Source organism: Streptomyces sp. NPDC045899, assembly GCF_056431485.1.
This window is the reverse complement of the sequence record NZ_JBWKKP010000008.1, coordinates 1-57,671: the sequence shown is the minus strand read 5'-3', so window position 1 is coordinate 57,671 and position 57,671 is coordinate 1. Positions and strand designations below refer to the sequence as shown.

At 69.2% G+C, this 57,671-nt stretch carries 48 protein-coding genes and 2 tRNA genes (1 of these 50 running past the window's edge); 19 read left to right on the top strand and 31 right to left on the bottom strand.

Annotation, left to right across the window (positions count from 1 at the left end; genetic code table 11):
• The 4 genes from AC07FT_RS14145 to pknB all read left to right on the top strand — a co-directional run.
• A protein-coding gene (locus AC07FT_RS14145) for a Stp1/IreP family PP2C-type Ser/Thr phosphatase (RefSeq protein WP_479176459.1) crosses the window boundary here: on the top strand, nt 1–774 show its final stretch. It extends 825 nt beyond the left edge of the window; 774 of the gene's 1,599 nt are visible here — the last part of the coding sequence; its start codon lies beyond the left edge, outside the window; its stop codon occupies nt 772–774.
• Nucleotides 775–796: 22 nt separating this feature from the next.
• A complete protein-coding gene (locus tag AC07FT_RS14140) occupies nt 797–2,206 on the top strand; it encodes an FtsW/RodA/SpoVE family cell cycle protein (protein WP_254751729.1) in 1,410 nt (469 codons plus the stop codon).
• A complete protein-coding gene (locus tag AC07FT_RS14135) occupies nt 2,203–3,669 on the top strand; it encodes a peptidoglycan D,D-transpeptidase FtsI family protein (protein WP_479176458.1) in 1,467 nt (488 codons plus the stop codon). Before AC07FT_RS14140 ends, AC07FT_RS14135 begins: the two co-directional genes overlap by 4 nt.
• A 167-nt stretch (nt 3,670–3,836) precedes the next feature.
• Nucleotides 3,837–5,864 (top strand): Stk1 family PASTA domain-containing Ser/Thr kinase, encoded by a 2,028-nt coding sequence (gene pknB, locus AC07FT_RS14130; RefSeq protein ID WP_479176457.1) that lies wholly within the window; start codon nt 3,837–3,839, stop codon nt 5,862–5,864.
• Nucleotides 5,865–5,976: 112 nt separating this feature from the next.
• Here pknB and AC07FT_RS14125 read toward each other — a convergent pair whose 3' ends face one another.
• The 6 genes from AC07FT_RS14125 to AC07FT_RS14100 form a co-directional block, all read right to left on the bottom strand.
• A complete protein-coding gene (locus AC07FT_RS14125) occupies nt 5,977–6,714 on the bottom strand; it encodes a class E sortase (protein WP_479176623.1) in 738 nt (245 codons plus the stop codon).
• A 41-nt stretch (nt 6,715–6,755) separates the two neighbouring features.
• Nucleotides 6,756–8,291, bottom strand: coding sequence for a class E sortase (locus AC07FT_RS14120; RefSeq protein ID WP_479176456.1), 1,536 nt, complete (start codon nt 8,289–8,291; stop codon nt 6,756–6,758).
• On the bottom strand, nt 8,288–8,938 hold the full coding sequence (locus AC07FT_RS14115) for an aminodeoxychorismate/anthranilate synthase component II (protein WP_471192081.1): 651 nt from the start codon (nt 8,936–8,938) through the stop codon (nt 8,288–8,290). Before AC07FT_RS14115 ends, AC07FT_RS14120 begins: the two co-directional genes overlap by 4 nt.
• Nucleotides 8,935–9,111, bottom strand: coding sequence for a hypothetical protein (locus AC07FT_RS14110; RefSeq protein ID WP_044572551.1), 177 nt, complete (start codon nt 9,109–9,111; stop codon nt 8,935–8,937). The genes AC07FT_RS14115 and AC07FT_RS14110 overlap by 4 nt, the downstream gene beginning before the upstream one ends.
• A gap of 84 nt (nt 9,112–9,195) precedes the next feature.
• On the bottom strand, nt 9,196–9,876 hold the full coding sequence (locus tag AC07FT_RS14105; protein ID WP_479176455.1) for a class E sortase: 681 nt from the start codon (nt 9,874–9,876) through the stop codon (nt 9,196–9,198).
• 14 nt (nt 9,877–9,890) lie between these two features.
• Nucleotides 9,891–10,661, bottom strand: a complete 771-nt coding sequence (locus AC07FT_RS14100) for a DUF881 domain-containing protein (protein WP_479176454.1) — start codon at nt 10,659–10,661, stop codon at nt 9,891–9,893.
• A 145-nt stretch (nt 10,662–10,806) separates the two neighbouring features.
• Between AC07FT_RS14100 and crgA the strand changes: the two genes are divergently transcribed.
• Nucleotides 10,807–11,064 carry a cell division protein CrgA gene (gene crgA / locus AC07FT_RS14095; RefSeq protein ID WP_254752064.1) on the top strand — a complete coding sequence of 86 codons (258 nt, stop codon included), beginning with the start codon at nt 10,807–10,809 and terminating at the stop codon, nt 11,062–11,064.
• A 355-nt stretch (nt 11,065–11,419) separates the two neighbouring features.
• Here the strand turns inward: crgA and AC07FT_RS14090 are convergent, their stop codons facing one another.
• Both AC07FT_RS14090 and AC07FT_RS14085 read right to left on the bottom strand, forming a co-directional pair.
• Nucleotides 11,420–12,304: a rhomboid family intramembrane serine protease gene (locus tag AC07FT_RS14090; RefSeq protein ID WP_479176622.1), complete on the bottom strand. Its 885-nt coding sequence runs from the start codon at nt 12,302–12,304 to the stop codon at nt 11,420–11,422.
• Between the two features lie 95 nt (nt 12,305–12,399).
• A complete protein-coding gene (locus AC07FT_RS14085) occupies nt 12,400–12,933 on the bottom strand; it encodes a peptidylprolyl isomerase (protein WP_471192072.1) in 534 nt (177 codons plus the stop codon).
• A gap of 292 nt (nt 12,934–13,225) precedes the next feature.
• Here AC07FT_RS14085 and AC07FT_RS14080 point away from each other — a divergent pair, with 292 nt between their 5' ends.
• Nucleotides 13,226–13,951 carry a DUF5324 family protein gene (locus AC07FT_RS14080; RefSeq protein ID WP_479176453.1) on the top strand — a complete coding sequence of 242 codons (726 nt, stop codon included), beginning with the start codon at nt 13,226–13,228 and terminating at the stop codon, nt 13,949–13,951.
• Between the two features lie 102 nt (nt 13,952–14,053).
• Here the strand turns inward: AC07FT_RS14080 and AC07FT_RS14075 are convergent, their stop codons facing one another.
• Nucleotides 14,054–15,202 (bottom strand): response regulator, encoded by a 1,149-nt coding sequence (locus tag AC07FT_RS14075; RefSeq protein ID WP_479176452.1) that lies wholly within the window; start codon nt 15,200–15,202, stop codon nt 14,054–14,056.
• Nucleotides 15,203–15,397: 195 nt separating this feature from the next.
• A tRNA-Ala gene (locus AC07FT_RS14070) sits at nt 15,398–15,470 on the bottom strand.
• A gap of 118 nt (nt 15,471–15,588) precedes the next feature.
• On the opposite strand from AC07FT_RS14070, the gene AC07FT_RS14065 reads away from it, so the two are divergent.
• Nucleotides 15,589–16,134, top strand: coding sequence for a helix-turn-helix domain-containing protein (locus AC07FT_RS14065; protein WP_176181801.1), 546 nt, complete (start codon nt 15,589–15,591; stop codon nt 16,132–16,134).
• A gap of 48 nt (nt 16,135–16,182) precedes the next feature.
• Nucleotides 16,183–17,790 (top strand): serine/threonine-protein kinase, encoded by a 1,608-nt coding sequence (locus tag AC07FT_RS14060; protein WP_479176451.1) that lies wholly within the window; start codon nt 16,183–16,185, stop codon nt 17,788–17,790.
• Nucleotides 17,791–18,038: 248 nt separating this feature from the next.
• On the opposite strand, the gene AC07FT_RS14055 is transcribed toward AC07FT_RS14060, so the two are convergent.
• From AC07FT_RS14055 to dnaA, 11 genes are all read right to left on the bottom strand, one after another.
• Entirely contained in the window at nt 18,039–19,505 is a 1,467-nt protein-coding gene (locus AC07FT_RS14055) for a hypothetical protein (protein ID WP_479176450.1), read from the bottom strand.
• A gap of 210 nt (nt 19,506–19,715) precedes the next feature.
• Nucleotides 19,716–19,850, bottom strand: coding sequence for a DLW-39 family protein (locus AC07FT_RS14050; RefSeq protein WP_003958712.1), 135 nt, complete (start codon nt 19,848–19,850; stop codon nt 19,716–19,718).
• Between the two features lie 181 nt (nt 19,851–20,031).
• Nucleotides 20,032–20,105, bottom strand: a tRNA-Ile gene (locus tag AC07FT_RS14045).
• 61 nt (nt 20,106–20,166) lie between these two features.
• Nucleotides 20,167–20,931, bottom strand: a complete 765-nt coding sequence (locus AC07FT_RS14040; RefSeq protein ID WP_479176449.1) for a DUF3566 domain-containing protein — start codon at nt 20,929–20,931, stop codon at nt 20,167–20,169.
• Nucleotides 20,932–20,934: 3 nt separating this feature from the next.
• Entirely contained in the window at nt 20,935–23,547 is a 2,613-nt protein-coding gene (gene gyrA, locus AC07FT_RS14035) for a DNA gyrase subunit A (protein ID WP_471192055.1), read from the bottom strand.
• Between the two features lie 41 nt (nt 23,548–23,588).
• On the bottom strand, nt 23,589–25,616 hold the full coding sequence (gyrB, locus tag AC07FT_RS14030; RefSeq protein ID WP_479176448.1) for a DNA topoisomerase (ATP-hydrolyzing) subunit B: 2,028 nt from the start codon (nt 25,614–25,616) through the stop codon (nt 23,589–23,591).
• 296 nt (nt 25,617–25,912) lie between these two features.
• A complete protein-coding gene (locus AC07FT_RS14025) occupies nt 25,913–26,443 on the bottom strand; it encodes a DciA family protein (RefSeq protein WP_479176447.1) in 531 nt (176 codons plus the stop codon).
• Entirely contained in the window at nt 26,440–27,582 is a 1,143-nt protein-coding gene (gene recF, locus AC07FT_RS14020) for a DNA replication/repair protein RecF (protein ID WP_471192049.1), read from the bottom strand. The genes AC07FT_RS14025 and recF overlap by 4 nt, the downstream gene beginning before the upstream one ends.
• Nucleotides 27,583–27,633: 51 nt before the next feature.
• A complete protein-coding gene (gene gnd, locus AC07FT_RS14015; RefSeq protein ID WP_479176446.1) occupies nt 27,634–28,512 on the bottom strand; it encodes a phosphogluconate dehydrogenase (NAD(+)-dependent, decarboxylating) in 879 nt (292 codons plus the stop codon).
• A gap of 104 nt (nt 28,513–28,616) precedes the next feature.
• Entirely contained in the window at nt 28,617–29,747 is a 1,131-nt protein-coding gene (dnaN, locus tag AC07FT_RS14010) for a DNA polymerase III subunit beta (protein WP_471192045.1), read from the bottom strand.
• Between the two features lie 828 nt (nt 29,748–30,575).
• Complete coding sequence (gene dnaA, locus AC07FT_RS14005) at nt 30,576–32,498, bottom strand: chromosomal replication initiator protein DnaA (protein WP_479176445.1); 1,923 nt, start codon at nt 32,496–32,498, stop codon at nt 30,576–30,578.
• Between the two features lie 439 nt (nt 32,499–32,937).
• Here dnaA and rpmH point away from each other — a divergent pair, with 439 nt between their 5' ends.
• The 9 genes from rpmH to AC07FT_RS13960 all read left to right on the top strand — a co-directional run bounded on the left by rpmH (nt 32,938) and on the right by AC07FT_RS13960 (nt 39,738).
• Nucleotides 32,938–33,075: a 50S ribosomal protein L34 gene (rpmH, locus tag AC07FT_RS14000; protein WP_009716483.1), complete on the top strand. Its 138-nt coding sequence runs from the start codon at nt 32,938–32,940 to the stop codon at nt 33,073–33,075.
• A 25-nt stretch (nt 33,076–33,100) separates the two neighbouring features.
• The gene (rnpA, locus tag AC07FT_RS13995) at nt 33,101–33,484 is read left to right on the top strand and encodes a ribonuclease P protein component (RefSeq protein WP_254752040.1); all 384 of its coding nucleotides are present in this window, start codon (nt 33,101–33,103) and stop codon (nt 33,482–33,484) included.
• Nucleotides 33,481–33,798 (top strand): membrane protein insertion efficiency factor YidD, encoded by a 318-nt coding sequence (gene yidD / locus AC07FT_RS13990; RefSeq protein WP_030827780.1) that lies wholly within the window; start codon nt 33,481–33,483, stop codon nt 33,796–33,798. The genes rnpA and yidD overlap by 4 nt, the downstream gene beginning before the upstream one ends.
• Before the next feature lie 3 nt (nt 33,799–33,801).
• Nucleotides 33,802–34,935 carry a membrane protein insertase YidC gene (yidC, locus tag AC07FT_RS13985; protein WP_471192040.1) on the top strand — a complete coding sequence of 378 codons (1,134 nt, stop codon included), beginning with the start codon at nt 33,802–33,804 and terminating at the stop codon, nt 34,933–34,935.
• Between the two features lie 15 nt (nt 34,936–34,950).
• Nucleotides 34,951–35,460 (top strand): Jag family protein, encoded by a 510-nt coding sequence (locus tag AC07FT_RS13980; RefSeq protein ID WP_471192038.1) that lies wholly within the window; start codon nt 34,951–34,953, stop codon nt 35,458–35,460.
• Between the two features lie 127 nt (nt 35,461–35,587).
• The gene (gene rsmG / locus AC07FT_RS13975) at nt 35,588–36,301 is read left to right on the top strand and encodes a 16S rRNA (guanine(527)-N(7))-methyltransferase RsmG (protein ID WP_471192035.1); all 714 of its coding nucleotides are present in this window, start codon (nt 35,588–35,590) and stop codon (nt 36,299–36,301) included.
• 281 nt (nt 36,302–36,582) lie between these two features.
• Nucleotides 36,583–37,668: a ParA family protein gene (locus tag AC07FT_RS13970; RefSeq protein WP_471192032.1), complete on the top strand. Its 1,086-nt coding sequence runs from the start codon at nt 36,583–36,585 to the stop codon at nt 37,666–37,668.
• On the top strand, nt 37,665–38,795 hold the full coding sequence (locus tag AC07FT_RS13965) for a ParB/RepB/Spo0J family partition protein (protein WP_479176444.1): 1,131 nt from the start codon (nt 37,665–37,667) through the stop codon (nt 38,793–38,795). Before AC07FT_RS13970 ends, AC07FT_RS13965 begins: the two co-directional genes overlap by 4 nt.
• A 325-nt stretch (nt 38,796–39,120) precedes the next feature.
• On the top strand, nt 39,121–39,738 hold the full coding sequence (locus AC07FT_RS13960) for a GNAT family N-acetyltransferase (protein WP_254752030.1): 618 nt from the start codon (nt 39,121–39,123) through the stop codon (nt 39,736–39,738).
• Between the two features lie 65 nt (nt 39,739–39,803).
• Here AC07FT_RS13960 and trxA read toward each other — a convergent pair whose 3' ends face one another.
• From trxA to AC07FT_RS13925, 7 genes are all read right to left on the bottom strand, one after another.
• On the bottom strand, nt 39,804–40,133 hold the full coding sequence (trxA, locus tag AC07FT_RS13955) for a thioredoxin (RefSeq protein WP_254752028.1): 330 nt from the start codon (nt 40,131–40,133) through the stop codon (nt 39,804–39,806).
• 43 nt (nt 40,134–40,176) lie between these two features.
• On the bottom strand, nt 40,177–41,127 hold the full coding sequence (trxB, locus tag AC07FT_RS13950) for a thioredoxin-disulfide reductase (protein WP_479176443.1): 951 nt from the start codon (nt 41,125–41,127) through the stop codon (nt 40,177–40,179).
• Between the two features lie 145 nt (nt 41,128–41,272).
• Complete coding sequence (locus AC07FT_RS13945; RefSeq protein WP_479176442.1) at nt 41,273–42,241, bottom strand: anti-sigma factor; 969 nt, start codon at nt 42,239–42,241, stop codon at nt 41,273–41,275.
• The gene (gene sigM, locus AC07FT_RS13940; RefSeq protein WP_471192017.1) at nt 42,238–42,948 is read right to left on the bottom strand and encodes an RNA polymerase sigma factor SigM; all 711 of its coding nucleotides are present in this window, start codon (nt 42,946–42,948) and stop codon (nt 42,238–42,240) included. The genes AC07FT_RS13945 and sigM overlap by 4 nt, the downstream gene beginning before the upstream one ends.
• A gap of 16 nt (nt 42,949–42,964) precedes the next feature.
• Nucleotides 42,965–44,671 (bottom strand): protein kinase family protein, encoded by a 1,707-nt coding sequence (locus tag AC07FT_RS13935; protein WP_479176441.1) that lies wholly within the window; start codon nt 44,669–44,671, stop codon nt 42,965–42,967.
• A gap of 110 nt (nt 44,672–44,781) precedes the next feature.
• Nucleotides 44,782–47,142 (bottom strand): murein biosynthesis integral membrane protein MurJ, encoded by a 2,361-nt coding sequence (gene murJ / locus AC07FT_RS13930; protein WP_479176440.1) that lies wholly within the window; start codon nt 47,140–47,142, stop codon nt 44,782–44,784.
• A gap of 48 nt (nt 47,143–47,190) precedes the next feature.
• On the bottom strand, nt 47,191–49,617 hold the full coding sequence (locus AC07FT_RS13925; RefSeq protein ID WP_479176439.1) for a DUF6049 family protein: 2,427 nt from the start codon (nt 49,615–49,617) through the stop codon (nt 47,191–47,193).
• A gap of 190 nt (nt 49,618–49,807) precedes the next feature.
• Between AC07FT_RS13925 and AC07FT_RS13920 the strand changes: the two genes are divergently transcribed.
• Complete coding sequence (locus tag AC07FT_RS13920; RefSeq protein WP_479176438.1) at nt 49,808–51,292, top strand: CCA tRNA nucleotidyltransferase; 1,485 nt, start codon at nt 49,808–49,810, stop codon at nt 51,290–51,292.
• 20 nt (nt 51,293–51,312) lie between these two features.
• On the opposite strand, the gene AC07FT_RS13915 is transcribed toward AC07FT_RS13920, so the two are convergent.
• The 3 genes from AC07FT_RS13915 to AC07FT_RS13905 all read right to left on the bottom strand — a co-directional run bounded on the left by AC07FT_RS13915 (nt 51,313) and on the right by AC07FT_RS13905 (nt 54,572).
• Nucleotides 51,313–52,653, bottom strand: a complete 1,341-nt coding sequence (locus AC07FT_RS13915) for an MFS transporter (RefSeq protein ID WP_479176437.1) — start codon at nt 52,651–52,653, stop codon at nt 51,313–51,315.
• 75 nt (nt 52,654–52,728) lie between these two features.
• Nucleotides 52,729–53,811, bottom strand: coding sequence for an inositol-3-phosphate synthase (locus AC07FT_RS13910; protein ID WP_471192000.1), 1,083 nt, complete (start codon nt 53,809–53,811; stop codon nt 52,729–52,731).
• Between the two features lie 50 nt (nt 53,812–53,861).
• Nucleotides 53,862–54,572 carry a PadR family transcriptional regulator gene (locus AC07FT_RS13905; protein ID WP_471191997.1) on the bottom strand — a complete coding sequence of 237 codons (711 nt, stop codon included), beginning with the start codon at nt 54,570–54,572 and terminating at the stop codon, nt 53,862–53,864.
• A 356-nt stretch (nt 54,573–54,928) separates the two neighbouring features.
• Between AC07FT_RS13905 and AC07FT_RS13900 the strand changes: the two genes are divergently transcribed.
• Entirely contained in the window at nt 54,929–57,562 is a 2,634-nt protein-coding gene (locus AC07FT_RS13900; RefSeq protein WP_479176436.1) for a transglycosylase domain-containing protein, read from the top strand.
• The last annotated feature ends 109 nt before the right edge of the window (nt 57,563–57,671 follow it).

The window sequence follows — 57,671 nt, the reverse complement described above, 5'->3', positions numbered from 1 at the left end:
CCCGCGGGCCGCGCTGCCGAGCTCGGGCGGTCCAGCCGTTCCGTTCCCCAGCAGGGCGACCCCCAGGGCGGGTTCGGCCCGCCCGGGAGCGGACCGGACGTCGGTGCCGCGCCGGAGGGCAGCTACGGCGCCTACGCCGACGGCGACCTGACCAAGAAGAGCGGCCGCAAGACCTGGTTCAAGCGCTCGCTGTACATCGCGCTGGGCCTCGCCGTGATCGGCGGCGGGCTCTACGGCGGCTACCGCTGGACCCAGACCCAGTACTACGTGGGCGCCAACGGCGACCACGTCGCGATCTACCAGGGCATCAGCCAGGACCTCGCCTGGATCAAGCTCAACAAGGTCCATGAGGACCACCGCGAGATCGAACTCAAGTACCTCCCCACCGACCAGCGCGGCCGGGTGGAGGACACCATCGCGGTGAACGACCTCGGCCAGGCCCGGGACAAGACCAAGGACCTCGCCACCCTCGCCGGGGCATGCCGCAAGGCGGACGCCCAGAAGAAGGCCGAGGACCGGCAGAAGGACCTCACCGGCGGCGAGGACCGGGACCGCGGTGGCTCCGGGGACGACAAGGCCACGCCCAGTGGCGACAGATCCCCCGCGGGCGAAGGAGCGGCGCAGAACGACCGCAACGAGAACGAGGTGCAGACGCGGGCCGGAGAGGCCACCTCCAAGCCGAAACCGTCGAAGTCTCCTACTCCGAAGCCCGGCCCCACCCTGTCGGAGGAGGAGAAGGAGTTGGTCCCGCAATGCAGCAGCACCCAGCAGTGAAGCCGTAAGGGGCCGTCCACGTATGAGCAGCACCTCCAACACCACCACGATCAGCACGGTGGGTCCGCCGAGCCGGCGTAACACCGAGCTCGCCATGCTGGTCTTCGCGGTGATCATTCCGGTCTTCGCCTACGCCAACGCCGGTCTGGCGCTCAGCGACGAGATGCCCTCGGGCATGCTCAGCTACGGCATCGGGCTCGGTCTGCTGGCCGGGGTCGGCCACCTCGTGGTGCGGAAGTTCGCGCCGTACGCCGACCCGCTGCTGCTGCCGATCGCCACCCTGCTCAACGGACTGGGGCTGGTGCTCATCTGGCGCCTGGACCAGTCCAAGCGGCTGGCCGCACGGGCCGAGAGCATCGGCCAGGTCTACGCGGCCGCGGCCCCCAAGCAGCTGATGTACTCGGCGATGGGTGTCGCCCTCTTCGTGGGCGTGCTGATCCTGCTCAAGGACCACCGGATCCTCCAGCGCTACACCTACATCTCCATGGCGGCGGCGCTGGTGCTGCTGGTCATGCCGGTGTTCTTCCCGGCCAAGTTCGGCGCCCGCATCTGGGTCACCGTGGGCAGCTTCTCCATCCAGCCCGCCGAATTCGCCAAGATCGTCATCGCGGTCTTCTTCGCGGGCTACCTGATGGTGAAACGGGACGCGCTGGCGCTGGCCAGCCGCCGCTTCATGGGGCTGTACCTGCCGCGCGGCCGTGACCTCGGTCCGATCCTCGTCGTCTGGGGCATGAGCATCCTCATCCTCGTCTTCGAGACCGACCTCGGTACCTCGCTGCTGTTCTTCGGCATGTTCGTCGTCATGCTGTACGTGGCCACCGAGCGCACCAGCTGGATCGTCTTCGGTCTGCTGATGTCCGCGGTCGGAGCCGTCAGCGTGGCCACCTTCGAGCCGCACGTACAGCAGCGTGTGGACGCCTGGCTCGACCCGTTCGCGGCTTTCAAGAACGGCACCAGTGACCAGATCGCCCAGGCCCTGATGTCCTTCGGCTCCGGCGGTGTCTTCGGCACCGGTCTGGGCCAGGGCAACTCGGACCTGATCGGCTTCGCCGCCAACTCGGACTTCATCCTCGCCACCGTCGGCGAGGAGCTGGGCCTGGCGGGCACCATGGCGTTCCTGCTGCTGTACGGCCTGATCGTGGAGCGGGGCGTACGGACCGCCCTCGCCGCCCGCGACCCGTTCGGCAAGCTGCTCGCGATCGGTCTGTCCGCGGCCTTCGCCATCCAGATCTTCGTGGTGGCGGGCGGTGTCATGGGGCTCATCCCACTGACCGGTATGACCATGCCGTTCCTCGCGTACGGCGGTTCCTCGGTCCTCGCCAACTGGGCCCTGGTCGCGATCCTCATCAAGATCAGCGACACCGCGCGCCGTCCCGCCCCGACTCCCGCTCCGTCCACAGACGCCGAGATGACTCAGGTGGTCCGCCCGTGAACAAGCCCCTGCGCCGTATCGCGATCTTCTGTGGACTGCTGGTCCTCGCCCTGCTGATCCGGGACAACTGGATCCAGTACGTCCAGGCCGACGAGCTCAAGGAGAACAAGCACAACCGCCGGGTGCTGATCGCCCGTTACAGCCAGCCGCGCGGCAACATCATCGTGGACGGCCGGCCGATCACCGGATCGGTCGAGACCGACGGCACCGACTTCAAGTACAAGCGCACGTACAAGAACGGCAAGATGTGGGCGCCGGTCACCGGCTACGCCTCCCAGGTCTTCGACGCCAACCAGATCGAGAAGCTCGAGGACGACATCCTCACCGGTGACGACGACCGCCTGTTCTTCAACCGGACGATCGACATGATCACCGGTAAGGACCAGCGGGGCGGTGACGTGATCACCACTCTCAACGGCAAGGCCCAGAAGGCCGCGTACGAGGGGCTCGGCAACAAGAAGGGCGCCGTCGCCGCGCTCGACCCCCGCACCGGCAAGATCCTCGCCCTGGCCAGCACCCCGAGCTACGACCCGTCGACCGTCGCGGGCGGCTCCAAGAAGGACGAGAAGGCCTGGAACGACCTCCAGCCGAAGAACAACACCGACGACCCGATGCTCAACCGGGCACTGCGTCAGACCTACCCGCCCGGCTCCACCTTCAAGGTCGTCACCGCCGCCGCGGCGCTGGAGAACGGGAAGTACTCGGACATCGACGCGCCGACCAAGTCGCCGCTGCCCTGGCGCCTGCCGCTGTCCAGCAAGAACCTGGATAACGAGGGCAACATCCCCTGCGAGAACGCCCCTCTCCGGGAGGCCCTGCGGTACTCCTGCAACACGGTCTTCGGCAAGCTGGGTGACGACCTCGGCAAGGAGAAGATGCTGGAGCAGGCGGAGAAGTTCGGCTTCGGCGAACAGGTCCTGACGCCGGTCCGTGCCAACGCCAGCGTCTACCCCGAGGATATGGACCGGCCGTCCAACGCGCTGTCCGCCATCGGCCAGTACGACACCCGCACCACCCCGCTCCAGATGGCCATGGTCGCCTCCGCGATCGCCAATGACGGCAAGCTGATGAAGCCGTACATGGTCGACTCGCTGCGCGCCCCCAATCTGAGCACCATCGAGCGGACCGACCCGGAGGAGATGAGCCAGGCGGTCTCCCCGGAGAACGCCGGCAAGCTCCAGGACATGATGAAGACCGTCGTGGACAAGGGCACCGGTACCGCGGCCCAGATCCCCGGGGTCGAGGTCGGCGGCAAGACCGGTACCGCCCAGCACGGTGTCGCGAACAGCAAGAACCCCTACGCATGGTTCATCTCCTACGCCAAGACCGACGACGGCTCCCCGGTCGCGGTCGCGGTCGTCATCGAGGGTTCCGACACCGTCCGTGACGACATCGCGGGTGGCAGGCTGGCCGCGCCGATCGCCAAGGACGTGATGAAGGCGGTACTGGCCAGCGAGAAGTGACGCCGGTCACGCCCTGATACCAATCCCGCACGTCGCCGTACCGGTCCGGTATCAAGTAGCGGCTGTGGCCGGGTCGCATCGGACGTGCCGGGTACGGTATGCGCGAGCAGCACTTGACCGGCCCCCACAGGTGCGGTCGGGAATGACGGAAGAGGGCTGGAGTAGCTATGGAAGAGCCGCGTCGCCTCGGCGGCCGGTATGAGCTGGGCTCAGTGCTCGGCCGCGGTGGCATGGCGGAGGTCTACCTCGCCCATGACACCCGCCTCGGCCGCACTGTCGCTGTGAAGACGCTCCGGGTGGACCTCGCCCGCGATCCGTCCTTCCAGGCCCGGTTCCGCCGAGAGGCCCAGTCGGCCGCCTCGCTCAACCATCCCGCGATCGTCGCGGTCTACGACACCGGCGAGGACTACGTCGACGGTGTCTCGATCCCGTACATCGTGATGGAGTACGTCGACGGCTCCACCCTGCGTGAGCTGCTGCACTCGGGCAGAAAGCTGCTCCCCGAGCGCTCCATGGAGATGACCACCGGCATCCTCCAGGCCCTGGAGTACTCACACCGGAACAACATCGTCCACCGCGACATCAAGCCCGCGAACGTCATGCTGACGCGCACCGGCCAGGTCAAGGTGATGGACTTCGGCATCGCCCGCGCCATGGGCGACGCCGGGATGACCATGACGCAGACGGCCGCCGTGATCGGCACCGCCCAGTACCTCTCCCCCGAGCAGGCCAAGGGCGAGACCGTCGACGCCCGCAGTGACCTCTACTCCACCGGCTGTCTGCTCTACGAGCTGCTGACCGTGCGGCCGCCCTTCGTGGGCGACTCCCCGGTGGCCGTGGCCTACCAGCACGTACGGGAAGAGCCTCAGCCGCCGAGCGCCTACGACCCCGAGATCACCCCGGAGATGGACGCCATCGTCCTGCGGGCGCTGGTCAAGGACCCGGACTACCGCTACCAGTCGGCCGACGAGATGCGCGCCGACATCGAGGCCGCGCTGGACGGCCAGCCGGTCGCCGCCACCGCGGCGCTCGGCGCGGTCGGCTACGGCGCCGACGACCAGCCCACGACCATGCTGCGCCCGCAGGACCCCGGGGCGCAGACCTCCATGCTTCCGCCGATGCGCGACGACGACGGCGGTATGGGCTACGACGACCGGCCCGACCGGGGCCGTGGCCGTGGCGGATCGCCGGAGAAGAAGAGCAACCTCTCCACGATCCTGCTGGTGCTGGCCGGGATACTGGTCCTGGTCGGGGCGATCTTCATCGGGAAGTCGCTGTTCAGCGGCGGCAAGAACGACGACATGGTCGACGTGCCCAGCCTGCGGAACAAGACGTTCGCGGCCGCCCAGAAGCAGGCGACCAACGGCGACTTCAAGGTCGAGAAGACCGGCTCGAAGTTCTGTGACACGCCCAAGAACACGGTCTGTTCGCAGGACCCCGAGGGCGGCCAGATCGAGCGGTTCGGCATGATCCGGCTGACCATGTCCAAGGGCGCCAAGCCCGCGGCAAAGGTCGAGGTCCCCAGCGTCGTCAACACCCAGATCGCCTCCGCGACCCAGCAGCTGGAGGACAAGGGCTTCGAGGTCGAGCAGCAGCAGAAGGAGTCCCCGCAGCCGGCCGGGACCGTGCTCGCCCAGGACCCGACGGGCGGGACGAAGGCCACCAAGGGCAGCACGATCACGCTGACCGTGGCCGCGGCCGAGTCCAAGATCGTCGTCCCGGACGTGACCACCAAGAAGGTCGAGGACGCCAAGACGGCGCTCGGGAAGAAGGGCCTCAAGGTGTCCGTCACCGAGGCCGAGAACGGCGATGTCGAGGCGGGCACGGTCGTCGACCAGAACCCCAAGGGCGGCCAGGAGGTCGCGCCCGGTTCGCAGATCACCCTGACCGTCGCCAAGGCCCCCGCACAGCCGGAGAACGTCCAGGTGCCCAACCTGGGCGGTCAGACCCTGAAGGACGCCAAGAAGGCGCTGAAGGACCTCGGGCTGAACGTGGGCACCATCGCCGGTCCGCAGGACGACAACGCCACCGTGGTGGCCAGTCAGCCGGGCGCGGGCAGCACGGTGCCCAAGGGCCAGTCCATCAGCCTCATCACCACCGGCGGCCAGGGCAACAACGGCGGCGGTATCGGAGGCGGTGACGGCGGGGACGACACGATCTTCGGCGGTCCGAGCGGCGCCGCCCCCACCGAGTAGACCGCGCCGCGGGGCACCGAGGTGCCCTGGCGACGACGAAGCCCCCGGCGCCCTCCCAGAGGGCACCGGGGGCTTCCCCGTGGTCCTGGCCTCGCTTCTGCCGGGTGCGGGGCTAGCGCAGTTCCTTGGGGGGCGTGCGGCGCACGTCCACCTTCTCGGTGCGCTCCAGTTCGCCCCACACGATGTAGCGGTGGCGCGCGGTGTAGACCGGCGTACAGGTCGAGAGCGTGATGTAGCGGCCCGGCTTCTTCGTACCCGACTCCTTGGGGACCGCGTCCAGCACGTCCACGTTGAACTTCGAGGTCTCGGGGAGCGTCGCGAAGACCCGGTAGACGTACCAGCGGTCGCGGGTCTCGAAGACGACCGCGTCGCCCTCGTGGACCTTGTTGATGTTGTGGAACTTGGCGCCGTGGCCGTCACGGTGGGCGGCGAGAGAGAAATTGCCCTTTTTATCCCAGGGCATGGCGGAGGGCACCGGGTCCGTGTAGTAGCCCGCGACACCGTCGTTCAGGGTTTTGGTGCTGGTGCCCTTCTTGACCAGCACCTCGCCGTTGTCCATGGACGGCACGTGCAGGAAGCCGATGCCGTCCTTGGTGTCGAGGTTCCCCGGACCCTGCGCCCAGTGCCGCCGCACCCGGTCACCCTGCTTCTTCGCCTCGCGGTCGGCGAGCACGTTGGTCCACCACAGCGAGTAGACGACGAAGAGGGCCAGGACCAGCCCCGCGGTGATCAGCAGCTCGCCCAGGACGCCGATGGCCGCGGCTATCCGGGCGCGGGTGGTACGGGGCGCGGCGGGGGCGGGTGGATCGGCGGTCTCGCCCCGCAACTGGTCGTGGTCGGTCCGTGCCACCGCGTCGTACCCCTTTTCTTGCTGTTCCCGCTCGGACGCGCTCACTCGACCAGCGCGTCCGGCTTCCCATCGCTGCGCGGGCGCTCGTCGACCATCTTGCCCCACACGATCATCCGGTAGGTGCTGGTGAACTCCGGTGTGCAGGTGGTCAGCGTGATGTAGCGGCCCGGCTTGGTGAAGCCCGAACCGGCCGGCACCGGCCCGATGACGCCCGTGTTGGACGGGGAGGTCTGCGGGAGGATGCCGTCCATCTCGTAGGTGTAGTAACGGCGTTGGGTCTCGATGATGATCTCGTCGCCGCGCTTCAGGTGGTTGATGTAGCGGAACGGCTCACCGTGGGTGTTGCGGTGCCCGGCGAGCGCGAAGTTCCCCTTCTTGTCCCAGGGCATCGCGGTCTTCAGCCTGCCCTTGGCGTAGTGGCCGACCATGCCGCGGTCGAGGACCTTGTGCTTGTCGATGCCCTCGGCGATCGGGGCCTTCACATCCAGCTTGGGGATGTAGAGGATCGCGAACCCCTCGCCGGGGGAGAAGGTCCCCGGGTCACGGTCGCCGCCGTTCTCGTCCCACTTCGCGCGGAGGCTGTTGGCGGCGCCGTTGGCCTGCTGGTGCGCCCGGATGTTGGTCCACCACAGCTGGTAGGTGACGAAGAGCAGCATCACCACGCCGAGCGTGATGAACAGCTCACCGGCGACCCGGCTCATCACGACCCCGGGGCTGTCCTTGCGGGCCCGCGCGGCGCGCTTGGCCTCCATACGGGTACGGGGCGCGGCACCGGGGGCCGGGCCCGCGTCCGTTCGCGGGCGGCCCGCGGACGGACGCCGGCCGCCGCGCCGGGCGGCCTCCTGGGCGGCCCGGCGGCGGGCGGCACGGCCACCGGTCGGCACCGGCTGGCCGGAGGCCGGTGCCACGGGGGTCGCGCGGTGGGGGGGCATGGGGCCGGGGAGCGTGCTGCCGGGGCGGACCCTCCGCAGCGCCATGGTCTCGTCGCCGCCCGGCGGCACGGAGCGTCCGCCGGGGGGCGCGGAGCGCGGCATCGCGCGCAGGGCCACCGTCTCGTCGTCGCGGCGGGGTGGTGCGGTGGGCGCGGACCGGGCCGCGGGGGGCAGGACGGCGGTCTCATCGGCCCTGCCGGGCTCTGAGGGGGCCACTCGCGCCCGACGGCGGCCCGTGGGGGGTTCTGGAGCCTCCCCCGCCTCGCCGGGCCCTGAGGCGCCGGGACGGCGCCGCCGTCGGCCGGTCGGGGGCGGTACGGCGCCCAGCGGCATCGTGGCCGCCGGATCGGCCGGGCCGTCCGGGGCGTACTCCTCGGCGGACGGACGGCGATGGCGTCGGCGGGGCGCGGGATCCGGAGGCCGCCCGGGGAGCGAGCTGAGGCCCAGGGTGTGACTGGTGGCCCCGTCGGGGGCCACCGCCGGCATCCGGGCGGCCGGGGGATCGCCCGGCCGCTCCCCCGGCGCCGTGAACGCGCCGGATCCCCCGTGGGCGTCGTACGGTCCCCGTGACTCGTACGACCCGTACGGGGCGGCTCCCTGGGCGCCGTGGGCCGCGCCCTCACGCTCGGGGCGCAGTGCGGTCACTCGCCTGCCTTGCCGCCGACCGCCCCGACCACCGGGGCGAGTCCGGCGGACCGCTCCACCGCTCCGCTGTCGCCGCACTCCACCAGCCAGTTGGCGAGCATGCGGTGGCCCCATTCGGTGAGGACCGACTCGGGGTGGAACTGCACGCCCTCGACGCGCAGTTCCCGGTGGCGCAGTCCCATGGCGATGCCGGTCTCGGTCCAGGCCGTGATCTCCAGCTCCTCCGGGACCGTGCCCCGCTCGACGGCGAGCGAGTGGTAGCGGGTGGCGGTGAAGGGCGAGGGCAGTCCCTGGAAGACGCCCGCTCCCTCATGGGTGACCAGCGAGGTCTTGCCGTGCAGCAACTCCGGTGCGCGCCCCACGACCCCGCCGTAGGCGACGGCCATGGACTGCATCCCCAGACAGACGCCGAACACCGGGACGCCGGTGGACGCGCAGTGCCGCACCATGTCGACGCAGACCCCGGCCTCCTCGGGGGTGCCGGGTCCGGGGGACAGCAGGACGCCGTCGAAACCGTCCTGGGCGTGCGCGAGGGCGACCTCGTCGTTGCGCACCACCTCGCACTCGGCGCCGAGCTGGTAGAGGTACTGGACCAGGTTGAAGACGAAGCTGTCGTAGTTGTCGACGACCAGGACGCGCGCGCTCATCGCGGACCCGCCATTCCCTCGTCGACCGTCACATCGTTGAACGGCAGCAGTGGCTCCGCCCACGGGAAGACGTACTGGAAGAGCACGAAGACGATCGCCAGCACCAGCACGAGCGAAATCAGCGCCCGCACCCATGCGTTCCCCGGCAGATGCCGCCAGATCCAGCCGTACATGCCATCCCTATCTCACCGATGACGAAGTCGATTGCAGCACCGGAGTGCAGCACCAGAGTAAAGGGCGAGGGCGGCCTGGGAGGGTCAGCCGGACAAAGCGGCGGGCCTGCCCTCGGTGACCGGGCGGGTCGCGTCGAGGTGCGCCCAGACGATCAGCCGGTGACTGTGCCCCCACTCCGGGTCGCAGGTGGTCAAGGTCAGATAGCGGCCCGGGCGGCGGAATCCGGACGTCCGCGGCACCGGGTCGATCACCCCGGTGTCGCTGGGGCGGGTGCGGTAGGGGCGCCGGTCGATGCGGTACGTGAACCAGGTGGTGCCGTCGGTCAGCACCACCGCGTCGCCGGGGCGCAGCGCGGGAAAGTCCTTGAAGGGGTCGCCGTAGGTGCGGCGGTGCCCGGCGACGGCGAAGTTCCCGGTGGCGCCGAGGCGGGCGGTGCGGGAGTAGTGGCCGAGCCCCTTCTTGAGGGTCTCGGCGCCGGTCCCCTGGAGGACGGGTTTGGCCCAGTCGCTGCCGAAGCGGGGGATGTACATGACCGCGAAGGAGGCGCCCGGCGCGTAGGGGGGTGGTGCGGCCTGGCCACGGGCGCCCTCCATGGAGACGGAGCCGGTGGCCCAGCGGTCCTGTAAGTGGTCGATCTCGCTCTCCATGGCGCGGTCGGCGCGGACGGAGGTCCAGTAGAGGAGGTAGACCACCAGGAGAATGATCAACGTGCCGATGGTGACGCAGAGTTCACTGAGCGTTCTGATGATCACCCGCGTGGTCACCGGCCCCCCAAGCGCTACCCGATGGGCTGTGCCTGATGCAGGTCCACTGTGCCGGAGTAGCCGGGAAGAGTCACCGTGTCGTGCTGGTCGACTTTCCAGCCGAGGCCGTAGGCGTCGACGTAGCTGCGGTAGTTCTGGATGGCGGGGGAGGCGGCGAGCGCGGTGCGCAGCTTGCCGCGGTCACCGACGGCGGTGATCTTGTAGGGCGGTGAGTAGACCCGGCCCTGGAGGATCAGGGTGTTGCCGACGCAGCGCACCGCGCTGGTGGCGATCAGCCGCTGGTCCATGACCATGATCCCCTTGGCGCCACCCTGCCACAGCGCGTTGACCACGGCCTGGAGGTCCTGCTGGTGGATCACCAGGTCGTTGGGCTGAGGCTCGGGGACGCCGGGGATCTGGGCGGTGGCGTTGGGCGGGGCATCGGTGAGGGTGACGGTGACCCCGGTGCCGGTGAGCTTCTTGGTGCCCGCCGTCTTCTCCAGCTCGGCCAGCTCCCGGCGCTCGGCGCTGGTGCTGCCGTCGTCGCGGCGGGCGAGGGCGTCGACCTCGGAGCGCATCTTGGCCGTGCTGTCGTCGAGGGTGTGATTCTTCCGGCTGCGCTCCTGGATCAGGTCCGACAGCCGCAGCATCGATTCATCACTACGGATGTTGGTGCCCTGCGCCGTGTTGAAGCTGGTCCAGAAGATGAGCCCGGCCAGCGCGAAGACCGAGGCGGTCAGCAGGCGGACGGGGCGGAGGGCGGGGCGGCGGAAGCCCGGGGTGGGGGAGTCAGCGGAATTGCTCAACGTACCCTTACTCCTTACGACGCCGCGGAAGGACTACGCTAACTGACATGCGGGGGAGGGAAGTGGTCCCCGTCGCTGTCCCCCCCGGCGCCGTCCGTTCAATATCCCCGCGCGGTCACGCAGCGCATCGACAGGAGAGTTCCTCGTGCCGAAGTCACGGATCCGCAAGAAGGACGATTTCACCCCGCCTCCGGCGAAGCAGGCGGCGAGCATCAACCTGAACAGCGGCCGCCGCTGGGTGGCCCCGCTGATGCTGGCGATGTTCCTGATCGGCCTGGTGTGGATCGTCGTCTTCTACGTGACCACGGGGGACATGCCGATCGAGTCGCTCGGCAACTGGAACATCGTCGTCGGCTTCGGCTTCATCGCCGCGGGGTTCGTCGTCTCCACTCAGTGGAAGTAGATCCGTCCACGACGGGAGCAGGGCCCTCCACGGGCCCTGTGGCACGGTCGTCCGGTGCGGCGGAATCATGCGCTACGGCGGGGACATCCGATCACTGTCCACAGGGTTATCCACAGGCGGGGAAAACTCAGAAGATCTGTGGATAACCTCTGTCGCGTTGACGCCGGTGTGACCGGTGGTGGATTCCGGTTCGATCCTTCACACCTGCACTTTCCTGCGAAAATGCAGGTCAGCGGAGGCACGTACAGATGTTCTCCACAGGTTGCGCAAGATCCGCCACACGCTGTGGACAACTGACCGAGTCAGACCCGTTCGAAGCCCTCGGTGAACACGGGGCCGGATGGCCCCGCGGGGCTCAGCCGGTGAGCTCGACCGTGCGGACCCAGATCACCGCGATCATCGCCAGCAGGGCCACCGCACAGGTCCCCCACTGCACCAGCGCCCGCCGCTGACGCGGAGCGTGCACCATCCCGTACGCCACCGCCGTACCCACGACCAGCCCGCCGACATGGGCCTGCCAGGCGATCCCGGACCAGGTGAAGGTGAAGAGCAGGTTCAGCGCCAGCAGCGCGATGACCGGCCGCATGTCGTACTGGAGCCGCCGCATCAGCACGGCGGTGGCGCCCAGCAGCCCGAAGATCGCGCCGGAGGCGCCCAGTGAGGGCTGGTTCTGCGCGGCCAGCAGGTAGGACAGCGCGCTGCCGCCGAGACCGGAGAGCAGATAGAGGGTGAGGTAGCGGGCGCGGCCGAGCGCCGCCTCCAGCGGACCGCCGATCCACCACAGCGAAAGCATGTTGAAGGCGATGTGCATCACCTGCTGGTGCAGGAAGACCGAGGTCACCAGCCGATACCACTGGCCCTCGGCGACCCCGACGATCTCACCGGCACCCGGGTCATAGGCCCGGCCGACCAGATCGAGGTCATCCACGAAGCGGTCGCCCGCCCCCAGCGCCACCAGCCATATGACGAGGTTGAGGACGATCAGGATCTTGGTGAGCAGCCGTGGGTCGGAAGTGATCGCACCGCCCGCCAGGGTGCGCGGCTGGGTCGCGCGCGGCGCGGGGCCCGGCGCCGCCGGCCCCGACCCGGCGGAGGCCCTGCCGCCCACACACTCGGGGCACTGGAACCCCACGGAGGCACTGATCATGCACTCCGGACAGATCGGGCGCTCACAGCGGGTGCAGGTGATGCCGGTCTCCCGCTGCGGATGCCGGTAACAGCAGACCGCCTGGTCCTCCATGGTGTCCTCTCGCCCCCTGTCCACACGCTCGGTCACGTCCTCCGCCCCGCTTGTTCACACGGACAAGCGGGGCATGGAGTTCCCGAGCGGGGAGATCAGCCCTCGCGGGTCTCCACGACGACGGACTCGATCACGACGTCCTGGAGCGGACGGTCGGTGCGCGGGTTGGTCGCGGCGGCCGCGATGGTGTCCACGACCTTCTTGCTGGCCTCGTCGGTGACCTCACCGAAGATGCTGTGCTTGCCGGTCAGCCACGTGGTCGGGGAGACGGTGATGAAGAACTGCGAGCCGTTGGTGCCCGGACCGGCGTTGGCCATGGCCAGCAGGTACGGCTTGTTGAAGGCCAGGTCCGGGTGGAACTCGTCGCCGAACTCGTAGCCCGGGCCGCCGGTGCCGTTACCCAGCGGGTCCCCGCCCTGGATCATGAAGCCACTGATGACGCGGTGGAAGACCGTGCCGTCGTAGAGCTTCTCCTTGGCCTTCTTGCCGGTGGCCGGGTGGGTCCACTCGCGGCTGCCCTCGGCGAGCTCCACGAAGTTCTTGACCGTCTTGGGCGCGTGGTTCGGCAGCAGCCGCACCACGATGTCGCCGTTGTTCGTCTTCAGAGTGGCGTAAAGCTGCTCGGCCACGATCTACCTTCCATCGTTTTCACTTCCGTCTCCTGATCCTCGCACGGACCCGATGCCCGGGGGTATCCGTGAAGGCCATGGACGGCGCGCCGATACCTAGTGTTTCCGGAAGAATCTCCGCTATGACCCAGATGCCCGGCCTCACATGCTCCGCGTGCTGCGAACGGGCATGATCTCCACAAACAGGCATGATCTTTCTTGGGATGGAAACACGAAACTGCGCAGCTTGAGCACAGAACTCTGAACTCTGAACCCCGGAGCCATGACCAACGCCACCGAGGAGGAGGATCCCGTGACCCGCATTGACAGCGTGCGAGCCGCGACCGGCACCGCCAAGAGCGGCGTCCTGCACGCCGCGGAGGCGGTGGCGCCCTACGCCGGCACGGCCAAGGACACCGCCACCCGCTACGCGCACGAAGCGCGCGTGCGGCTGGCGCCGAAGGTCTCGCACGCCGCACACCAGGCCCGGTGCAGCGCCGGTACGCAGTACCACGCGCACATCGCGCCCAGGCTCACCCAGGCCAGGGGGAACCTGCCACCCAAGGTGGACGCCGCCGCGACCCGTGCCGCCAAGCGCACCCGCAAGGCCGCCCGCCAGGCCGCCGACTACACGACGCCCCGCGTGGAGAACGCGGTGGCCGGAGTGCGCGCGGCCGCCGGACCCGCCCGTGAGGAGGCGGTGGTCCGCACGGCCGCGGCCGTCGCCGCGCTGCGCACCCATGTGACCGCCGCCGACATCGAGAAGCTGGCCAGGAAGCGCGCCCGCCGGGCCCGTGCCGGGAGGGTGGCCAAGCGGACCACCTTCATCGGGCTGATCGGCGCGGGGCTCTTCGCCGCGTGGAAGTGGTGGGACCGGCAGGCCAACCCCGACTGGCTGGTGGAGCCCCCGGCGGCGACCGAGGTGGGCGACCGCGAGCGGCTGGCCACGGTGGACGGCAGTGACCAGGACGCCCTCGACCCGGAGGTGCAGGCCAAGCAGGCCGAGGCCGAGGCGCGCAAGGACGACGACCAGCGCTGACGACGCCGGCGCGGTGACACGAGGTTCGCCGAGGGGCGGAAGACCCGGGGTCTTCCGCCCCTCGGCCGTTCATATGCGTCCTGGGCTCCTGGGCTCCTGGGCTCAGCCCTCCGGTACCCGCTCGGCGGTGCGCCGCTGCCGCCGCTCCAGGAAGATCTCGGTGAAGACCGACACCTTGGCCCGCAGCGCCCAGGGATCGAACGGCTTCGCCATGTAGTCGACGGCACCCGCCGCGTATCCGCGCGAGGAGTGCTCCGGGTCGGCGCCCATCGCGGTCAGGAAGATGATCGGGATGTCCCGGTTCCGGGAACGCCGCTTGATGTGGGCGGCCGTCTCGTAGCCGTCCATCTCCGGCATCTGCACATCGAGCAGGATCACGGCGAAGTCGTCGTGGTCCAGCAGCGCCTTGAGGGCCTCCTGACCGGAGCTCGCGGTCACCAGCTCCTGGTCGAGGGTGGCCAGCACGGCCTCCATGGCCAGCAGGTTGTTGGGCTGGTCGTCGACCACCAGGATCTTGGGGCGGGGACCTCCGCAGGGGCGTGCCATCGGCCCCACCGGGGCGCCCGGCTCCTCGTCCGGCTGCGGGGCCGCGGCGGGTCCCTGGGCCTCCACCACGGCGAGCTGCCTCTCCAGCACCAGACAGCGGTCCTCCGCCAGCCGTCCGCGTCGGCGCACCTCGGCCAGCTCCTCGGCCAGCCGGCGCACCTCCCGCTCCAGCTTGTCCCGCTCCTTGATCAGCTCCTCACGGTCCGGTGACCCGCGCTCCAGAGCATCCGCCCGCGCGCGCTCCATGGCCCAGGCCGCCTCGGCCTGGTTCAGCCGTACCTCCAGATCGGCGATGCGGTGCTTGCGGTCGAGCAGCACCTCGCCCAGCGCGTCCTGGTGGGCGAGCGAACAGCGCGCCTCCCGGTCCGCGTCCGCCAGCTGCACCTGGAGGATCTCCATGGCGTGGGCGGGGGACCGGCTGGTGCGCACCGCGGCCCGGTGCAGATCCCGCATCAGTTCGATGGCGGCCGGGGTGACGGCGGCACCCCGTCGCGCCGCGAGATCCGTGAAGAGATCGAAGACGAACTCCCACGGCGGGATGCGCGTCCCGCTCAGGAAGCGCGAGACCGTACTGGGATCTCGGTGCCGTCGCACCGCGTATCTGCGTACCGAGACCTCCAGCCCGGCGAAGAGCCGTCTCAGCTCCACGGCGAACGCCCGGCATTCCTCGGGCAGATTGTCCCCCAGCGGACGCAGCTCACCCATCTCGTCCCCCTCTACGGCGACTCACGCCGATCAGACGATTCCCGGGCGGCTTGCCCGAGTTGTGGGCGACAGCCTGGAGGATCGCGCGGGTGTTGCGCCGGACAACGCCGGGAGTGGCAACACGGGGGCCGCGGAACACGGCCGCACAACGAACCAGCCGGGACACCGCAGTGGTGTCCCGGCTGGTGACAGGGGTGGAGCCTAGGAGAGTCGAACTCCTGACATCCGCCATGCAAAGACGGCGCTCTACCAACTGAGCTAAGGCCCCGTCGCCGATCAGGATACCCGGTGTCGGCTGCCTTTCCCGACCGGGTATCGCTCGCGCGTACCGCTCTCCGTAGGATGCCACGCAAGATTCGCGGCAGCGAAGCGAAGGGGAGACCGGGATGGACGCAACACAGCAGGACGCCACCGCGCGTGCACGGGAGCTGCAGCGCAGCTGGTACGGGGAACCGCTGGGGGCGCTCTTTCGCCGTCTCATCGATGATCTCGGTCTCAATCAGGCCCGGCTGGCCGCCGTGCTCGGTCTCTCCGCACCCATGCTGTCGCAGCTCATGAGCGGTCAGCGGGCAAAGATCGGCAACCCCGCGGTGGTCCAGCGGGTACAGGCGCTCCAGGAGCTCTCCAGCCAGGCGGCGGACGGCAGGGTCAGCGCCGCGGAGGCCGCCGAGCGCATGGAGGAGATCAAGAAGAGCGCGGGTGGCTCGGTCCTCAACTCCACCCAGACCGCGGCCAGCACGGGTGCCCCGACCGTGCGGCGTGTGGTCCGCGAGATCCAGTCGCTGCTGCGGTCCGTGGCCGCCGCGGGGGACATCATCGACGCCGCGGACTCCCTCGCCCCCACCCATCCCGAGCTGGCGGAGTTCCTCCGGGTGTACGGCGCCGGGCGGACCGCCGAGGCGGTCGCGCACTACGAGGCGCACCAGAGCTGACGGACTGATGGGCTGCTGACGAGTCGATGACGGGGCGGGCACGACGCGATGGGTGAGATCTTCGCGGGCCGGTACGAGCTGGTGGACCCGATCGGGCGCGGGGGTGTGGGAGCCGTCTGGCGGGTCTGGGACCACCGCCGCCGGCGGTACGTGGCGGCGAAGGTGCTCCAGCAACGGGACGCCCATACGCTGCTGCGGTTCGTCCGGGAACAGGCGCTGCGGATCGACCACCCGCATGTGCTGGCGCCCGCGAGCTGGGCGGCGGACGACGACAAGGTGCTCTTCACCATGGATCTGGTGGGCGGCGGCTCGTTCGCCCATCTCATCGGTGACTACGGACCGCTTCCACCGCGCTATGTCTGCACCCTGCTGGACCAGTTGCTCTCCGGGCTGGCCGCAGTGCACGCCGAGGGTGTGGTGCACCGGGACATCAAACCCGCGAACATCCTGCTGGAGGCCACCGGGACGGGACGGCCGCATGTGCGCCTGTCCGACTTCGGCATCGCACTGACCAAGGGCGAGCCGCGGCTGACCGAGGCCAACTACGTGATGGGCACGCCGGGTTACTTCGCGCCCGAGCAGATGATGGGGGAGGAGCCCGACTTCCCGGCCGATCTCTTCGCCGTCGGGCTGGTGACGCTCTATCTGCTGAGCGGGCACAAGCCGGACGCGGAGGCGCTGGTGAAGCGCTTCAGCGAGCAGGGGGTGCCGAACCCGCCCGCGGAGGTGCCGGAGCCGCTCTGGCAGGTGATCGCGGGGCTGCTGCAGCCGGATCCGGAGGACCGCTTCCGCACGGCCGTCGGGGCGCGCAAGGCGCTGGCGACCGCTGTCGAGTCGCTGCCCGAGGCGGACATCGACGACGAGGCGATCGAGGTCTTCGATCAGCTCGGCCCACTGCCCACCGGATTCGGCTCCGCGGGGCCGACCCGGCCGGGGCGCCGCCACGCCAAGTCCGACTCTCCGGACGAGACCCCGGGGGCGGCCCTGAGCACTTCGACCGCCGAGACGGAGCCGGGCCCCCGGCCCGCCGCAGACCCGGCCAGCCGGGCCAACCCGGCCGGACCAGCGGAACCGGCCGAACCCGGCGCGCCGCGGCCCTCCATGTCGGACACCGGCAGCTTCAACCTCCCGCCGCCGCAGCCACAGCCCCGGTCCCAGCAGCACACCCCCTCGCACCAGGGGGAGCAGCCCGCGACTCCGGCTCATCCCCCCGTCCAGGAGCCGCTGCCGCCGCAGCACCCGCCGACACCACACCCCCTGACGCCCCATCCGCCGGTCCAGCGGCCCTCGGTCCCCCAGTCCTCGGTGTCCCATCCCCACACCCCGCAGACTCCGCAGACTCCCTCGACCATCGCCCCGCTGCCGGGCACCCCGCTGCCGCAGCCCCCGCAGCACCCCGTACAGCCGCCGCACGGGCACCGTTCCGAGCCGCACGGCCCGCCTCATCTCCATACGCCCACCCCCGTACCGAACGCGACACCCTCCTCGGTGCCGCTCGCTCACCCTCCTACTCGTCCATACACCGCTCAGCAGCCGCGGGTTCCGCACCGGGCCGCACGGCGTCCCGGTCCGTCCCGGAAGGCGACGGTCTCGATCCTGATCGCCGCGGCCGTGTGCTTCGCCGTCGGCGCCTGGGCACTGATCGTCGCGGGCTGAGCCCGGCCGCGCCGCGAAACCGCCGCAACCGACCACGGAAACGCCGGAACCGGCCGCACAGCCACCGCAACCGCCCCGGGACGGCGGCGCCCCCGGCCCCGGGACGTCGGCGCCCCGGCCCCGGGAAGGCCGTCCGCCGCCCGTCAGAGCGCGCCACCGCCGCCCCCGGGCATGTGGTGGTGCCGCCGCTGTCCCGGGACGTACAGGTGCCCCTCAGCGGCGTACGGCGTACGGTGCCGCCGGGCCCGCTACCAGCCCGACGGTGTCCCGTAGGGCCGCTGCTGTCCCGTCGACGGCTCCCCCGCCCCAGGTGCGCCCACCCCAGGGCCCGATCCAGCCGCTCCCACCCCGGGCGCTCCCGTTCGCGGACCCCCGTCCGGCTCCCCCGCCGCCCGCCGCCGTGCGGTCACGGTCCAGGTGCCGAGCCCGGCCAGCAGCACCGTGCCCGCCCCGAGCCCGGTCCAGCCCACCAGCCGGAGCGCGGAGTTGGTTCCGTCGTCCTCCCCCGGCACGGACGTCCCGTCGTCCCCCGCGGACAGCGCGCCCTGCCGCGCCAGCTTCTTCTCGGCGGCCGTGAGGCCGAAGCCCTGCTTCAGGGCGTCTCCCTGGTACTCCGGCCCACCACGCGTGGCCCCGGCGACCCGCACCCGCAGGGTGACCGGAACCGTGCCCTTCAGCTGTGGGGCGGCCTCGGTCGGGCTGAGCGTGACCGCCAGGAAGTACCCGCCCGCCACGCTCATCGCGCGGACCGAGTAGTCGGCCTTGGCGTAGCGGTTCCCGTAGGCCACGGGGGCGGTGCTCACCTGCGTCCCCGTCGACTTCCCCGCCCCGACGCCGACGGCGCCGCGCTTGGCGAGGCCGAGCGCCGGGCTGTAGGCCCGCAGGGCGACTGCCTTGTCGAGGACCGTGGAGCTCTTGCCCTGGGCATCCGCGGGCAGTTCGGCGACGGCGGAGAGCTGTTGGCCCCAGTCGACCGGGACCCGGTAGAAGTGCGTCTCACCCGGCCGGAAACCGTCCCTCCACACCCCCGTGGAGACCGTCGGCGCGTCCGCGAGGCCGATGCCCCCTTCGCGCTCCCGCGGGGATCCGCTCGGCAGCCGCGGCGGATCGGTGCGCCAACTCCCCTCCGGCGCACCGCCCGTGGCACCGCCCTTCACCGGGGGCTCCGTCATCAGCCGCAGCTCCAGGGGCCAGCGGGCGGGGTCCTGCGCCCCCTCCTGACGCTCCACCGTGACCAGATAGCGCCCCGCCGTACGGCAGGACGCCAGCGAGCCGGCGCCGGTCTGCCGGACGACGTGGTCGGTCAGGGGATAGGCGGCACCGCTGCTCTCGAACCGGGGCGACGCGGTGTCACAGGTGCCACCGTCCGGATTCTGGAGGGTGATCCGGACACCGTCGCGGAACGAGGCCACGCCCGAGCCCGGCTGGGGAGCGGCGACCGCTGAGACGTAGGCGGCCGATTTCGCATCGAGTCCGACCGCGTAGTGCCGCTTCTCGCCCGGACCGAGGGTGTCGGTGTAGGTCCGGCCGGAATCCAGGGCCGGGGCGCCGGCGGCGTCCCCGGCGCCGTGTATCCGGGTGCCCTGGGTCTCGTACTCCCGGGGTTCGCCGCTGACGTCGGCGGGCGCCGCCAGGGCCTGCCCCTGCGTCGTCACCACCGCACACAGCGCCGCCACCGCGGCGAGGCCCGACCTGACCCTGCAGCGGTCCCTCATCGCGCGTCACTCCTCGTCGTACCGGCCGTGGCCGCGGACCCCACCCGGCTTTGCGTGTGCAAGCAATTCGTTTGCGAGAGTGAACGCGACGGCCCCCGTCAGCAGATCCCCGAGGCCCCCGCGACCTTCATCCCCGCCACGGTCGCCAGTAAAGCGGACGGGGCCCCGACCGCTCCAGCGGTCGGGGCCCCGTACCGGGACTCGTGGGGGTCACACGCCCGAACCCGCGGGCACGGAGTCGGTCGCCTCCGTCCACAGATCCTGCTCGGCGCGATCCGCCTGGATCTGGCGGTACACGAGGAGCCCGCCGATGGCGGCCAGTGCGACCAGGAGGAGCTTCTTCACCGCGCTACCTCGTCTCTTTCTTGACGTAGGGGACCTCTGGCGCCCGATGATACACACCGACCGATACCGTTCGGTGACCTATGCCCGCCATTCACACGGCAACTACCGGACATCAACTCCACGGGCGCCCATACGAGATCGGCCCGGCGGAGAAATCCTCCGTCCGGGCCGTTCGCGTCGGTGGGGCTAACAGGACTTGAACCTGTGGCCTCTTCCTTATCAGGGAAGCGCTCTAACCGTCTGAGCTATAGCCCCGCGCTGCACCGAAAGATTAGCGCACCACCAGCCCTGTCCCAAAATCGGTATCGCCGGGCCGCTACTCGTCCTCGGCGAGCGTCAGCTCCACGCCGCCCACGAACCCGGCGGACAGGTTGTAGATGAACGCGCCCAGGGTGGCCAGGGCGGTCGCCAGCACCACGTTGATCACGGCGATGATCGAGGTGAACCCCAGGACACGCGGCAGCGACAGGAACGACTCCAGGTCGAACCCGGTGCCCTTCTGGGACTCCGTCGCCTCGCTGATCGTGCCGCCCACGGCACTGAAGACGCCCATGGCGTCCATGACCATCCACAGCACCGCCGTGGCGATCACCGTGCAGATCCCCAGCGCTATGGCGAGCAGGAAGCTGACCTTCATGACCGACCACGGGTCCACCCTGGAGACCCGCAGCCGCGCCTTGCGGGTGCGCGGCACCGGCCGGGCACCCGCGCCCGTACGGGGGCGCCGGATGCCCGCGGTGGCCTGGCCCCCGGACTGGGCCGGGGCCGCGGCGGTCCCGCGGCCCGCCGTACCGCCGCCCGTCGGCGGCGCGTACGCCTGCGGCGGGTGGTACGGCTGCGCGGGCGCCGCACTGGAGGGGCGCTCGCTGGGCAGCGGGCTGCCGGAACGCTTCTCACGCGGCTCACCCGACCGCTGGGGCCGGAGCTCACGGGTGTCGGTCACCGTGCCCCGCTGGGGGTCGGCCGCCGGGCCACGGGCACCCTTCTGAGCGGAACCACCGCCCGCTGAGGACGGAGCTCCCGATCCGGACCGCCTTCCGGCGTCCGCACCGCCGCCCGTGGCACCCGTGGCTCCACTCACGACTTACTCCTCGGTCTCGTCAGCCGGGGGCTCGGTGCCCTCGGCCACCTCGGGCGCGGCCCCCTCGGCTGCCTCGATCCCGGCCGCGGAGATTTCCTCCTCGACCTCTTCAGCCTCACGACCGGCCTCGGCGTTCCGGGCGATACCCACGACGGCATCGCGCTTGCCCAGGTTGATCAGTTGGACGCCCATGGTGTCACGGCCCGTTTCCCTGACCTCGTTGACCCGCGTACGGATCACACCGCCGCCGAGCGTGATGGCCAGGATCTCGTCGGTCTCCTCGACCACCAGCGCACCGACCAGGGATCCACGGTCCTCCACGATCTTGGCGGCCTTGATTCCGAGGCCGCCGCGACCCTGGACGCGGTATTCGTCGACATTCGACCGCTTCGCGTATCCACCGTCGGTGGCGGTGAACACGAACGTACCCGGCCGCACGACATTCATCGAGAGGAGTTCATCGCCCTCGCGGAAGCTCATGCCCTTCACACCGGAGGTCGCCCGGCCCATCGGCCGCAGCGCTTCGTCCGTGGCCGTGAACCGGATGGACTGGGCCTTCTTGCTGATGAGCAGCAGATCGTCCTCGGCGGAGACCAACTCCGCGCCGATCAGCTCGTCCTCGCGGCCGTCCTCCATCTCCCGGAGGTTGATGGCGATCACACCGCCGGAGCGGGGCGAGTCGTAATCCTTTAGCGGAGTTTTCTTCACCAAACCCGACTTCGTGGCGAGCACCAGGTACGGCACCGCCTCGTAGTTCCGGATCGCCAGGATCCGCGCGATCTGCTCGTCCGGCTGGAACGCCAGCAGGTTGGCGACGTGCTGGCCGCGCGCCTCCCGGCCCGCGTCCGGCAGCTCATACGCCTTGGCCCGGTAGACCCGGCCCTTGTTGGTGAAGAACAGCAGCCAGTGGTGGGTGGTCGAGACGAAGAAGTGGTCGACGATGTCGTCCTGCTTCAGCTTCGTACCGCGCACCCCCTTGCCGCCGCGCTTCTGGGAGCGGTAGTCCTCGGTCTTGGTGCGCTTCACATAGCCGCCACGCGTGATGGTGACGACGATGTCCTCTTCGGCGATCAGGTCCTCGATGGACATGTCGCCGTCGAAGGGGACCAGCTTGGAGCGCCGGTCGTCGCCGAACTTCTCGACGATCGCGGTGAGCTCCTCGCTGATGATCTGCCGCTGCCGCTCGGGCGAGGCCAGGATCGCGTTGTACTCGTTGATCTTCGCCTGGAGTTCGTCGTGCTCCTGGATGATCTTCTGGCGCTCCAGGGCGGCCAGCCGCCGCAGCTGCATCTCCAGGATCGCGTTCGCCTGGATCTCGTCGATCTCCAGCAGGCCCATCAGGCCCTCGCGCGCGATCTCGACCGTGTCGCTGCGCCGGATCAGCGCGATGACCTCGTCGATGGCGTCCAGCGCCTTGAGCAGACCGCGCAGGATGTGCGCCCGCTCCTCGGCCTTGCGCAGCCGGAAGCGCGTCCGGCGGACGATGACCTCGATCTGGTGGGTGACCCAGTTGCGGATGAACGCGTCGAGCGAGAGCGTGCGCGGCACCCCGTCGACCAGCGCCAGCATGTTGGCGCCGAAGTTGGTCTGCAGATCGGTGTGCTTGTAGAGGTTGTTGAGGACCACCTTGGCGACCGCGTCCCGCTTGAGCACGATGACCAGTCGCTGGCCGGTGCGCGAGGAGGTCTCGTCACGGACGTCGGCGATGCCGCCGATCCTGGCGTCCTTCACCAGGTCGGCGATCTTCTGCGCCAGGTTGTCCGGGTTGACCTGGTACGGCAGCTCGGTGACGACCAGGCACTGACGGCCCTGGATCTCCTCGACCTCGACGACCGCGCGCATGGTGATCGAGCCGCGGCCGGTGCGGTACGCCTCCTCGATGCCCTTGCGGCCGACGACCAGCGCCCCGGTGGGGAAGTCCGGGCCCTTGATCCGGTCGATCAGGGCGTCGAGCAGCTCCTCCGAGGTGGCCTCCGGGTTCGCCAGGAACCACTGGGCACCCTCGGCCACCTCGCGCAGGTTGTGCGGCGGGATGTTGGTGGCCATACCGACCGCGATCCCTGCCGAGCCGTTGACCAGCAGATTGGGGATGCGGGCCGGCAGGACCGTGGGCTCCTGGTTACGGCCGTCGTAGTTGTCCTGGAAGTCGACGGTGTCCTCGTCGATGTCCCGGAGCATCTCCATGGCCAGCGGGGCCATCTTGCACTCGGTGTACCGCATGGCCGCCGCCGGGTCGTTGCCCGGGGAGCCGAAGTTGCCGTTGGAGTCCACCAGCGGCATGCGCATCGACCACGACTGGGCCAGTCGCACCAGGGCGTCGTAGATGGACGAGTCGCCGTGCGGGTGGTACGTGCCCATGACATCGCCCACGACACGGGCACACTTGTAGAAGCCCTTCTCGGGGCGGTACCCGCCGTCGTACATCGCGTAGAGCACGCGCCGGTGCACCGGCTTGAGGCCGTCCCGGACGTCGGGCAGCGCACGGCTCACGATCACGCTCATCGCGTAGTCGAGGTAGGAGCGCTGCATCTCCGTCTCGAGGCCCACCGGCTCCACACGGAGTCCGGCGCCCTCGGCGGGGTCTTCAGGCGTGTTCGGGGTGTTCTCGTCGGCCATTGCTGGTCAAGTCCTTCTGTCGTCTGCGGCTGGGGGCCGACTCAGATGTCGAGGAAGCGGACATCCTTGGCGTTGCGCTGGATGAACGAGCGCCGTGCCTCGACGTCCTCGCCCATGAGAACCGAGAACAGGTCGTCGGCCTGCGCCGCGTCGTCCAGGGTGACCTGGCCGAGCACACGGTGGTCGATGTCCATGGTGGTCACGCGCAGCTCTTCGGCGTTCATCTCGCCCAGACCCTTGAAGCGCTGGACCGAGTCGTCCTTGATGCGCTTGCCCTGCTCGCGGCCGGCCTGGATGAGGACGTCCCGCTCGCGGTCGGAGTACGCGTACTGGACCTCGTCCCGGCCCCACTTGATCTTGTAGAGCGGCGGACGGGACAGGAAGACGTGCCCGGCCTCGACCAGCGGCCGCATGAAGCGGAAGAGGAAGGTCAGCAGCAGGGTGTTGATGTGCTGGCCGTCGACGTCGGCGTCCGCCATCAAGATGATCTTGTGATAGCGGAGCCTGCTGATGTCGAAGTCCTCGTGCACACCGGTGCCGAACGCCGAGATCAGCGCCTGCACCTCGTTGTTGTGCAGGATCTTGTCGACACGGGCCTTCTCGACGTTGAGGATCTTGCCTCGGATCGGGAGGATCGCCTGGTACTGCGGGTCACGGCCGGACTTGGCCGAGCCGCCGGCGGAGTCACCCTCGACGATGAAGATCTCGCACTTCTCGGGGTCGTTGGACTGGCAGTCGCTGAGCTTGCCCGGCAGCGACGCCGTCTCCAGCAGCCCCTTGCGGCGGGTCAGGTCACGCGCCTTGCGGGCCGCGACCCGGGCGGTCGCCGCCTGGATCCCCTTGCGGACGATGTCGGTCGCCTCGTTGGGGTTGCGGTCCAGCCAGTCCGCGAGGTGCTCGTTGACGATCTTCTGGACGAAGGTCTTGGCCTCCGTGTTGCCCAGCTTGGTCTTCGTCTGACCCTCGAACTGCGGCTCGCCCAGCTTGATCGAGATGATCGCGGTCAGACCCTCGCGGATGTCCTCACCGGTGAGGTTGTCGTCCTTCTCGCGGAGCAGCTTCTTGTCGCGCGCGTACTTGTTGATCAGGTACGTCAGCGCGGCCCGGAAGCCCTCCTCGTGGGTGCCGCCCTCATGGGTGTGGATGGTGTTGGCGAAGCTGTAGACACCCTCGGTGTACTGGGTGTTCCACTGCATCGCGATCTCGACCGAGAGCATCCGCTCCTTGTCCTCGGCCTCGATGTCGACGACCGAGGGGTGGACGAGCTCGCCCTTGCGGGAGTTCAGGTACTTCACGAAGTCGACGATGCCGCCCTCGTAGTAGTACCTGACCGCGAGCGGCTTGCCCTCCTCGTCCACATGGGCTTCGCGCTCGTCGGTCAGCGAGATGGTCAGCCCCTTGTTGAGGAACGCCATCTCCTGGAAGCGACGCGCGAGCGTCTCGAACGAGTAGTCGGTCGTCTCGAAGATCTCGCCGTCGGCCCAGAAGGTGACCGTCGTACCCGTCTCGTCCGTGGCCTCGTTGCGCGCGAGGGGAGCCGTCGGAACGCCGGTCTTGTACTCCTGCGTCCAGCGGTAGCCGTCCGTCTTGACCTCGACCGCGACCTTGGTCGACAGCGCGTTGACCACGGAGACGCCGACGCCGTGCAGACCACCGGAGACGGCATAGCCGCCGCCGCCGAACTTGCCGCCCGCGTGCAGCACGGTCAGCACGACCTCCACGGCGGGCTTGTTCTCGGACGGGACGATGCCCACCGGGATACCGCGGCCGTTGTCGACGACGCGAACGCCGCCGTCGGGCAGGATCGTGACGTCGATGGTGTCCGCGTGACCGGCCATGGCCTCATCGACGGAGTTGTCGACGACTTCCTGGACGAGGTGGTGCAGACCGCGTTCGCCGGTGGATCCGATGTACATACCGGGTCGCTTGCGGACCGCGTCCAGACCTTCCAGGACGGTGATCGCACTGGCGTCGTACGACGGCGGGGCCAGGCCCTCGCCGTCATCGGACGAAATGTTTTCGATGGGGTTGCCGGAATCGGCCACGAAGCGCCCTTTCTGGCACAGCACAAGCCGTCTCCGGGGCAGGCGGGAGCGGCTGCGTCGTTCAACATGTGTCCGCGTGCGCTTCGACGCGCAAGCGACGGTGTACCCGCTCAGTCTACCGGTAGCGCCGACAAGAATGGGGGCTTGCTGGCGCCTGAGTCCGCATGTGCCGCCCTGAACCGGTCGCCACCGACTCCCCATATCTGGGGAAGGGCTCCAAGAGGCTCACGCCGCCACTCAGCGCTTCAGGCTGTCAACCACCGGCTACGGTGACCGGGGTCTCATACGTCACCCTGTGCTCACCCGTTCACCAGGTGTGATCAACCGTAGGTGTCACCCGGTCCGGTGGACCCCGGAGAGCGCAGCGGACCGTAGCGGCGGGGCGGACCGCCGGGTCCCAACACCTTGATCAATTTCACGGTGCCCTGGCCGAGATCGGCGTTGAGCCGGGCGACGAGCTGCGGGGCGAGCAGCCGCAGCTGGGTCGCCCACGCCGTGGAGTCGCAGCGCACGGTCAGCACCCGGGCGTCCTCGTCGTACCGCTGCGGCTCACAGTGCTGGGCCACTTCCGGGCCGACCATCTGCGGCCAGCGGCCCATCACCCCGCCGACGGCGGCCGGGGCCTCCCAGCCGCGCTCGGTGATCAGCCGGTTGATCGCGGCACCGAGGGGGAGCGGATCACGGCCGTCGGCGCGCGCGCCGGAGCGCAGGCCCCCGCGGCGCGCCTGCTTCTTCTGCTGGGCCGCGGCACCGCGGGCCCGCGCCTGCTCCTTGGCGGCGCGCAGCGCGACCCGGGCCAGATCGACGCCCGAGGGCTCGGGCGGTGTCGGCTGCCGTGGGGCGTCCGTCATACGCGCCGGACCTCACCGTCGGACACCGCGTAGCGCGTGCCCGTCAGCAGCCGGGGGACGTCGTCCTCCACCGCCGCCGTGACCAGCACCTGCTCACCGGGGGAGACCAGCTCGGCCAGCCGCTCGCGGCGCCGCTCGTCCAGTTCGGCGAAGACATCGTCCAGGATCAGGACCGGCTCACCGGCCTCGGTGCGCAGCAGTTCGTAGGAGGCCAGCCGCAGCGCCAGCGCATACGACCAGGACTCGCCATGGCTGGCGTAACCCTTCGCGGGGAGCCGCCCCAGCTTCAGCACCAGGTCGTCGCGGTGCGGCCCGACCAGGGTGACACCACGCTCGATCTCCTGCTTGCGGGCCTCGGTGAGCGCGGCGATCAGCCGCTGGTAGAGCTCCTCGCGGCCGGTGGCCGCGGCCAGGTCCTCGCCCGCCGAGCAGCGGTACTCCAGCTGAACCGGTCCACCGCCCGGGGCGAGCTGCTCGTACGCCTTCTCGGCGAGCGGCTGGAGCACGGAGATCAGCTCAAGACGCTGGGCGAGCAGCTCGGCACCGGCGCGGGCCAGATGCTGGTCCCAGACGTCCAAGGTGGACAGCGCCCCGTCACCACCGCCGCCGCGCGAGCCGTGCCGCCGGGCCAGGGCGGCGGTCTTGAGCAGGGTGTTGCGCTGTTTGAGCACCCGGTCGTAGTCGGAGCGGACTCCCGCCATCCGCGGGGCGCGGGCGGTGATCAGCTCGTCCAGGAAGCGCCGGCGCTCGCCCGGATCGCCCTTGACCAGCGCGAGGTCCTCGGGCGCGAACAGCACCGTGCGCAGGATCCCCAGCACATCACGCGGTCTGACCTGCGAGGAGCGGTTGATCCTGGCGCGGTTGGCCTTGCCGGGATTGAGCTCCAGCTCCACGAGTTGCTGCCGGTCGCCCTGGACCACCGAGGCCCGGACGACCGCCCGCTCGGCCCCCATCCGCACCAGCGGGGCGTCGGAGGAGACCCGGTGGCTGCCGAGGGTGGCGAGATAGCCGACGGCCTCGACGAGGTTGGTCTTCCCCTGCCCGTTGGGACCGACGAAAGCGGTGACACCCGGGCCGAGTTCGACCTCGGCCCGGGTGTACGAGCGGAAGTCGGCGAGCGAGAGATGCGTGACGTGCATGATGGGCTGCGCCGACCTCCCCCGGCAGTGCTGTGCCCCCGTGGGGGCGGATTACTTGGAGTTCTCGACCGCGTGGCCGCCGAACTGGTTGCGCAGCGCGGCGATCATCTTCATCTGCGGGGAGTCGTCCTGGCGCGAGGCGAAGCGGGCGAACAGCGACGCGGTGATCGCGGGCAGCGGCACCGCGTTGTCGATCGCGGCCTCCACGGTCCAGCGGCCCTCGCCGGAGTCCGCCGCGTAGCCCTTCAGCTCGGCCAGGTGCTCGTCGTCGTCCAGGGCGCGGACGGCCAGGTCCAGCAGCCAGGAGCGGATGACGGTGCCCTCCTGCCAGGAGCGGAAGACCTCGCGGACGTCGGTGACGGAGTCCACGGCCTCCAGCAGCTCCCAGCCCTCGGCGAAGGCCTGCATCATGGCGTACTCGATGCCGTTGTGGACCATCTTGGCGAAGTGGCCCGCGCCGACCTTGCCCGCGTGGACCGAGCCGTACTCACCCTCGGGCTTGAGCGCGTCGAAGATCGGCTGGACCTTGGCGACATGCTCGGACGCGCCGCCGTACATCAGCGCGTAGCCGTTCTCCAGGCCCCAGACACCGCCGGAGACACCGCAGTCGACGAAGCCGATACCCCGGGCGTTGAGCTGCTCGGCGTGCTTCTCGTCGTCGGTCCAGCGGGAGTTTCCGCCGTCGACGACGACGTCGCCCGGTGAGAGGAGCTCGGCCAGCTCGTCGATGGTGATCTGGGTGGGAACACCCGCCGGGACCATGACCCACACCACGCGCGGCCCCTTGAGCTTGCCCACAAGCTCGTCGAGGCTGTGGACATCCGCGACGTCCGGGTTGCGGTCGTATCCGATCACGGTGTGGCCTGCGCGGCGAATGCGCTCGCGCATATTGCCGCCCATCTTGCCGAGGCCGACGAGACCGAGCTCCATCAGTTGATCCTTATGCCGTAGACGTTGCGTTACGCACCTGAGGCCGAGCCTACGCCCGAGGGTTGCCGCACAGTTGTGGGCTACACCCGCTCATTCGCTCGGACTCATCCGCTCAGCCGGACCGGCATGATCAGGTACTTGTACGCCTCGTCCGCCTCGGCGTCCACGGCGGGCTTGCCGCTCAGCAGGGCGGGCTTGGTGGACGTGGTGAAGGAGAGCTGGGCGACCGGGGAGTCGATCGCGCTCAGGCCGTCCAGCAGGAAGGTCGGGTTGAAGGCGATCGAGATGTCGTCGCCGTCGAGCTGGGCGTCGACCCTTTCCACAGCCTGTGCGTCGTCGCTGGAACCGGCCTCGAGGATCAGCACGCCCTGCTCGAAGCTGAGCCGCACCGGGGTGTTGCGCTCGGCGACCAGGGCCACACGCTTGACGGCCTCGACGAACGGGGCGGTTTCGATCACCGCGACGGAGTTGAACTCGGTCGGGAACAGCGTGCGGTACTTCGGCAGGTCACCTTCGAGCAGCCGGGTGGTGGTACGGCGGCCGGCGCCCTCGAAACCGATCAGCCCCTCACCGGCACCGGAGCCGGACAGCGCGAGCGAAACGGTGTCACCGCTGGTCAGCGACTTGGCGGTGTCCAGGAGCGTCTTGGCCGGCACCAGGGCGACCGCGGAGACGTCGGGGGTCTCGGGCTTCCACAGGAACTCGCGGACGGCGAAGCGGTAGCGGTCGGTGGAGGCCAGGGTGACGGTGTCGCCCTCGATCTCGATCCGGACGCCGGTGAGCACCGGGAGGGTGTCGTCACGGCCGGCCGCGATGGCGACCTGGGCGGCGGCGGCGGCGAAGACGTCCCCGGGGACGGTGCCGGTCGCGGTGGGCATCTGCGGCAGCGCCGGGTACTCCTCCACAGGCAGTGTGTGGAGTGTGAATCGCGACGAGCCGCAGACGACGGTGACGCGTACACCGTCGCTGGAGATCTCCACAGGGCGGTTGGGGAGAGCGCGGCAGATGTCGGCGAGCAGACGGCCGGAGACCAGGACCGTGCCGTCGTCCTCCACATCGGCTTCCACCGAGACACGGGCCGAGACCTCGTAGTCGAAACCGGAGAGGCTGAGCGCGCCCTCCTCCGCCTTCAGCAGGATGCCCGCGAGGACGGGCACCGGCGGACGGGCCGGAAGGCTGCGGGCCGTCCAGGCCACTGCCTCCGCGAGTACATCGCGCTCCACCCGGATCTTCACCGGAACCGCCTCCTGCTGTTGCTGGCTCGCCCTGCTGGCCTTCGTCGTCGGCTGAGTCGCCGGGGACCAGTCTGACGTACGCCGCCGACAGTCGGTGCGGCTCGGGGTCAAGTCGGTGCCCGGGGTGTCGGGCGGCTCGGCCCGAGGTTGTGCACAGGCCCCACTTCGAAGCGATTTCCCGGCTACAACTCTGTGGTCGTAGTAGTAGGGCCTGTGGATACCGTGGAAAACTCCGTCTTCCCAGGCCAGGAGCGGTTTTTTATCCACTGCGCCTGTGGGCGGCGCCCGTGGAAAACCCAGGCGATCTGTGGATGCCGGAAAGTTCTGCACATGCGATGCACAGACAACCCCCGGTTCTCCCCAGCGCTGTCCCCAGGTTTACCCGGCTTCCCCACAGCCCAATCCGCCTCCTTGGTGTGACGCCTTTCACTCGACCCGGTGACCGTGCCCGTTTCGTTGCCGAACAGTGGACGACGATGGGGAAAAGCTGTGGGCAACCGCCTTCCTCCTGTGGGCGGGCGGTGGACAACTCGATCGGAGCCCTGTGGGCAAAGCGGTCGTCCACAGTCTGTGGACTCCGGATAGCCACAATTCCACAACCGGCTGACCTCGGGTGATGCGATCCTGGTGGCCCGGCCTGTGGATGGGTTCGGGACAACTCACACGTCCCCAGGGTGTGGACGGGGGATTCGCCGCACATCTGTGGAGAATCGCTTCGCCCCGACGCGGATTCGAACAGCCCGGCCGTCCAACGACGAAGGGCGCCCCGGGAGTTGTCCTCCCGGAGCGCCCTCGGAGTGGCTCGTGGCAGCCGTCCGTGCCCCGCCGTCAGCCGTTCTTGATGCGGTTCGTCAGCTCGGTCACCTGGTTGTAGATGGAGCGCCGCTCGGCCATCAGGGCCCGGATCTTGCGGTCGGCGTGCATGACGGTCGTGTGGTCGCGTCCGCCGAACTGGGCGCCGATCTTGGGCAGCGACAGATCGGTGAGCTCCCGGCACAGGTACATCGCGATCTGCCGCGCGGTCACCAGAACCCGGCTGCGCGAGGCGCCGCACAGGTCGTCCACCGTGTGTCCGAAGTAGTCGGCGGTCGCGGCCATGATCGCGGTGGCGGTGATCTCCGGGGCCGCGTCCTCGCCGCCGGGGATCAGGTCCTTCAGGACGATCTCGGTGAGACCGAGGTCCACCGGCTGCCGGTTCAGGCTCGCGAAGGCCGTCACCCGGATCAGCGCGCCCTCCAGCTCCCGGATGTTGCGGGAGATCCGGGAGGCGATGAACTCCAGCACCTCCGGCGGCGCGTTCAGCTGCTCCTGCACCGCCTTCTTCCGGAGGATCGCGATACGCGTCTCCAGCTCGGGCGGCTGCACATCCGTGATCAGACCCCACTCGAAGCGGTTGCGGAGCCGGTCCTCCAGGGTCACCAGCTGCTTGGGCGGCCGGTCCGAGGACAGCACGATCTGCTTGTTGGCGTTGTGGAGGGTGTTGAAGGTGTGGAAGAACTCCTCCTGCGTCGACTCCTTGCTCGCCAGGAACTGGATGTCGTCGACCAGCAGGATGTCCATGTCGCGGTAGCGCTTGCGGAACGCGTCCGCCTTGCCGTCGCGGATGGAGTTGATGAACTCGTTGGTGAACTCCTCCGAGCTCACGTAGCGCACCCGGGTGCCGGGGTAGAGGCTGCGGGCGTAGTGCCCGATCGCGTGCAGCAGATGGGTCTTGCCGAGCCCCGACTCCCCGTAGATGAACAACGGGTTGTACGCCTTGGCCGGTGCCTCGGCGACCGCGACCGCGGCGGCGTGCGCGAAGCGGTTGGAGGCGCCGATGACGAAGGTGTCGAAGAGGTACTTGGGGTTCAGCCGGGCGGTCGGCTCACCGGGACCGGACGCCGGCGCGGGCTGTGCGGCCAGCGGGCCGGGCGCGCCGGTCTGGGAGGGCAGCACCGGCGGTCCGCCGCGGCCGCGCTCCAGCGGATCGGGAAGATCGTGGCGCTGCTGCTCGTACGGCGGACGCTCCGGGGCGGACGCGGGGCGTCCGCCCGGGCCGCCCGGGCCGCTCGGGCCACCGGAATTGTCGTGACCCCCGTGACCGTGGTGCCCGCCGCCGGAGCCGGGGCCGGGGCGCTCCGCCGCCGGGTTCCGGTAGTTGCCGCGCTGCGGCTGCTGGTCGTACGGCTGCTGGTCGTAGCGGGTGGAGGAGGGCTGTGAGGCGTAGGGGTCGGACTCGGTGAAGCCTCCGAGCCGCTGCTGCTGCCAGCCGTAGTCGTCCCGTGGGCGCGGCCAGGCGCCGGGCTCGGGACGCGGCGGCTGATAACCGGGATAGGCGGGACGGGCCGTGGGCAGCTCGTCGGAGGCTTGCGGACGGCCGTAGTTCTCCCGGCCGTCGTAGCCGTCGTACGTCTCCCGCTGCTCCCGGCTCTCATATGTCTCGCGCTGATCGCGCTGGGTCTGCTGGGGGACGACCGGCTCTCCGGCGGAGTCGTCGACGGTGATCGCGATGCGGATGGGGCGGCCGCACTCCCGGCTCAGCGTCTCGCTGACCACCGGGGCGAGCCTGCCCTCGAGTACGCCCTTGGCGAATTCATTGGGGACGGCCAGCAGCGCGGTGTCGGCGACGAGCGCGAGCGGCTGGCACCGCTTGATCCAGTGCTCGTCCTTGGCCTCGACACTCTGTCCGTCCTGTCCCGCCGCGCCCTCTCCGAGCAGCCGCTCGAGTACGCGTGGCCACACTGCGGCAAGATCGGCGGGTACGTCAGCCACAGGGCACGCTCTCTCACTCGCTGGGTGGGGGACGCCGACGGGTCCCACGAATGTGTGGTTCTCGGGACGGGCGTGAAGGAATCGGAGCCCGGCCACGGTAGTCAGGCCGGGGTGCGCGGTTCAAGTCGTTGTCCACAGGGTGTGTACAAATGTGCCATGCGATGTCGCCGGGCGTTCCCCTGCCCCCGTCCGGCGCGGGCGGAGCGGGTAGTCTGGCCGTGGCATCCACCGGTTTGACCGGATGGCGTAACCGCGCGTACCGTAACCAGGTCGAGTTGTCGATGGCTGCTGCCGCCTGCCTCCGATGGGCAATGATCGCGGACACCATGATCCACGATCGTGAAGCGGTGCACTCGGGCGTATTGCGAGCTTCTCGTGGGCGCACGGTGACAGCCAGGCGATCTCCCGCCACCACCCGATTCATTTCTGGAGCCCCCGAGTGAGCAAGCGCACCTTCCAGCCGAACAACCGCCGCCGCGCGAAGACCCACGGCTTCCGGCTGCGTATGCGCACCCGTGCCGGCCGCGCGATTCTCGCGTCCCGCCGCAGCAAGGGTCGCGGCCGCCTGTCGGCCTGAGCAGCCTGACCTCAAGGTCCATGACGTGCTGCCTACCGAGCATCGGCTGAGGCGGCGCGAGGACTTTGCGGCCGCGGTACGCCGAGGACGCAGGGCCGGTCGCCCGCTCCTTGTCGTGCACTTTCGCAGCGGCCTCACCAGCGGTGACAGGGACCCGCACGCATCCGGGGGGAGTGCTCCCCCGGCGCGTGCGGGTTTCGTCGTGAGCAAGGCGGTCGGCGGTGCCGTCGTCCGCAATCTGGTGAAGCGGAGGCTGCGCCATCTCATGCGGGACCGGCTCGATCGTTTTCCCGCAGGTAGCCTTGTGGTCGTACGGGCACTGCCCGGTGCGGGTGAGGCGGGTCACGACCAGCTGGCCCGCGATCTCGACACGGCGGTGCAGCGGCTACTGGGAGGGGTGCCGCGATGAAGTACCCGCTGCTGTGGTTGATCAAGCTGTACCAGTGGACCATCAGCCCGATGCTGGGCCCGGTCTGCAAGTACTACCCGTCGTGCTCGCACTATGGCTACACGGCCATTGACCGGCACGGCGCGGTGAAAGGAACGGCGCTGACGGCCTGGCGCATCCTGCGCTGCAACCCGTGGTCGCTCGGTGGCGTCGACCACGTTCCGCCCCGGAAGCGTCCGGTGTGGCACCAGCGGCTGCGGAACCGCCTCGGCGGGCATCCGGCTGTGGAGCCTGCCGCACAGCCCGAGACCCAGCCCAACGCCCAAGGAGCCTGATTCGTGGACACGATCCTCGGTCCTCTTTATGACGTAGTTTCCTGGATCATCGTCCAGTTCCACTCGTTCTACAGCCTCATGTTCGACCGGGACAGTGGCTGGGCGTGGGGTCTGTCGATCGTTTCCCTGGTGGTCCTGATCCGGATCTGTCTGATCCCGCTCTTCGTGAAGCAGATCAAGGCGACCCGGAACATGCAGGCGCTCCAGCCGAAGATGAAGGCGATCCAGGAGCGCTACAAGAGCGACCGGCAGCGTCAGTCCGAAGAGATGATGAAGCTCTACAAGGAGACGGGCACCAACCCGCTCTCGAGCTGTCTCCCGATCCTGGCGCAGTCGCCGTTCTTCATCGCGCTCTACCAGGTGCTGAACCACATCGCGAACAACAAGACGGTCGGCTTCATCGACCAGGGACTGCTGGACAGCGCCCGTAACGCCCATATCTTCGGCGCCCCGCTGTCCGTGAAGTTCATGTCGTCCGCCTCCCAGGTCGAGCAGCTCGGCGCCTCGCTGACCGACGTCCGGGTCGTGACGGTCACCATGATCGTCCTGATGTCGGCCTCGCAGTTCTTCACCCAGCGCCAGCTGATGACCAAGAACGTCGACCTCACGGTGAAGACGCCGTTCATGCAGCAGCAGAAGATGCTGATGTACGTCTTCCCGATCATGTTCGCCGTCTTCGGTATCAACTTCCCGGTCGGTGTCCTCGTCTACTGGCTGACCACCAACGTCTGGACCATGGGCCAGCAGATGTTCATCATCCGCCGGAACCCCACCCCGGGCAGCGTCGCCTTCCAGGCCCGCCAGGAGCGCCTGCGCGCCAAGGGCAAGCTGAAGGAAGAGCCCACCGAGGTCGCCGCCAAGGAGGCCGCCGAGACCGCGCGCGCCAACCGTCAGCAGCCCAAGCGGCAGAGCAAGTCGCAGCGCACCTCGGGCAGCACCCAGGGCCAGGGCCGCGCCAAGGCGCAGTCCGGTGGCACCGCCAAGACCTCGCTCGCCAAGGAATCCGGCAAGGACGAGGCACAGAAGCCGGAGAAGAAGGCGGCACAGGGCGGCAAGCCGGCCGGCGGCTCCTCCCGCACCACGAAGTCCGGGCAGCGCAAGGGCCAGCAGCGCCCCAAGCACCCCTCCAAGAAGTAACGAAGGAGTCCATCCGTGACGGAAGGCACCACCCCGGCCGCCGAGGGCGTCGACACCCTGACCCGCCTGGAGCAGGAAGGGGAGATCGCGGCCGACTACCTCGAGGGGCTGCTGGACATCGCGGACCTCGACGGCGACATCGACATGGACGTCGAGGCCGATCGCGCTGCGGTGTCGATCATCAGTGACTCGACCAGCCGCGACCTCCAGAAGCTGGTCGGACGCGATGGCGAGGTGCTGGAAGCCCTTCAGGAGCTGACCCGGCTCGCCGTCCACCGGGAGACCGGCGACCGCAGTCGGCTGATGCTCGACATCAGCGGATTCCGGGCCCGTAAGCGGACCGAGCTCACGGCGCTCGGCACCAAGGCCGCGGAAGAGGCGAAGGACACCGGCCAGCCGGTGAAGCTCAAGGCGATGACGCCCTTCGAACGGAAGGTCGTCCACGACGCGGTGGCCGCGGCGGGGCTGCGCAGTGAGTCCGAGGGCGAGGAGCCCCAGCGCTGCGTGGTCGTGCTCCCGGCCTGACCCGGTCCGGCTTCACCTTGCACACGGCCCCGTCTGCGCGCAGACGGGGCCGAATCTTGTCAGCCTTGCATCAGTCAGCCTTGCACCAGCGTTCAGCCACAGAGTGCGGTACGGAAGGACGGTCCCCGTGACGGAAGCAGCGGAGCTCCCCCCGGCGCCCGACGAGGCGAGGGAGGTATTCGGTGAGCGCTTCCCGGAGGCCGTCCGCTACGGAGAGCTGCTGGCCGATATCGGGGTGACCCGCGGGCTGATCGGTCCGCGTGAGGTGCCGCGGCTGTGGGAGCGGCATCTGCTGAACTGTGCCGTGCTCTCCGAGGTGGTCCCGGAGGGGGTCACCGTCTGCGATGTGGGCTCGGGTGCTGGGCTGCCGGGTATCCCGCTCGCGCTGACCCGGCCGGATCTGCGGATCACGCTGCTGGAGCCCCTGCTGCGCCGTACCAACTTCCTCCAGGAGGTCGTGGAGCTGCTCGGACTCGACCATGTGACGGTGGTCCGTGGCCGCGCCGAGGAGGTCCTGGGCAAGCTGCCTCCGGTCCATGTGGTGACGGCACGGGCCGTGGCCCCGCTGGACCGGCTGGCGGGCTGGGGGGTTCCGCTGCTGCGGCCCTACGGAGAGATGCTCCTGCTGAAGGGCGACACCGCCGAGGAGGAGCTCAAGCAGGCCCGTGCGGCGCTGGGCAAGCTGGGTGTGGTGGAAACCTCCGTACTGCACGTCGGTGAGGGCGTGGTCGATCCGCTGTCCACCGTGGTGCGGGTGGAGGTCGGGGAGAGCCCCGGAGGGGTGCGGTTCGCGGCCAAGCGGGCCAAGGCGGCACGACGCAGCCCGCGGCGCAGGCCGTGAGTGCGGCCGTGACGCGGATCCCGGTCTGATTCATATGTGAAGTGCCCTCCGTACGGAGGGCGGACGTGCTCCATACAAGCTGGCTAAACTACGCAATCCGGAGTGTCGCGGCAGAACGCCAGGCCCAGCCATGCATCGTGTTTCACGTGAAACGTCGCTCCCTGCTGCATGGAATCATCAGTCGCGGTCGTGCGGCGGCCTCGCCCCGCGACCGCCGACCCCGTCAGGACGTGGATTCATCCACAGGAGAACGGGCCTCGCTGGTTCACGACCCCAAAAGCATGGCAGGCTCTCCTCATCGCGAGCCTGATGTCGAGGAGAGTGAATCCTTGCGGTCCGACGCCAACATCGCGGGGCCGATGACCGACCCGGTCCCCGGCCCCCGTACCGAATCGGCGGGGGAGGATGTTTCACGTGAAACGCCGCCCCCGATGGACGACACCCCCATTGGCCGCGCCGCCCAGCTGGCGGTGGAAGCTCTGGGCCGGGCCGGCGAGGGGCTGCCGCGACCGGAACAGACCCGGGTGATGGTGGTGGCCAACCAGAAGGGTGGGGTCGGCAAGACCACGACCACGGTCAATCTGGCTGCCTCACTCGCTCTGCACGGCGGTCGTGTGCTGGTGATCGACCTCGACCCGCAGGGCAATGCCTCGACGGCGCTGGGGATCGACCACCATGCCGAGGTTCCGTCGATCTACGACGTGCTGGTCGACAGCAGGCCCCTGTCCGATGTGGTGCAGCCGGTCCCCGATGTGGAGGGACTGTTCTGCGCTCCGGCCACCATCGATCTCGCCGGTGCCGAGATCGAGTTGGTCTCGCTGGTCGCACGTGAGAGCCGACTGGAGCGGGCCATCCAGTCCTATGAGCAACCGCTGGACTACATCCTCATCGACTGCCCGCCCTCGCTCGGACTGCTGACGGTCAACGCGCTGGTCGCCGGCGCCGAAGTGCTGATCCCGATCCAGTGTGAGTACTACGCGCTCGAGGGACTCGGCCAGCTGCTGCGGAACGTGGATCTCGTCCGTGGCCATCTCAACCCCAAGCTCCATGTCTCGACCATCCTGCTCACGATGTACGACGGCCGTACCCGGCTGGCCTCGCAGGTGGCGGACGAGGTCCGCAGCCACTTCGGTGGAGAGGTCCTCAGAACCAGCATCCCGAGGTCGGTGCGGATCTCCGAAGCCCCCAGTTACGGGCAGACGGTCCTCACCTACGACCCGGGATCCAGCGGGGCGCTCTCCTACCTCGAGGCGGCGAGGGAGATCGCGCTCAGGGGAGTGGACGTGCAGTACGACGCCCAGCACGCTCATGCCCTGCCCGAGATCAGCCAGCACGACCAGCACAGCATGCAGGAGGGGATTCAGTGAGTGAGCGACGCAGAGGGCTGGGCCGTGGGCTCGGTGCCTTGATCCCTCCCGCGCCGAAGGGGGCGGATAACTCCGGACCCCGGGCGGGGGCGGGAACGGTCACCACGTCTGGCGGCACCACCTCACCGACCGCGGTCCCGGTGCTCACCCAGGAGCGTGGAGTCGCGGCCGCCAAGGTGGCCGCACTGGCCTCCAACGGTGTTTCACAGGAAACCGGAGCACCGCGGGAGCCGGAGCCCGAAGCCGCTCCGCCGGTGCTGACGGAGGAGGTGGCCGGAGCCCATTTCGCGGAACTGCCGCTGGACTTCATCACCCCCAACCCCCGTCAGCCTCGTGAGGTCTTCGACGAGGACGCTCTCGCCGAACTCGTCACCTCGATCCAGGAAGTCGGTCTCCTCCAGCCCGTCGTGGTGCGGCAGCTGGCGCCAGAGCGCTATGAGCTCATCATGGGCGAGCGCCGGTGGCGGGCCTGTCGTGAGGCGGGGCTGGAGAAGATTCCGGCGATCGTCCGGGCCACCGAGGACGACAAGCTCCTTCTCGACGCGCTGCTGGAGAACCTGCACCGGGCCCAGCTGAACCCGTTGGAAGAGGCGGCCGCCTACGACCAGTTGCTCAAGGACTTCAGCTGCACCCATGACGAGCTGGCCGACCGTATCGGGCGTTCGCGTCCCCAGGTCTCCAACACGCTGCGGCTGCTGAGGCTCTCCCCCGCCGTTCAGCGCCGGGTCGCCGCCGGGGTGCTCTCCGCCGGACACGCACGAGCCCTGCTCTCCGTGGATGACGCGGAGGAGCAGGACCGGCTGGCGCACCGCATCGTCGCCGAGGGGCTGTCGGTGCGCGCGGTCGAGGAGATCGTCACCCTGATGGGGTCCCGTTCGGGTGGTACACCGAAGGCCAAGGGTCCGCGCGCCGGTACCCGGGTGTCCCCCGCGCTCACGGATCTGGCGTCGCGGCTCTCCGACCGCTTCGAGACCCGGGTGAAGGTCGACCTGGGCCAGAAGAAGGGAAAGATCGTCGTCGAGTTCGCCTCGATAGAGGATCTTGAGCGTATTCTCGGGACCCTCGCCCCCGGTGAGGGACCGGTGATGGAGCAGTCGCTCGCGGAGGCGGACGACGAGGACGAGTAGGCCAGCGGCCGTACGGCCGTGTCGTACGGACTGGCAGTGTGGGGCGGGTCGTGTTCCGATCAGGTCGGAACACGACCCGTTCTTTTCCCCAGGGCGGTATCGGTGTTTTCGCCGCACGGATACGATGCGACCAGGTTGGGCGGATCCATGTGGAGGCTCCTCATGCGGAGGGCAGGGCCATGCGATCGGTGAGCCGCACCGGACTGTTGGCCACAGGACTGGGCCTGGGAGCTGTCGGCGGTTTCGTCGGCAGTCTGATCAGGGAGCGTAGTGCTCTGTCAGCCGCCCGTGCCGCGGCTGGCCATGGAAGTGAAGGACTGGCTTCATGGGGCGTCGGCTCGTACCGCTCACGCTGGACAACCTCCCGGACATCCCCAAGCGCTGTCGCGCCTGTGTCTTCTGGGAGCTCGACCCCGTCAGCGGTGAAGCCGCGGTAAGGGCCGGACGTCCGGAGCTGGAGAAGGAAGCGTGGATCTCCGCGGTCCTGCTGGAGTGGGGTTCCTGCGGCCGGGTGGTCTATGTGGATGAGGTGCCGGTCGGCTTCGTGCTCTACGCGCCCCCCGCCTATGTGCCGCGGTCCACGGCTTTTCCCACGAGCCCGGTCGGCGCCGATGCCGTACAGCTGATGACGGCCTGGCTGATGCCCGGCTATCAGGGGCAGGGACTGGGCCGGGTGATGGTGCAGACGGTCGCCAAGGATCTGATCCGCCGGGGCTTCAGGGCGATCGAGGCGTTCGGGGACGCCACCTGGAAGGAACCGGCGTGTGTCCTGCCTGCCGATCACCTGCTGGCCGTGGGCTTCAAGACCGTCCGTCCCCACCATCGGTACCCCCGGCTGAGACTTGAGCTGAGAACGACGATCTCCTGGAAGGAAGATGTCGAGCTCGCCCTGGACCGGCTGCTCGGTGCGGTCCAGAAGGAGCCGGCGCTCCGTCCGCTCTGAGAGTTCCACGTGAAACACGAAGGGGCCGCCCTCCGGGGCGGCCCCTTCGCTTGGTAGCTGTGCGCTCAGCCGATGAAGTCAGCCAGGTCGCGCTCGATCGCGGCCTTCGGCTTGGCGCCGACGATGGTCTTGGCGACCTCGCCGCCCTGGTAGACATTGAGCGTCGGGATCGACATCACGCCGTACTTGGCGGCGGTGGCCGGGTTCTCGTCAATGTTCAGCTTGGCAATGACGATCTTGTCGGCGTGCTCGGCCGCGATCGCCTCCAGGGACGGGGCGATCTGACGGCACGGACCGCACCAGGCGGCCCAGAAGTCGACGAGTACCGGCTTGTCGCTCTTGAGGACGGTCTCCTCGAAGTTGGCGTCCGTCACGGTGACCGTGGCACCGGCCATGGCTATCTCCTTAGTGGGTTGGTGCAGGGGGTGGGAAGCGCAGTCAGACGGTGGCGTCGCCGTCGCCCAGGGCGGCGAGGTACCGCTCGGCGTCCAGAGCGGCGGCACAGCCGGTGCCCGCCGCGGTGATCGCCTGGCGGTAGGTGTGGTCCACGACATCGCCCGCGGCGAAGACCCCGGTGAGGTTCGTCCGGGTCGAGGGGGACTCCACCTTGAGGTAGCCCTCGTCGTCCAGGTTCAGCTGGCCCTTGAACAGCTCGGTGCGCGGGTCGTGGCCGATCGCGATGAACAGCCCGGTCACCGGCAGCTGGGAGGTCTCACCGGTCTTGACGTCCTGGAGGGTCAGACCGGAGAGCTTGCCGTCACCGTGGATCTCGGTGACCGCGCTGTCCCAGATGAACGAGATCTTCGAGTCGGCGAAGGCGCGCTCCTGCATCGCCTTGCTGGCGCGGAGGCTGTCCCGGCGGTGGACGACGGTGACCGACTTGGCGAAGCGCGACAGGAAGGTCGCCTCCTCCATCGCGGTGTCGCCGCCGCCGATCACGGCGATGTCCTGATCCTTGAAGAAGAAGCCGTCACAGGTGGCGCACCACGAGACACCACGGCCGGAGAGCTCGTCCTCACGGGGCAGACCCAGCTTGCGGTGCTGGGAGCCGGTGGTCACGATGACCGCCTTGGCACGGTGGATGGTGCCTGCCGAGTCGGTGACGGTCTTGATGTCCTCGCTGAGGTCCACCGCGGCCACGTCGTCCGGGATGAGCTCGGCGCCGAAGCGCTCGGCCTGGGCCCGCATGTTGTCCATGAGGTCCGGGCCCATGATCCCCTCGCGGAAACCGGGGAAGTTCTCCACGTCGGTGGTGTTCATGAGAGCACCACCAGCGGTTACGGAGCCTTCGAAGACCAGCGGCTTCAAGGAAGCGCGGGCGGTGTAGAGCGCGGCCGTATAGCCGGCGGGCCCGGAACCGATGATGATCACGTTGCGGACGTCGCTCACGGATGTCTTCCTTGTCTCTGCCGACTGCCACTGCTGACTGGGCGGCGGCCCCGGATTCTCCGGAAAACGCTGCCACCCCACCCAACGGATCCTACGGGTCCGGCATTCCCGGACGGCGTCAGGCGGGGCCTGTGTGCGCCGTACCTCAGCTCCGCGGGTAGGTGCGCGTCTCCAGGAGCTTCCCGGTGGAGGACGGGGCGGAGGAGACGCAGGACGCGTCGATCACGAAGGCGTCGACCCGCGAGCTGTCGGAGGGGTGCGGCAGCACGACGATGTAGGCGGCCTTGCCGTCGTAGGTGTCCTGCTGGGCGGCAAGCGCCGGCCCGGTGCGGCCGATGCCCTTCTGGACGCAGGACGGGACCTTCGGGTCCTGTGCGCGGAGCGGCACGTCGGGTGTGTCCTTGGAAGCCACACCGGGCGAGGCGGTGGCCTTACGGTCGGTGAGCATCTCATGGACCCGGTCCTTGAGCGTCCCGGCCGACACGGTGTCCCTGCCCTCGGTGGAGTTCTGTGAGGCGCTGGGAGTGTCGCTGTCGCCGCCCGAGGTGGCTTCCTGGACGAAGAACGTGCCCAGACCGATGACGGCGGCGGCACAAGCGGAGCCGAGGAGAACCCTCTGCCAGCGGCGGGCGCGACCGGAGCGGGTGCCGGGACGGGAGGACCCGCGGCCCGGACCGATGGTGCCCCGCGCTCGCCCGGCGGGCCGGTCGGCGGTGACGGAAGGCTTGAGCGCCCCCGCCGCGTGATCGGTCTCCTCGGCCGTTTCACGTGAAACGCGATCGGGCGAGGGCTCCGGAGTTTCACGTGAAACTTCCGCGCGGTTCCCCGTGGTCTCAGGATCCGTGATCTCAGGAGTGGTCGCGTCCAGAAGCGCTTCGGCGGCGAGCGCCGCGTCGATACGGCCCGCGATATCGGCGGGCATCTGCACGGGGCCGGGGAGGGTGCCGAGCAGTGAGCGGATCTCGTCGAGGGAGGACCGCACATCGGCGCACAGCGCACAGCTCGCGAGGTGAGTGCGCACATCGACGGTCCGGGTCGGGGAGAGCTGTCCCTCGGTGAGCGCGGAGATCTCCGCGACGTCCGGGTGCTCGTCCGTGTCCGTCGAGGATGTCACGCTCGCCCACCTCCGCCCTTCACGGCATCTGTGTCATTCGGTCCTGCCGTCGGTGGGACGGACGTCCCCTGCGTCCGGTTCCTTCCCCCGCCCGAAGAGGTACTACCCCTCCCATTGGGGTGGAGATGCGACAGCAGGGGGAGGAGTCGGGCACGTCCCCGGGCGCAGCGGCTTTTCACCGTACCGGTGGGGACTTCCAGGACCGCCGCAGCCTCCGCGACGGGATATCCCTGCATGTCGACGAGTACGAGCGCGGCGCGCTGCTCGGCGGGGAGGGTGCGCAGTGCCTGGAGGAGTTCGCGGTGGAGATCGCCGCGCTCGGCGGGGGCGGCGGCCGACTCATGCGGCTCGAGGAGTTGCTCCAGCCGGTCGGTCTCGGCGACCGGGGAGGTGCGGCGGGAGGCCGCCTTACGGGCCCGGTCCAGACAGGCGTTGACCGTGATGCGGTGGAGCCAGGTGGTGACGGCGGACTGGCCGCGGAAGGTATGGGCGGCACGGTAGGCGGAGACGAGCGCGTCCTGGACCGCGTCGGCGGCTTCCTCACGGTCGCCGAGCGTGCGCAGCGCCACCGCCCAGAGTCTGTCGCGGTGGCGCCGCACTATCTCGCCGAAGGCGTCCGGATCGCCCTTCACATGCAGGGCGAGGAGCTCGGCGTCGCTCGCCTCGCCGATGGTGGCGTCGTCCAACGTCGAGCCTCCTCCCCTCATGACGGGCCGACCGGCGTCAGCCCTTGAGCTTGATCTCCGAGATCCCGCCACGGTAGCGATCCGGACTGGTCGCCGGCAGCTTCTTGATGTGGACCAGTACGTATCGCGTCTGCACGGGCTTGTCGAGTGAGACGGAAAGCTGACCGCCCGCGTTCTTCGAAGACGAGATCTTCTGGGAGAAGGCGCTGAGGGTGCTCACGTCCGACGCGTCCTTGGCCGCGGCGAGGATCTCGACCTCGTGGCCGGATCCGTGGAAGGTGACATCGACATCGGAGACCTTCTTGACGCTGCCGAGGTCGACGACGATGCCGCTTCCGTCCGCGTATTCGCTCAGGTTGCCGAAGTTCGGGTAGTTCCAGAACTCCCGGGTCACCCAGGCAGTGCTGGGATCGCCGTCCGCGGCCAGTCTCACCGTGTCGGGCTTCATCGAGGGGCCGAACTCCATCGCCTTCTGAATGGTGATCGGCTTGGTGGCAACCTTCGGGGCCTTGTCGTCGTCCTTCTCACTGGTGGACTTGCCCGGGTCGGACTTGTTCTCGTCCTTCAGGAGGGTGTCGGCCAGCTGCCAGCTGCCCAGGCCCAGGGCCGCGATGAGCAGTGCGGAGACGGCCCACTTGAGCGCCTTGCCGGTGCGGGTCTGCAACGGGGGCGGCGGAGGCACGGGAGCGGGCGCGATGGTGCGTGCGGCACCGCCGCGCGACGGCGGCTGGCCGTAGCCGCCCTGCTGGTACGTGGTGCGCTGATAGGCCGGAGTGGGTGTGAAGGCGGGCTCGGGCGGCCGGATGCGCGGCATCGCCGAGACGGCCTTCGCCAACTCCTCGGGGGTGGTGCAGGGCTGGTCCTGACGGGACGCGGTGGCACCGTCGTTGACCAGTGCGCGCATCGCGAGCTCGGAGAGCCCGCGGTGGACTCCGGCGCGGACCTGGTCGGGGGCGATGAGCCCCATGCCCTTGGGCAGCCCGGAAAGTCCGTGGGCGTCCCTCTCGTAGGGCCAGCGCTGGGTGAGCCCTGCGTACAGCAGGGCGCCGATGGCCTCGGTGTCGGTGCGCTGGGGGTGTTCCGTGCTGATGCCGCGCAGGGCGGCCAGCACGGCCAGGCCGCGGATCCGGTACTGACCGGATTCCGTGCGCAGCACGGAGCCGGGGTTGAGGCGCAGATGGGCCAGCCCCTCGCGGTGGGCGGCGGCCATCGCCTGCGAGACCTGGCTGACCAACTGGTAGGCGTCGTGCGGCTCCAGCGGCCCGGACGCCAGCACGGTGGTGAGCTCGGTGGCGTCGGGAAGCCATTCGTGGACGACGTAGACCAGGTCGTTCTCCTCGACGGCGTCGAGGACCTGGACGAATCGGGGGTCGCCGAGGAGCGCCGCCGAACGCGCGGCGGCGAGGACCGGGCGGGCCCGCGGATGGTCGGCCGGGAGGACGTGCACGCCGACGGCGCGGCGCAGCTTTTCGTCCACCGCACGCCAACTGCTGAATCCGTCCAGACGGGTGACGCACTCCTCCAGACGGTAGCGTCTGGCGAGTTTGTGACCGCTGTGCAATTCGGGCGGGTTCGCGTCGGCCGCGGTGCCCGTCTCCCGGGCTGATCCCGCGGCCTCCGTGTCCCGGCCGGCCTTCTCTTCCGTCCCCGCCCCGTCGGCCGTGGCCTTACCCGCCTCGGCGGTCAGCGGCTCCTCATCACCGCTGTCGGCCACGTCGACGGCAGCCGTGCTCCGTTCCGCCACCGTCGTTCCTGCCTCCCCATCCGTTGCGCCTGGTCCGAGCCAAGACAATTGTGCCCACAGTCCGCCGCTATGCACGACACGCGATGGCGGACGATGGTTGTGCTCAATGATCAGCGACCGAGTCGTCCGCGCACCATACCGACCATGGCCGTCAGCTCTTCGATCCGCATCCGTTTCGCCGCAATGTAGAAGACCGCGATAAGAACGAGACCGCCGCCCGTCAGGGACGCTAGGGAGCCCATGAGGCCGGAGCCGACCGACTGGGTGATGGCGTAGGCCGCGCCGCCGCCGAGAAGGGCGGCGGGGACGCTGGCGCCCACGAGACGGGTGTAGGTGCGCACGACGTGGCGACCGTTGAGATCACCGCCCAGACGGACGCGCAGACGCTTCCACGCCACGCCTACGCCGATCGTGTAGGCCAGCCCATAGGCGGCGGCCATTCCGACGACGGCCCAGCGGGCGGGCAGCACCACGAAGCACAGCGCGGAGGCGGCGGCGTTCACGGCGGCGATGATCACCGTGTTGTAGAAGGGGGTGCGGGTGTCCTCGTAGGCGTAGAAGCCGCGGAGGACCACGTACTGCACCGAGAAGGGGATCAGGCCGAGGCCGAAGGCCATCAGCATGTAGCCCATGGACTGGGCCGCCTCGGTGCCGGAGGCGCCGAACAGCAGCGTGCACATGGGGATGCCGAGCGCCACGAACGCGAAGGCGATGGGCACGATGGCGACGGCGGAGGTGCGCAGGCCCTGCGAGATGTCGTCGCGGACCGCGCCCGCGTCCCCGTCGGCGGCCGCGCGGGAGATCCGGGGCAGCAGGGCGGCCATCACCGAGACGGTGATGATCGCCTGGGGCATGCCCCAGATGAGCTGCGCGCTGGAGTAGCCCAGGTAGCCGGTACCGGGGAAGCCCTGGTTGTCGGCCTTGGATCCGGCCCAGGTGGCCAGCTGGGTCACCACGACGACGCCCACCTGGTTGGCGAGGACGAACATGACGGTCCACTTGGCCAGCTTGGCGGCCTTGCCGAGGCCGTGTCCCCGCCAGTCGAAGCGCGGCCGGAACCGGAAGCCCGAGGCGCGCAGATAGGGGAACATCGCGAGCGACTGGACGACCAGTCCGAGGAGGGTGCCGACGCCGAGCAGCTGGATGCCCTCCGGCGTGATCGTCCTGACTTCCATCTTCGAGCTGCTGGCAGTGCCGAACACGTAGATGAACAGGCCGAAGGTGAAGATTATGACGATGTTGTTCAGGACCGGGGTCCACATCATCGCGCCGAAACGGCCACGGGCGTTGAGGATCTGCCCGACGACCACGTGGACGCCCATGAAGAAGATCGTGGGAAGGCAGTAGCGGGCGAAGGTGACCGCGACCTCGTTGGCCGGGGGGTTCTCGGCGATGTCCGCCGACATCATGCGGACCAGCAGCGGGGCGGCGAACACGGCCACGGCCACGAGGACGCCGAGGACCACCATCACCAGGGTGAGCAGTCGGTTGGCGTAGGCGATGCCGCCGTCGTCGTCCTCTTTCATGGCACGGACGAGCTGCGGGACGAACACCGAGTTCAGACCGCCGCCGATGGTGAGGATGTAGATCATCGTCGGCAGGGTGTAGGCGACGGCGTAGGTGTCACCGAGGGTCGCGGCGCCGAGGGCCGCGATGATCACCATCTGCCGGACGAAGCCGGTCAGCCGGGAGACCAGGGTTCCGGCGGCCATCAGCGCGCTGGACTGGAGCAGGCTCGACGCGCGGCCGCCGGAGCGCTTGGCGGGCGGCTCCTCGGCGGGCGGCTCGGTGATCACCGGTGCGGCCACCGTCGGTGCGGCGGCCGACGCGGGCCCGGAAGGGGGTTCGGGCCGCGCGGGACCGGGCACCGGGGCCTGACTCTGGGAAGGCGGCTGCGGATAGCCCTGGGGGCTCTGTGGAAGGCCCGGGGAGCGGCGGGGCTCGTACGGCTGCTGATCGCGGTAGAGATGCGCGAAGGCGTCCTGCTGGGGCTGCTCCCCCGCCCCGTAGCCGCCGCCCGCGTCCGGGTATCCCTGGGCGGCGGGGTCGGCGTACTGCGCCTGCGGGGGGCCGGCGGGTGCCTGCCCGGCGGCCGGCGGCCAGGCATGCGGGTCGTGGCCCCGCGGCGCTGCTGCCTGCTGGGGGTAGTGCTGCTGTGGATGGCCGCCCTGCGGGGGCGCGGCCCGGTCGTACAGCGGATCCGTCAGCGGATCATGGCCGTAGCCGTCCTGCGGCGCCGACGCGTAGGGGTAGGGCGTGTAGGTGCCGGTGACGTACGGGTCCTGGAGGTACGGATCCTGCGTGTAGTGCGGCTGCCCGTACGCCTGGCGGGGGTCGGCCGCGGGTGCCTGGGCGTCGCCCAGATACGGATCGCTCTGGTGCGGCTCCGGTCCGTACGGGTCGTGGGGAGTGTGCGGGGACGGCTGTGGCGGTGGCGGCCCCTGGCCATCACCGTCATATGGCGCGTTCATCGCTACCCCACCTCATCGTCCGCTGCGGCCGGCCGGCCCGGGCATTGCTCAATGCTCCACTTTCTCACCCGAGCCGGACGGGTCAGCGCTTTGCGATCCGGTGTCCGACGCCGGGTCACTCGGCTGCTCGGGCACGAGAGCGTGGAACGCGTCACATTTCCCGGTCTCTTCGCTCCCGGACTCCGCGGCGCCCTCGGCGTCATCGGTGCCGTCCGCGTCCTCGGCGCCCGGCTCCGTGTCCGTCTTGTCCTCATCGCCCGCGGCGGAGCGCTTGCGCTGGACGTAGATCCGGATGCCGGCGAGGACCAGCAGCAGTACACCGCCCGCGATCACGAGGATGACGGTCGAGGTGATCTCGGTGACATTCACCTGGAACCTCACCTTGTCGCCGTACGGCTGGCCGTCCGGGGTCTCCAGCTGTGCTGTGACCCACACCGGTCCGTTCGCGTTCGCCGTGGTGCCCATCTTCACGGACTGGCTGTGGCCGCCCTCCACGCTGACGACCTGCGGATCGCCGACCCTCAGCCGGTTGTCCTGCTGTGAGGTGAGGACCAGCCGCAGCTCGACTCCCTGCAGCAGGTTGTTCTGCACGGTCACCGGGATGGTGGCGCTCCGCCCGGACAGCGTCATGTTCGACTTCGGTACCAGGCGCACCTTCTTGGTGAGGCCTTGCAGATAGCTCGCGACACCATGGCGGAAACCGGCCGCCTTCTGAGCTTCGCCCCGCCAGGAAGTGGACATGTCGCGCCGGATCGCGTTGCCGAACGGTGGGGCCACCCGGTTCTTCGCGGTGAGGATCCGCTCGAACCTGTCGAGGGTCGCCTGGGTCTTCTGGATGCCCTCGAACGCCTTGGCGGGCAGCTCCTGCTTGCGCAGCGCCTGGGGGTACGCGGCTGCGCCGGGCACCCGCTGGGTGGCGTTCGGGTCGGGCTTGGCCTGGGCGGCCCGGCCCAGGTCGAGCGGCTCGCTCCACTGCCCGGGAAGGCCCTTCAGCGCCGCCGCCATGGCCTGCGCCTGGCTGGCGGTGGGCATCCGCTGCGGTGCGACGACGATGCTGCGCTGCTTGTCCGGATCCTGGAGGTTGATCATCTGGCTCTGGGCCAGGAACCGCTGGATGGCGAGTGTGGAGTTCTCCGGCGTGGACATGTCGCCGGTGAACGCGGTGGAGAGCCGTGCGTCGGCGACCACCGCGGTGTTGCCGCCGCCGATCTGACGGGCCGCGGTCGGGGTGTAGGAGAGCCCGCCGGTCTCCCGGAAGCTGTCGCTGCGGGCGATCACGTTGTGCGCGCCCGCGGAGGTGGCGACATCCACGACGGAGGAGTCGACCGCTCCGTCCACCGGCCAGGCGAAGTCGGTGCGGGGCTTCACGCCGAGCACGGTCTGCAGGGTGCTGGAGGCGAGCTCGGTGGCGTCCTGGAGGTGGCGGAGCGCGCCGTAGTTCTTGCCGCGGTGGGCGACGGAGGCGAGGTCGGGGTCGGCGAAGGGGAGCGCGACCACCTGGTGGTTCTCCACGGCCTTCTGGAGGTCGTCGAGCCACTGCTTGGCGACGGCCTCTCCGCGGCCCGGGGTGGTGTCGTCGTCCGCGCCCTTGGGGCCCTGCACCTCGTACCCCTTGGTCATCGACTCGACCGTGGCGATCAGATCGGGGTCGATCAGCCAGGTGACGGGGAGACTCTTCCCCAGCGTCACCATCTGCTGCAGCCGGCCGCCCGGAGAGAGCTCCTTGACGAGGCTGTCATCGCGGAAGATGGGGGTGCGGTCCTCGTCGTTCTCCGTACGAGGAGTCATATGGGTGGAGGAGATGAGCGGCCACAGAAAGGTGAGCTGTGACTTCTTGTCCGCCGGGCTGGTCTGCCAGGGGAGGAAGGTGCGCTGGATCCCCAGCACCTGCGGCCAGGGCCGGTTCTGGGTCTGTCCGCTGAGGGAGACTCCGAGCGGGTAGACGCCGTCCTGGCCGAGGTTCAGCTTGTCCACCGGTATGGAGAGCGAGAAGTCACGGCTGGCACCGGCCGCCAGCTTTCCGATCTTCTTGGTGTACTTGCCGCCGATCTCGGCGCCGTCCGTGGCCGGGGAGTAGCTGGTGCTTCTGGCGGCGCTGTCGATCGCGTTGCGGCCGTTGAGCGGCGAACCGGTCCGCAGGCCGACATGCGCACCGGAGATGGCCGTTTTAGTGCCATTCGTCACGGTTCCATCGACCGTGACCGTGTCGCCCTTCTTCGGTGCGGTGGGTGTCATCGACGTGATGGCGACGTCCACGGAACGTGAGCGGGTGACTTTGCTCTCGGATGGTGCCGCGGAGACCGCCTGGGTCGTCCGGGCCGTGTGCTCCGCCGGGGCCGCGTAGGCGGTGGGCGCCGCGGGGAGCTGTGTTCCGCCCGCGAGCACCGGCACGGCCGCGAGCCATGCCGCCGTGTGCCGCAGCCATCGACGGGCACGAGCGGAAGTGTTCCCCCGGAGGTCTGCCGCATCGGCCACGCGCTTGCCCGTCCCTCTTCGTCAGTGGTCGTCAGTGGTCGTCGCAATGTGCGTCCACGGAATGGTAACGATGCCCGCTGTGGCGAAGTGCGGTGGAGAGCTCCACAAGATCGTTACGGGATCGGTTGCGCCGATCAACGCCGATCAACGTGGAGGCCCCGTGGCGTGCGGCCACGTACCCTGTGCTGTTGTGCCGAACGCCAACAATGACAGCCGATCCCCGCAGTCGACCAATGAGCTCAGCCAGGTGCAGCGCCGTGCCGTGGCCGAATTGCTGAGGGTTTCTCCCGTCGCTGACGATCTCGCCCGCCGGTTCGAGCAGGCCGGTTTCCGGCTGGCCCTCGTCGGGGGCTCGGTACGGGACGCGCTGCTCGGCCGCCTCGGCAATGACCTGGACTTCACGACGGATGCCCGGCCCGATGACGTGCTGAAGATCGTCCGTCCCTGGGCGGACGCCCTCTGGGAAGTCGGTATCGCCTTCGGTACGGTCGGCTGCCGCAAGGACGGTCCTGCCGAAAACGGGACACAGCAGAGCTTCCAGATTGAAATCACGACGTACCGGTCAGAAGCCTATGACCGGACATCCCGGAAGCCCGAGGTGTCCTACGGCGACTCCATCGAGGACGATCTGGTCCGCCGGGACTTCACCGTGAACGCGATGGCGGTGGCTCTTCCGCAGAAGGAGTTCATCGACCCGCACAACGGTCTGGAGGACCTGGCGGCCCGGGTGCTGCGTACGCCGGGGACGCCCGAGGAGTCCTTCTCCGACGATCCGCTGCGGATGATGCGTGCCGCGCGGTTCGCCGCCCAGCTGGGCTTCGAGGTCGCCCCCGACGTCATCGCCGCCATGACCTCCATGGCGGGCCGTATCGAGATCGTCTCGGCCGAGCGGGTGCGTGAGGAGCTCAACAAGCTGGTCCTCGGTGCTCACCCCCGCCAGGGGCTGCGGCTGCTCGTCGACACCGGGCTCGCCGACTGTGTTGTGCCGGAGATCCCGGCGCTGCAGCTGGAGCGTGATGAGCATCACCGGCACAAGGACGTCTACGAGCACTCGCTGACCGTGCTGGAGCAGGCCATCGATCTGGAGGAGAGCGGACCGGACCTGGTGCTGCGGCTGGCGGCCCTGCTGCATGACATCGGCAAGCCGCGGACGCGCCGGTTTGAGAAGGACGGCCGGGTCTCCTTCCACCACCACGAGGTGGTGGGCGCCAAGATGACCAAGTCGCGGATGACCAAGCTGAAGTACTCCAACGAGATGGTGAAGGACGTCTCGCGTCTGGTGGAACTTCATCTGCGCTTCCACGGCTATGGCACGGGCGAGTGGACCGACTCCGCGGTGCGTCGCTATGTACGCGACGCGGGACCGCTGCTGGACCGGCTGCACAAGCTCACCCGCTCGGACTGCACCACGCGCAACAAGCGCAAGGCATCGGCGCTTTCGCGTGCGTACGACGGGCTGGAGGAGCGCATCGCCCGCCTCCAGGAGCAGGAGGAGCTGGATGCCATCCGCCCGGACCTGGATGGCAACGAGATCATGAAGGTCCTCGGTATCGCCCCGGGTCCGGAGGTCGGCAAGGCGTACAAGCACCTGCTGGAGCTCCGGCTGGAGAACGGCCCCATGGAGCGGGATGACGCCGTCGCGGCACTCAAGGAGTGGTGGACGGCCCAGTCATAGGGCCGGCGTCGGTGGCGTGGCTACGTTTCACGTGAAACATCGCGCCGCTTCGCCTCCTCCTGGTCCTGTTTCACGTGAAACAGGACCAGGGTCGCGGTGATCGCGTAGAGCAGCGCCACACAGATCACCAGGAGCGACGAGACCCCGTCGGGCGGCAGCATGACGGCGGCGACTCCCGCGGCGCCCACGAAGGCGACGTTGAACAGGACGTCATAGAGGGAGAAGACCCGGCCGCGGAAGTCATCGTCGATGGATGACTGCACCACGGTGTCGGTGGCGATCTTCGCTCCCTGGGTGGTGAGTCCGAGGACGAAGGCGGCGACGAGCATCGGGGCGGGCTCGAAGGGCAGCCCCAGCCCGGGTTCCAGCAGGGCGGCGGCCGCCGCGCACACCATGATCCAGGAAAGCTGGCCATCCGTGCGGGAGTGAACGCCGACGCTGCTGAGGCGGCCCACCGCCCAGGGAGTGATCAGCGCGGCCGCGAAGAAGCCCGCTCCGGAGACACCGACCGCCAGACCGAGCAGGGCCAGTCCGTCGGCCTCGGTGCCGGCCCACTCATGGCGGCAGAGCATCAGCACCATCACCGTGAGCGCGCCGTAGCAGAAGCGCATCAGCGTCATCGCGGTCAGCGCCAGGGTCGGATCCCGGCGCTTGAGCAGATGCCGCACCCCCGCTACCAGGCCCTGAGCCGTACTCAGCAGCGCGGCGCGGAGCCGTGGCTGGAGCACCGCCGGGTCGGGGCCGAGCAGATCGAGCGGCATCACGAGCGCCGTGAGCCCCGCGGCGAGGTAGAGAGTGGCGCCCAGCAGGACGACCAGTGCGTCCGACGAGGAGCCGCCCGGGCCCGACAGGCGGAGGACGAGCGCCACCATGCCACCCAGGGTGGCGGCCAGGGTTCCCGCGGTCGGTGACAAGGAGTTGGCCATCACCAGTCGCTCCGGTGTGTCCACCACCCGCGGCAGCGCGGCCGAGAGCCCCGCCAGGACGAAGCGGTTCACCGCCGTCACGGAGAGGGCGGAGACGTAGAAGACCGAGTCCGGCACCTGGGCGAGCACCAGAACGGCGGTTCCGGCGGCCAGTCCGGAGCGCAGCAGGTTGCCGTAGAGCAGGACCTGCCGACGGCGCCAGCGGTCCAGCAGCACACCGGCGAACGGGCCGAGGAGGGAGTAGGGGAGCAGCAGCACCGCCATGGCGGAGGCGATGGCGGCGGCGGAGGTCTCCTTCTCGGGGGAGAAGACCACATAGGTGGCCAGCGCGATCTGGTAGACGCCGTCGGCCGACTGGGACAGCAGACGGACGGCCAGGAGGTGGCGGAAGTCGCGGAGTTGCAGCAGTACGCGGAGATCACGCACAACAGGCATGACGCCACCTTCACACACGACACGGGCCTCCGGGTGTATTACCCGGAGGCCCGTGATCATGCGGCGAGCACGGTCTTAGCGCTCGACCTCACCCTTGATGAACTTCTCCACGTTGGCGCGGGCCTCGTCGTCGAAGTACTGCACGGGCGGCGACTTCATGAAGTACGAGGAGGCGGAGAGGATCGGGCCGCCGATGCCCCGGTCCTTGGCGATCTTCGCGGCGCGCAGGGCGTCGATGATGACACCGGCGGAGTTCGGGGAGTCCCAGACCTCGAGCTTGTACTCCAGGTTCAGCGGGACGTCACCGAAGGCGCGGCCCTCGAGGCGGACGTACGCCCACTTGCGGTCGTCCAGCCAGGCCACGTAGTCGGACGGGCCGATGTGCACGTTGTCCTCGCCCAGGTCCCGATCGGGGATCTGGGAGGTGACGGCCTGGGTCTTGGAGATCTTCTTGGACTCCAGGCGCTCGCGCTCGAGCATGTTCTTGAAGTCCATGTTGCCGCCGACGTTCAGCTGCATGGTGCGGTCCAGGATGACGCCCCGGTCCTCGAACAGCTTGGCCATCACACGGTGCGTGATGGTCGCGCCGACCTGCGACTTGATGTCGTCACCGACGATCGGAACGCCGGCCTCGGTGAACTTGTCCGCCCACTCCTTGGTGCCGGCGATGAAGACCGGGAGCGCGTTGACGAAGGCGACCTTGGCGTCGATGGCGCACTGCGCGTAGAACTTCGCGGCGGCCTCGGAGCCCACGGGCAGGTAGCAGACCAGAACGTCGACCTGCTTGTCCTTGAGGACCTGGACGACGTCGACGGGGGTCTCGTCGGACTCGTCGATGGTCTGGCGGTAGTACTTGCCCAGACCGTCGAGGGTGTGACCGCGCTGGACGGTGACGCCGGTGGACGGCACGTCGCAGATCTTGATGGTGTTGTTCTCGCTGGCGCCGATGGCGTCGGCGACGTCGAGGCCGACCTTCTTCGCGTCCACGTCGAACGCGGCCACGAACTCCACGTCACGGACGTGGTAGTCGCCGAACTGCACGTGCATCAGACCCGGCACGCGGGCGTCCGGGTCGGCGTCCTTGTAGTACTCGACGCCCTGCACCAGCGAGGCGGCGCAGTTGCCCACGCCGACGATGGCTACACGAACCGAACCCATTCCGGTTGCTCCCTGTGTGTACTGGATGAAGCCCTGCGGATTGCGGGACCTCATATGGCGGTGTCATCGGACGGATCCGGCCGGGAACCACCCCGGTGCCGGGGCAGGCCGCCCGTATCTGGTGACTGGTCCTGATGTGGCGCCCGGCCCGGCCCTTGCTCCGGTGTCCGGTCCTGCCCGGCGGTACCGCTGCGCTGTTCGCGCCCGGCCCGCTCGCTCTCGATCAGCTCGTTCAGCCAGCGGACCTCGCGCTCCACCGACTCCATCCCGTGCCGTTGCAGCTCGAGGGTGTAGTCGTCCAGGCGCTCACGGGTGCGGGAGAGGGAGGCACGCATCTTCTCCAGACGCTCCTCCAGACGGCTGCGCCGTCCTTCCAGCACCCGCATCCGCACCTCACGCGACGTCTGGCCGAAGAAGGCGAAGCGAACACCGAAGTGCTCGTCCTCCCAGGCGTCCGGCCCGGTGTGGGCCAGCAACTCTTCGAAGCGCTCCTTGCCCTCCGCCGTCAGCCTGTAGACGATCTTCGCCCTGCGCCCGGCGAGGGTCGCCGCGAGGGCTTCGTCGGGGGCGCTGCCGGGCTCTTCGATCAACCAGCCGTTGGCGACCAGAGTCTTGAGGCAGGGATAGAGGCTGCCGTAGCTGAACGCACGGAACACCCCGAGCGAGGTGTTGAGGCGTTTCCGCAGCTCGTATCCGTGCATCGGGGACTCGCGGAGCAGGCCGAGGACAGCGAACTCGAGCACGCCGGAGCGTCTGCTCATGTCCTGCCTCCCCTGTCTCCTGAGTCGCTATGCCGAGCTGATGTATCGGCTCGATACATCTAGACGATAGAACCACGATCCTGGTGGGACAAGAGCGACCACGGTGAACGGCGTCACATCATCAATTCGTGCGACTCAATCTGACGGTTATGGAGTGAAGATGCCGGGTGGGCGGGTTTTGACCGTGCGTACTCTGTTCGCCATGCAGACTTACGGGAACCATGCGACGCCGAGATGCGTCCTCGTCCCGGATGCTGTGCGTCCGGTTGCCTGGCGTGGCTGGATCGCACGTCGGGGGGACCGGAAGCCACCTGCCGCTTTCAGGCGATTGAGCCTGCCCGAGGAGTAGTCGTTCCATGAGCGAGCACCGTCGCAAGCCGCCGCAGCCCCAGGGCGGCGGACGAGCAGCGGCCCGGCGAGCCGGACAGCAGTCGTCCGGCCGTCGCGCAGCACCGGCGCACCATGCCACCAGCGGGTCGGGGTCCGGCCCGCACGGTGAAGAGCGCCCCACTGGTAGCCGGGCCGAGGCCCGGCGAGCCGCCCAGCGTGGTGGCGGCCGCAGACGCGCACCCGATCCGGGTGCGGGCCGCGCGGGCCGCACCCGGGGCGGCGATCAGCCCGCCAAGAAGCGCTTCATCGACTACCCCCGGGCGGGCAAGTCGGGCTTCCGGCGCTGGGTCCCGTCCTGGAAACTGGTGACGGGCACCTTCCTCTTCTTCTTCGCGGCGCTGATCGGCGCCGCGGGCATCGGTCTGTGGTTGGTGGAGGTACCCACCGCGCAGGCCGCGTCCCAGACCCAGAAGAACGTGTACTACTGGGCCGACGGCTCGCAGATGGTGGTCTCGGGCGGTGGTGACCTCAACCGTCAGATCGTTCCGCTGGACCAGATCCCCAAGGACATGCAGAACGCGGTGATCTCCGCGGAGAACGCCAGCTTCTACGACGACTCCGGCGTCGACCCCATGGGCATCGCGCGCGCCGTGGTGAACATGGCGCGCGGCGGAGAGACCCAGAGTGGTTCGACGATCACCCAGCAGTTCGTCAAGAACACCTACCTGGACCAGTCGCAGACGCTGACGCGCAAGGTCAGGGAGCTGTTCATCTCCATAAAGGTGGGAGCCACCGAGGAGAAGGACGAAATCCTCGCCGGCTACCTCAACACCGCGTACTACGGACGCGGTGCCTACGGCTGTCAGGCCGCGGCCCGCGCCTACTACGACAAGGACTGTGTGAAGCTCACGGCCAGTGAGTCCGCCTTCCTCGCCGCCACGCTGAACGGTCCGAACCTCTACGACCCGAACGGCGGCTACGGCCCCAACGCCGACAAGGCCAGCAACACCAAGCGTGCCAAGGCGCGCTGGGCCTGGATCCTCAGGCGTGAGGCCCAGGTGGGCAAGATCTCGAAGAGCCAGGCCGAGGGGATCATCGCAAAGAAGTTCCCCACCCCGCGTGATCCGCAGATCGCGACGAACAAGCAGGGCCAGATCGGGTATCTGACCGAACTCGCCGACAACTACATCGTCGCCAACACCGGGATCAGCAGTAAGCAGCTGCACCGGGGCGGGTATCAGATCCACACCACCTTCGACCGCAAGAAGGTGGGCCAGCTCAAGAAGGCCGTCCAGAAGGTCTCCAAGGAGAACCTCAATCCTGACGACCGTGACGTCGACAACTACGTGCAGTTCGGCGGCGCCTCGGTGGAGCCCAGGACGGGCAAGATCATGGCGATCTACGGCGGCAAGGACGCGCTGGAGCACTACCGCAACAACGCCGACTACACCGGTGTCCAGGTGGGGTCGACCTTCAAGCCCTTCGTCCTGGCCGCCGCGATGACCGACGGAAAGCGGGATCCGGCGGGCGGAAGGGATCAGACCGCCACCGAGCGGACCCAGGTCTCACCGAGCAGTGTGTACAACGGTGACAACAAACTGACCCTGCGTGATTACGACGGGAAAGTCTGGCTGGACAAGCACAACAAGGAATGGCACCAGAGAAACGACGGTGACCAGAGCAAGGGGCCCATCACCCTGCGCACCGCGATGCAGTTCTCGGTGAACACCCCCTTCATCCAGCTGGGCATGGACGTCGGCACCGACAAGGTGCGGAACGCGGCACTCCAGGCGGGCCTCAGCAAGGAGCAGCTGGCCGAGATCACACCCAGCTTCTCCCTGGGCACCTCCGCGCCCAGCGCCATCCGGCTCGCCGGGTCGTACGCCACCTTCGCGGCCAGCGGCAAGCAGGTCGATCCGTACTCGGTCGAGCGGATCGAAAACAAGAAGGGCGAGGTCTACAACCACAAGGACCACGTCAAGGTCACCCAGGCCTTCGACGCGAACGTGGCGAACAACGTCACCGACGTCCTGGAGAACGTCGTCCAGAAGGGCACCGGCACCTCGGCGCAGATCGGCCGTCCCGTGGCCGGCAAGACCGGTACCACCGACGAGAACAAGTCGGCGTGGTTCTCCGGCTACACCCCGCAGCTGTCCACTTCCATCGGCATGTGGCGGGTGAACGACAAGGCCAAGAACCAGAAGTTCCTGTCCATGCGCGGTGTGGGCGGTCAGGAGTCGATCCACGGCGCCTCCTATCCGGCCGAGATCTGGGCCGACTACATGCGCGAGGCGATGAAGGGCAAGAAGGCCAAGAGCTTCCCGGAGCCCGGGCCGATCGGGCAGAAGGTCTTCGGCAACGACGCGAGCCCGAGCCCGCCGCCTCCGACGCCCTCCGAGACACCTTCGGAGAAGCCGTCCGAGACGCCCTCGGAGAAGCCGTCCGAGACGCCTTCCGAGTCACCGTCGCCCACCGAGACCTGTGATCCGCTGGACCCCCGGTGCACCGAGGACAGCGGGGGCAACGGCAACGGCGGGAACAACGGCGGTCCGGGCGGCGGTCCGGGGGGCGACCCCACGGACACGCCGACCACGGAACCACCAGGGGACGACAGCGGCGGCATCTTCGGTGGCCCGACCGGCTACCGCAGGGAGGAATAACCTCCCGCGTCCACACCCCTGAACCGGCGGGGGGGGGGGGGGGGGGGGGGGGGGGGGGGGGGGTGGGGGGGGGGGGGGGAGGGGGGGAAGGGCCGATGTCGGGGAGGTA

Coding starts and splice junctions, on each gene's coding strand:
- AC07FT_RS14140 (WP_254751729.1), top strand. CDS start 797: ATGAGCAGCACCTCCAACACCACCACGATCAGCACGGTGGGTCCGCCG.
- pknB (WP_479176457.1), top strand. CDS start 3,837: ATGGAAGAGCCGCGTCGCCTCGGCGGCCGGTATGAGCTGGGCTCAGTG.
- AC07FT_RS14115 (WP_471192081.1), bottom strand. CDS start 8,938: ATGAGCGCGCGCGTCCTGGTCGTCGACAACTACGACAGCTTCGTCTTC.
- AC07FT_RS14110 (WP_044572551.1), bottom strand. CDS start 9,111: ATGTACGGCTGGATCTGGCGGCATCTGCCGGGGAACGCATGGGTGCGG.
- AC07FT_RS14090 (WP_479176622.1), bottom strand. CDS start 12,304: ATGGAGGACCAGGCGGTCTGCTGTTACCGGCATCCGCAGCGGGAGACC.
- AC07FT_RS14075 (WP_479176452.1), bottom strand. CDS start 15,202: ATGGGTGAGCTGCGTCCGCTGGGGGACAATCTGCCCGAGGAATGCCGG.
- AC07FT_RS14065 (WP_176181801.1), top strand. CDS start 15,589: ATGGACGCAACACAGCAGGACGCCACCGCGCGTGCACGGGAGCTGCAG.
- AC07FT_RS14060 (WP_479176451.1), top strand. CDS start 16,183: ATGGGTGAGATCTTCGCGGGCCGGTACGAGCTGGTGGACCCGATCGGG.
- AC07FT_RS14055 (WP_479176450.1), bottom strand. CDS start 19,505: ATGAGGGACCGCTGCAGGGTCAGGTCGGGCCTCGCCGCGGTGGCGGCG.
- gyrA (WP_471192055.1), bottom strand. CDS start 23,547: ATGGCCGACGAGAACACCCCGAACACGCCTGAAGACCCCGCCGAGGGC.
- AC07FT_RS14025 (WP_479176447.1), bottom strand. CDS start 26,443: ATGACGGACGCCCCACGGCAGCCGACACCGCCCGAGCCCTCGGGCGTC.
- recF (WP_471192049.1), bottom strand. CDS start 27,582: ATGCACGTCACGCATCTCTCGCTCGCCGACTTCCGCTCGTACACCCGG.
- gnd (WP_479176446.1), bottom strand. CDS start 28,512: ATGGAGCTCGGTCTCGTCGGCCTCGGCAAGATGGGCGGCAATATGCGC.
- yidD (WP_030827780.1), top strand. CDS start 33,481: ATGAAGTACCCGCTGCTGTGGTTGATCAAGCTGTACCAGTGGACCATC.
- AC07FT_RS13970 (WP_471192032.1), top strand. CDS start 36,583: ATGGCAGGCTCTCCTCATCGCGAGCCTGATGTCGAGGAGAGTGAATCC.
- AC07FT_RS13960 (WP_254752030.1), top strand. CDS start 39,121: ATGGGGCGTCGGCTCGTACCGCTCACGCTGGACAACCTCCCGGACATC.
- trxA (WP_254752028.1), bottom strand. CDS start 40,133: ATGGCCGGTGCCACGGTCACCGTGACGGACGCCAACTTCGAGGAGACC.
- sigM (WP_471192017.1), bottom strand. CDS start 42,948: ATGAGGGGAGGAGGCTCGACGTTGGACGACGCCACCATCGGCGAGGCG.
- murJ (WP_479176440.1), bottom strand. CDS start 47,142: ATGAACGCGCCATATGACGGTGATGGCCAGGGGCCGCCACCGCCACAG.
- AC07FT_RS13915 (WP_479176437.1), bottom strand. CDS start 52,653: ATGCCTGTTGTGCGTGATCTCCGCGTACTGCTGCAACTCCGCGACTTC.
- AC07FT_RS13910 (WP_471192000.1), bottom strand. CDS start 53,811: ATGGGTTCGGTTCGTGTAGCCATCGTCGGCGTGGGCAACTGCGCCGCC.
- AC07FT_RS13905 (WP_471191997.1), bottom strand. CDS start 54,572: ATGAGCAGACGCTCCGGCGTGCTCGAGTTCGCTGTCCTCGGCCTGCTC.
- AC07FT_RS13900 (WP_479176436.1), top strand. CDS start 54,929: ATGAGCGAGCACCGTCGCAAGCCGCCGCAGCCCCAGGGCGGCGGACGA.